The organism is Haloferula sp. A504, from assembly GCF_044385805.1.
Lineage (GTDB): Bacteria > Verrucomicrobiota > Verrucomicrobiia > Verrucomicrobiales > Akkermansiaceae > Haloferula.
Map to the genome: position 1 here is coordinate 173,015 of NZ_JBISBU010000002.1, position 56,336 is coordinate 229,350.

Annotated in this window: 54 protein-coding genes and 1 tRNA gene (2 of these 55 running past the window's edge); 36 read left to right on the forward strand and 19 right to left on the reverse strand. The window is 65.1% G+C overall.

Features of this window, described 5'->3' with window-relative positions; translation table 11 throughout:
* Together ACG2LG_RS01670 and ACG2LG_RS01675 are read right to left on the reverse strand one after the other, a co-directional pair.
* Positions 1-745, reverse strand: partial view of an esterase/lipase family protein gene (locus ACG2LG_RS01670; RefSeq protein WP_396255754.1) — the 5' end (the start) only. The gene continues 899 nt to the left of window position 1, outside the view; the window shows 745 of its 1,644 coding nt (coding positions 1-745); the start codon lies at positions 743-745; its stop codon lies off the left edge, out of view.
* 10 nt (positions 746-755) lie between these two features.
* Positions 756-1,391 (reverse strand): hypothetical protein, encoded by a 636-nt coding sequence (locus ACG2LG_RS01675; RefSeq protein ID WP_396255756.1) that lies wholly within the window; start codon positions 1,389-1,391, stop codon positions 756-758.
* A 253-nt stretch (positions 1,392-1,644) separates the two neighbouring features.
* Here ACG2LG_RS01675 and ACG2LG_RS01680 point away from each other — a divergent pair, with 253 nt between their 5' ends.
* From ACG2LG_RS01680 to ACG2LG_RS01700, 5 genes are read left to right on the forward strand one after another with little or no spacing between them, the layout of a single operon-like run.
* Positions 1,645-2,607 carry a fumarylacetoacetate hydrolase family protein gene (locus ACG2LG_RS01680; protein WP_396255757.1) on the forward strand — a complete coding sequence of 321 codons (963 nt, stop codon included), beginning with the start codon at positions 1,645-1,647 and terminating at the stop codon, positions 2,605-2,607.
* 51 nt (positions 2,608-2,658) lie between these two features.
* Positions 2,659-3,624: an alpha/beta fold hydrolase gene (locus ACG2LG_RS01685; protein ID WP_396255759.1), complete on the forward strand. Its 966-nt coding sequence runs from the start codon at positions 2,659-2,661 to the stop codon at positions 3,622-3,624.
* A 15-nt stretch (positions 3,625-3,639) separates the two neighbouring features.
* Positions 3,640-4,797 (forward strand): mandelate racemase/muconate lactonizing enzyme family protein, encoded by a 1,158-nt coding sequence (locus ACG2LG_RS01690; protein WP_396255761.1) that lies wholly within the window; start codon positions 3,640-3,642, stop codon positions 4,795-4,797.
* A complete protein-coding gene (locus ACG2LG_RS01695) occupies positions 4,794-6,260 on the forward strand; it encodes a serine/threonine-protein kinase (RefSeq protein ID WP_396255763.1) in 1,467 nt (488 codons plus the stop codon). The genes ACG2LG_RS01690 and ACG2LG_RS01695 overlap by 4 nt, the downstream gene beginning before the upstream one ends.
* A 21-nt stretch (positions 6,261-6,281) precedes the next feature.
* Entirely contained in the window at positions 6,282-7,973 is a 1,692-nt protein-coding gene (locus tag ACG2LG_RS01700; protein WP_396255765.1) for a GH3 auxin-responsive promoter family protein, read from the forward strand.
* 21 nt (positions 7,974-7,994) lie between these two features.
* On the opposite strand, the gene ACG2LG_RS01705 is transcribed toward ACG2LG_RS01700, so the two are convergent.
* The gene (locus tag ACG2LG_RS01705) at positions 7,995-8,450 is read right to left on the reverse strand and encodes a hypothetical protein (RefSeq protein WP_396255767.1); all 456 of its coding nucleotides are present in this window, start codon (positions 8,448-8,450) and stop codon (positions 7,995-7,997) included.
* A 161-nt stretch (positions 8,451-8,611) separates the two neighbouring features.
* Between ACG2LG_RS01705 and ACG2LG_RS01710 the strand changes: the two genes are divergently transcribed.
* The 17 genes from ACG2LG_RS01710 to ACG2LG_RS01790 all read left to right on the forward strand — a co-directional run bounded on the left by ACG2LG_RS01710 (position 8,612) and on the right by ACG2LG_RS01790 (position 25,977).
* Positions 8,612-9,790: a carbohydrate porin gene (locus ACG2LG_RS01710; protein ID WP_396255769.1), complete on the forward strand. Its 1,179-nt coding sequence runs from the start codon at positions 8,612-8,614 to the stop codon at positions 9,788-9,790.
* Positions 9,791-10,084: 294 nt separating this feature from the next.
* Positions 10,085-12,310, forward strand: coding sequence for an ATP-binding protein (locus ACG2LG_RS01715; RefSeq protein WP_396255770.1), 2,226 nt, complete (start codon positions 10,085-10,087; stop codon positions 12,308-12,310).
* The gene (locus ACG2LG_RS01720; RefSeq protein ID WP_396255772.1) at positions 12,307-12,936 is read left to right on the forward strand and encodes a response regulator transcription factor; all 630 of its coding nucleotides are present in this window, start codon (positions 12,307-12,309) and stop codon (positions 12,934-12,936) included. Before ACG2LG_RS01715 ends, ACG2LG_RS01720 begins: the two co-directional genes overlap by 4 nt.
* Positions 12,937-13,094: 158 nt before the next feature.
* Positions 13,095-13,466: a response regulator transcription factor gene (locus ACG2LG_RS01725; RefSeq protein WP_396255774.1), complete on the forward strand. Its 372-nt coding sequence runs from the start codon at positions 13,095-13,097 to the stop codon at positions 13,464-13,466.
* A gap of 28 nt (positions 13,467-13,494) precedes the next feature.
* Positions 13,495-14,196: an aquaporin Z gene (gene aqpZ, locus ACG2LG_RS01730; RefSeq protein WP_396255776.1), complete on the forward strand. Its 702-nt coding sequence runs from the start codon at positions 13,495-13,497 to the stop codon at positions 14,194-14,196.
* A 39-nt stretch (positions 14,197-14,235) separates the two neighbouring features.
* Positions 14,236-15,780 (forward strand): arylsulfatase, encoded by a 1,545-nt coding sequence (locus ACG2LG_RS01735; RefSeq protein ID WP_396255777.1) that lies wholly within the window; start codon positions 14,236-14,238, stop codon positions 15,778-15,780.
* A gap of 89 nt (positions 15,781-15,869) precedes the next feature.
* Entirely contained in the window at positions 15,870-16,844 is a 975-nt protein-coding gene (locus ACG2LG_RS01740) for an HAD family hydrolase (protein ID WP_396255778.1), read from the forward strand.
* Positions 16,845-16,942: 98 nt separating this feature from the next.
* Positions 16,943-17,902, forward strand: a complete 960-nt coding sequence (locus ACG2LG_RS01745) for an AAA family ATPase (RefSeq protein ID WP_396255780.1) — start codon at positions 16,943-16,945, stop codon at positions 17,900-17,902.
* Positions 17,903-17,943: 41 nt separating this feature from the next.
* Positions 17,944-18,369 (forward strand): GxxExxY protein, encoded by a 426-nt coding sequence (locus ACG2LG_RS01750; RefSeq protein ID WP_396255781.1) that lies wholly within the window; start codon positions 17,944-17,946, stop codon positions 18,367-18,369.
* A 51-nt stretch (positions 18,370-18,420) separates the two neighbouring features.
* Positions 18,421-19,332: a DUF58 domain-containing protein gene (locus ACG2LG_RS01755; RefSeq protein WP_396255783.1), complete on the forward strand. Its 912-nt coding sequence runs from the start codon at positions 18,421-18,423 to the stop codon at positions 19,330-19,332.
* A 103-nt stretch (positions 19,333-19,435) separates the two neighbouring features.
* Positions 19,436-19,885: a DUF4381 domain-containing protein gene (locus ACG2LG_RS01760; RefSeq protein WP_396255784.1), complete on the forward strand. Its 450-nt coding sequence runs from the start codon at positions 19,436-19,438 to the stop codon at positions 19,883-19,885.
* On the forward strand, positions 19,879-20,904 hold the full coding sequence (locus ACG2LG_RS01765) for a VWA domain-containing protein (RefSeq protein WP_396255786.1): 1,026 nt from the start codon (positions 19,879-19,881) through the stop codon (positions 20,902-20,904). The genes ACG2LG_RS01760 and ACG2LG_RS01765 overlap by 7 nt, the downstream gene beginning before the upstream one ends.
* A gap of 110 nt (positions 20,905-21,014) precedes the next feature.
* Complete coding sequence (locus tag ACG2LG_RS01770) at positions 21,015-21,926, forward strand: VWA domain-containing protein (RefSeq protein ID WP_396255787.1); 912 nt, start codon at positions 21,015-21,017, stop codon at positions 21,924-21,926.
* A complete protein-coding gene (locus ACG2LG_RS01775) occupies positions 21,923-22,513 on the forward strand; it encodes a tetratricopeptide repeat protein (RefSeq protein ID WP_396255789.1) in 591 nt (196 codons plus the stop codon). The genes ACG2LG_RS01770 and ACG2LG_RS01775 overlap by 4 nt, the downstream gene beginning before the upstream one ends.
* An 89-nt stretch (positions 22,514-22,602) precedes the next feature.
* Entirely contained in the window at positions 22,603-23,793 is a 1,191-nt protein-coding gene (locus ACG2LG_RS01780) for a hypothetical protein (RefSeq protein ID WP_396255790.1), read from the forward strand.
* Between the two features lie 79 nt (positions 23,794-23,872).
* On the forward strand, positions 23,873-24,664 hold the full coding sequence (locus tag ACG2LG_RS01785) for a hypothetical protein (protein WP_396255791.1): 792 nt from the start codon (positions 23,873-23,875) through the stop codon (positions 24,662-24,664).
* 44 nt (positions 24,665-24,708) lie between these two features.
* Positions 24,709-25,977: a lipase family alpha/beta hydrolase gene (locus ACG2LG_RS01790; protein ID WP_396255793.1), complete on the forward strand. Its 1,269-nt coding sequence runs from the start codon at positions 24,709-24,711 to the stop codon at positions 25,975-25,977.
* 141 nt (positions 25,978-26,118) lie between these two features.
* Here the strand turns inward: ACG2LG_RS01790 and ACG2LG_RS01795 are convergent, their stop codons facing one another.
* Positions 26,119-27,285 (reverse strand): pyridoxal phosphate-dependent aminotransferase, encoded by a 1,167-nt coding sequence (locus ACG2LG_RS01795; protein ID WP_396255794.1) that lies wholly within the window; start codon positions 27,283-27,285, stop codon positions 26,119-26,121.
* A gap of 130 nt (positions 27,286-27,415) precedes the next feature.
* Positions 27,416-28,270 carry a 50S ribosomal protein L11 methyltransferase gene (locus ACG2LG_RS01800; protein WP_396255795.1) on the reverse strand — a complete coding sequence of 285 codons (855 nt, stop codon included), beginning with the start codon at positions 28,268-28,270 and terminating at the stop codon, positions 27,416-27,418.
* 161 nt (positions 28,271-28,431) lie between these two features.
* Here ACG2LG_RS01800 and ACG2LG_RS01805 point away from each other — a divergent pair, with 161 nt between their 5' ends.
* Entirely contained in the window at positions 28,432-29,118 is a 687-nt protein-coding gene (locus tag ACG2LG_RS01805; RefSeq protein WP_396255796.1) for a carbonic anhydrase family protein, read from the forward strand.
* Between the two features lie 175 nt (positions 29,119-29,293).
* On the opposite strand, the gene ACG2LG_RS01810 is transcribed toward ACG2LG_RS01805, so the two are convergent.
* A tRNA-Gly gene (locus tag ACG2LG_RS01810) sits at positions 29,294-29,368 on the reverse strand.
* A gap of 285 nt (positions 29,369-29,653) precedes the next feature.
* Here ACG2LG_RS01810 and trpC point away from each other — a divergent pair.
* Together trpC and ACG2LG_RS01820 are read left to right on the forward strand one after the other, a co-directional pair.
* Positions 29,654-30,463, forward strand: a complete 810-nt coding sequence (trpC, locus tag ACG2LG_RS01815) for an indole-3-glycerol phosphate synthase TrpC (protein ID WP_396255797.1) — start codon at positions 29,654-29,656, stop codon at positions 30,461-30,463.
* On the forward strand, positions 30,460-30,978 hold the full coding sequence (locus ACG2LG_RS01820) for a hypothetical protein (protein ID WP_396255798.1): 519 nt from the start codon (positions 30,460-30,462) through the stop codon (positions 30,976-30,978). Before trpC ends, ACG2LG_RS01820 begins: the two co-directional genes overlap by 4 nt.
* A 3-nt stretch (positions 30,979-30,981) precedes the next feature.
* On the opposite strand, the gene ACG2LG_RS01825 is transcribed toward ACG2LG_RS01820, so the two are convergent.
* The 3 genes from ACG2LG_RS01825 to ACG2LG_RS01835 all read right to left on the reverse strand — a co-directional run bounded on the left by ACG2LG_RS01825 (position 30,982) and on the right by ACG2LG_RS01835 (position 34,870).
* Positions 30,982-31,566, reverse strand: a complete 585-nt coding sequence (locus ACG2LG_RS01825) for a hypothetical protein (RefSeq protein WP_396255800.1) — start codon at positions 31,564-31,566, stop codon at positions 30,982-30,984.
* A gap of 261 nt (positions 31,567-31,827) precedes the next feature.
* Positions 31,828-34,074: a TonB-dependent receptor family protein gene (locus ACG2LG_RS01830; protein ID WP_396255801.1), complete on the reverse strand. Its 2,247-nt coding sequence runs from the start codon at positions 34,072-34,074 to the stop codon at positions 31,828-31,830.
* Between the two features lie 169 nt (positions 34,075-34,243).
* Positions 34,244-34,870, reverse strand: coding sequence for an Amuc_1102 family pilus-like protein (locus ACG2LG_RS01835; protein WP_396255803.1), 627 nt, complete (start codon positions 34,868-34,870; stop codon positions 34,244-34,246).
* 155 nt (positions 34,871-35,025) lie between these two features.
* Here ACG2LG_RS01835 and fabV point away from each other — a divergent pair, with 155 nt between their 5' ends.
* The 6 genes from fabV (at position 35,026) to bioD (ending at position 41,977) form a co-directional block, all read left to right on the forward strand.
* A complete protein-coding gene (gene fabV / locus ACG2LG_RS01840) occupies positions 35,026-36,222 on the forward strand; it encodes an enoyl-ACP reductase FabV (protein WP_396255805.1) in 1,197 nt (398 codons plus the stop codon).
* Between the two features lie 104 nt (positions 36,223-36,326).
* Positions 36,327-36,854: a hypothetical protein gene (locus ACG2LG_RS01845; RefSeq protein ID WP_396255807.1), complete on the forward strand. Its 528-nt coding sequence runs from the start codon at positions 36,327-36,329 to the stop codon at positions 36,852-36,854.
* Positions 36,855-36,961: 107 nt separating this feature from the next.
* Positions 36,962-40,090: a PVC-type heme-binding CxxCH protein gene (locus tag ACG2LG_RS01850; protein ID WP_396255809.1), complete on the forward strand. Its 3,129-nt coding sequence runs from the start codon at positions 36,962-36,964 to the stop codon at positions 40,088-40,090.
* A gap of 120 nt (positions 40,091-40,210) precedes the next feature.
* Complete coding sequence (cdaA, locus tag ACG2LG_RS01855) at positions 40,211-41,095, forward strand: diadenylate cyclase CdaA (RefSeq protein WP_396255811.1); 885 nt, start codon at positions 40,211-40,213, stop codon at positions 41,093-41,095.
* Positions 41,082-41,357, forward strand: a complete 276-nt coding sequence (locus ACG2LG_RS01860; RefSeq protein WP_396255813.1) for a hypothetical protein — start codon at positions 41,082-41,084, stop codon at positions 41,355-41,357. Before cdaA ends, ACG2LG_RS01860 begins: the two co-directional genes overlap by 14 nt.
* A complete protein-coding gene (bioD, locus tag ACG2LG_RS01865; RefSeq protein WP_396255815.1) occupies positions 41,354-41,977 on the forward strand; it encodes a dethiobiotin synthase in 624 nt (207 codons plus the stop codon). The genes ACG2LG_RS01860 and bioD overlap by 4 nt, the downstream gene beginning before the upstream one ends.
* Positions 41,978-42,086: 109 nt before the next feature.
* Here bioD and ACG2LG_RS01870 read toward each other — a convergent pair whose 3' ends face one another.
* The 7 genes from ACG2LG_RS01870 to ACG2LG_RS01900 form a co-directional block, all read right to left on the reverse strand.
* Positions 42,087-43,022 carry a DUF4928 family protein gene (locus tag ACG2LG_RS01870; protein WP_396255817.1) on the reverse strand — a complete coding sequence of 312 codons (936 nt, stop codon included), beginning with the start codon at positions 43,020-43,022 and terminating at the stop codon, positions 42,087-42,089.
* Positions 42,973-44,100 carry a DNA cytosine methyltransferase gene (locus tag ACG2LG_RS01875; RefSeq protein ID WP_396255818.1) on the reverse strand — a complete coding sequence of 376 codons (1,128 nt, stop codon included), beginning with the start codon at positions 44,098-44,100 and terminating at the stop codon, positions 42,973-42,975. Before ACG2LG_RS01875 ends, ACG2LG_RS01870 begins: the two co-directional genes overlap by 50 nt.
* Before the next feature lie 178 nt (positions 44,101-44,278).
* Positions 44,279-44,923: a DUF1080 domain-containing protein gene (locus tag ACG2LG_RS01880; RefSeq protein ID WP_396255819.1), complete on the reverse strand. Its 645-nt coding sequence runs from the start codon at positions 44,921-44,923 to the stop codon at positions 44,279-44,281.
* Positions 44,924-44,998: 75 nt separating this feature from the next.
* Entirely contained in the window at positions 44,999-45,685 is a 687-nt protein-coding gene (locus ACG2LG_RS01885; RefSeq protein ID WP_396255820.1) for a lysophospholipid acyltransferase family protein, read from the reverse strand.
* A 47-nt stretch (positions 45,686-45,732) separates the two neighbouring features.
* A complete protein-coding gene (locus tag ACG2LG_RS01890) occupies positions 45,733-46,713 on the reverse strand; it encodes a phosphatidate cytidylyltransferase (RefSeq protein ID WP_396255822.1) in 981 nt (326 codons plus the stop codon).
* Positions 46,710-47,387: a CDP-alcohol phosphatidyltransferase family protein gene (locus tag ACG2LG_RS01895; protein WP_396255823.1), complete on the reverse strand. Its 678-nt coding sequence runs from the start codon at positions 47,385-47,387 to the stop codon at positions 46,710-46,712. The genes ACG2LG_RS01890 and ACG2LG_RS01895 overlap by 4 nt, the downstream gene beginning before the upstream one ends.
* Positions 47,384-47,743 carry a hypothetical protein gene (locus ACG2LG_RS01900; RefSeq protein WP_396255825.1) on the reverse strand — a complete coding sequence of 120 codons (360 nt, stop codon included), beginning with the start codon at positions 47,741-47,743 and terminating at the stop codon, positions 47,384-47,386. Before ACG2LG_RS01900 ends, ACG2LG_RS01895 begins: the two co-directional genes overlap by 4 nt.
* A 166-nt stretch (positions 47,744-47,909) precedes the next feature.
* Between ACG2LG_RS01900 and ACG2LG_RS01905 the strand changes: the two genes are divergently transcribed.
* On the forward strand, positions 47,910-48,605 hold the full coding sequence (locus ACG2LG_RS01905) for an RNA polymerase sigma factor (RefSeq protein ID WP_396255827.1): 696 nt from the start codon (positions 47,910-47,912) through the stop codon (positions 48,603-48,605).
* A 4-nt stretch (positions 48,606-48,609) separates the two neighbouring features.
* Here the strand turns inward: ACG2LG_RS01905 and ACG2LG_RS01910 are convergent, their stop codons facing one another.
* Positions 48,610-51,873, reverse strand: coding sequence for a protein kinase (locus ACG2LG_RS01910; protein ID WP_396255828.1), 3,264 nt, complete (start codon positions 51,871-51,873; stop codon positions 48,610-48,612).
* 212 nt (positions 51,874-52,085) lie between these two features.
* Here ACG2LG_RS01910 and trpB point away from each other — a divergent pair, with 212 nt between their 5' ends.
* From trpB to ACG2LG_RS01925, 3 genes are all read left to right on the forward strand, one after another.
* Positions 52,086-53,288 carry a tryptophan synthase subunit beta gene (gene trpB, locus ACG2LG_RS01915; RefSeq protein ID WP_396255830.1) on the forward strand — a complete coding sequence of 401 codons (1,203 nt, stop codon included), beginning with the start codon at positions 52,086-52,088 and terminating at the stop codon, positions 53,286-53,288.
* Between the two features lie 215 nt (positions 53,289-53,503).
* On the forward strand, positions 53,504-54,526 hold the full coding sequence (locus tag ACG2LG_RS01920; protein ID WP_396255831.1) for an NF038122 family metalloprotease: 1,023 nt from the start codon (positions 53,504-53,506) through the stop codon (positions 54,524-54,526).
* Entirely contained in the window at positions 54,516-55,325 is an 810-nt protein-coding gene (locus ACG2LG_RS01925; protein ID WP_396255832.1) for a hypothetical protein, read from the forward strand. Before ACG2LG_RS01920 ends, ACG2LG_RS01925 begins: the two co-directional genes overlap by 11 nt.
* A 12-nt stretch (positions 55,326-55,337) precedes the next feature.
* On the opposite strand, the gene ACG2LG_RS01930 is transcribed toward ACG2LG_RS01925, so the two are convergent.
* Positions 55,338-55,586, reverse strand: coding sequence for a hypothetical protein (locus tag ACG2LG_RS01930; RefSeq protein WP_396255834.1), 249 nt, complete (start codon positions 55,584-55,586; stop codon positions 55,338-55,340).
* Positions 55,586-56,089, reverse strand: a complete 504-nt coding sequence (locus tag ACG2LG_RS01935; protein WP_396255835.1) for a GNAT family N-acetyltransferase — start codon at positions 56,087-56,089, stop codon at positions 55,586-55,588. Before ACG2LG_RS01935 ends, ACG2LG_RS01930 begins: the two co-directional genes overlap by 1 nt.
* A gap of 160 nt (positions 56,090-56,249) precedes the next feature.
* On the opposite strand from ACG2LG_RS01935, the gene rpmH reads away from it, so the two are divergent.
* Positions 56,250-56,336: the 5' portion of a 50S ribosomal protein L34 gene (gene rpmH / locus ACG2LG_RS01940; protein WP_396255837.1), read on the forward strand. Its footprint extends 96 nt past the window's final position; the window shows 87 of its 183 coding nt (coding positions 1-87); its start codon is at positions 56,250-56,252; its stop codon lies beyond the right edge, outside the window.

Below are 56,336 nucleotides of genomic sequence, written 5' to 3' on the forward strand. Positions count from 1 at the left end.
GCCGGGTGAAGAAGATCCCCTCGATCCGTTGCAGGCGCTGCGGGAGGAGGACGTTCTGGATCGTGGTGCGGTCCAGTCGGCTCATCTCCCAGTACAGGGCGTGGGCGGCGGACCAGTCGCTGCGGAGCGGATGATGGACGCCGCCGACGCGGATGAGTTCGGAGTTGAAGGGTTGGCGGAACTGCCAGACCGGTGTGGGTCCGCGGTCGAAGCGCAGGATGGCGGTGGCGGTGGCGGTGATGCCGGCGGGAGGCGGAAATCTCGCCCTATCGTAGAGGGGCAACTCGTCCTCGATCCAGCCGACCAACGGCAGTCCGATGCCCGAGGCGAGCTGGCGCTCACCGAGGCGCCGGGTGTCGACCTTGGAGGCGGGAAACACGACGCCGAGCAGGGCGGGGTCGAGATCGCCGGGGCCCGGGTCGGCCAGGCGGGTGCCCGTGGTGGCGGCGGCCTTCTTCCAGTCGCTGCCGGCCCGGCGGAGGTCGTCGAAGGCGGCGGCGACGGCTTCGTTGTAAGCCTCGCCCGCGGCGGGCCAGTCGGCGTCCCGACCGGGGTCGGCGAGGATCTTCCAGGCGGACCCTGCGGCGGCGAGGGGGGCCTCGATGCGATGGTCGCCGGGGGCGGCGGGCGGGCGCATGTAGGGTGCGACCGTCGGCGCCCCGCACCCCGCCAGCAGCACGGCGGCCAGCACGCCGGGGCCGGCGGTGCGAAACCGGACAGGCAGCAGCCGGAACCCGCGCATCATTCCCGGGTCCTCACGGATTGAGCGCTCGGATCGGCGAGAACCGCCGGGTTTGGTAGGTCACGCCGTAGGACAGGCCGGAATCGGTGAGCGTGTAGGCCTTGAAGCCCTTCCCCGGGCTGGCGACCCCGCCGACCCCGGCCCCGAGGTCATCCTTCTTCACGGTGGCCTCCGCGGCGGCCCCCGAATCCCACTTGCCGGTCTTGAACTTGTCGAACACCTCGCGGTCATCGAAGACGAAGACCACCGAGTTCTCCTTCACGCCCATGCCCCAGCCCCAGTTGAGCTTCTGAACCTTCATGTAGGTCCGCGCCTCGTCCGATGGGTCAACGGCCACGCCGTAGCCGGCCCCGCCGCCCAGTCCGCCAAGCACGATCGGCAGCTTGCCCGAGGTGTAGCGGAAGGCCGCGTAACCTTCGGCGGAAGCAATCTCGCCCCCGGCTTCGGGCGAACTTTTCTGCAAATCCTGGAGGATGCGGGAGGCCTCCTTGTCGATGAAGGTCCGCTTCTCCGCGTCGGTCGATCCTTCGGGGTTCATCGACGCGCACTGGCAGGCGAGGCATGGAAGGGCGATGGCGGCAAGAAAACGCAGGCCCCGGCCCCGGAGGGTCGATGGCAGGATGTTGATGGAGATTGTGAGATGAGGCATGGGGCGTGATCGGGTCCTGGTTCCGTGACGATGGTGTTGAAAGATTTGGCACAGTCAATGCCGCCGACGGGGTTAGTGACCGTAAGTTACCTTCGTGTTACTGGCTGGGGGAGCCCGGAGCCCGGAAGATGCAAGGGCTGAGAATTCGATCCGAGGCCGCGTGACCGTGACATCGCCAACAGCTGCCGATCCCGAACGGCAGGTGCCCCATTGCCCTCTCCCGGCGACGCGAGGGATCAGGTGGGGACGAATCGTGCTCGGGATCGTGGTGCTGGCCGTGGCGGCATTGCTCTACCACCTGTTTCGGCCGCTGCCGGTGACGCCGGTCCCGGCGGTGTTTCACGAGTATGACCTCGGGGAGGGCCGCTTCGTGGCACTCGAGCCTCCATCCGAGGTATTCGGTGTGGGGCTGAGTTATGCAAAACACATCGAGGAGACCGCATCGGACTTCGATCCTCGCTCGGGACCTCCCATTTTCCGCAAGCACCCGCGTGCGGTCGTCGGTTCCGGATCGATCGTGATGCTTCCCGGAGCCGGGGCGCTGGCATCTGCAGTCGAGGGGCTCGAGCCGGGAATCACAGAGAAACTCAAGGCGGAAGACCTGCAGCTGAGCTGCCTGCTTGATTACGAAGGCGAACTCGGCTTCGTTTTGCTGGAGGATGTCGATCCGGTCGAGCTCGGCCGGCAGGATTTCGTTCCGCAGATCGGTTTCTTCATCGCCAACGACTTGTCGGCCCGCTCGATTGCCATCCTCGGCGAGGGCATGGCGAACCGCTACGACTACTGGGGACTCTCAAAGAGTTTTCCCGGCTTCATGCCGGTGGGTGGACGGGCCTGGATCCCCGACGTGCCCGTGGCCAACGGCATCCCACCGGTGATCATCGAAACGAAGGTCAATGGCGAGAATCGCCAGCGGCAGGTCGTCACCGAACTCGTCTACACGCCGCGGCAGATGCTGCGTTTCATCCATGAGACCTACCCGGACCAGCCCTTGGGGAAGGGGATGATGGTTCTCACCGGCACGCCGGGCGGGGTGGCGCTGAAGAGCCCGCGTTGGAAGGTCCGTCTCGCCAACGCGATCGGCATGAGCCGCTTCACCAAGCTTTCGATCAAGCAGGACGGCGACACCACGCAATTTCTCAAGCCCGGGGACGAGGTCACGGTGAGCGGTGGTCCGCTGGGATCGGTGACCGTGACCATCGCCGACGGAGATTGAGAATCGACAATCAACGGAAGGGCGATGTCTTCTTCAGAATCCCACAGACTCATGCACTGCCGCCATTTCCTGCTGACCTGCCTGGTGGTGCCGCTTCTCTGCCACTGTGGCTCGTCACCCGACCCCGGTCCGACGGCCGCGCAGATTTCCGAGCGGCTCGGCAAGCTAGAAACCGGCACCTTCGCCGGAGCGGATGACAAGGAGATCGCCTACGTGGTGCAGCGGCCCGCGCGCCTGAACCCGCGCCGCGCCGCGTTTCTTTATCTCCACGGCATCGAAAGCCACGGCGGGTGGTTCGACCTGGCAGCCGGGCAACTGGCCCGGCGCGGTTATCCGGTCTTCAGCATCGACCGCCGCGGCAGCGGGATCAACCGGGAGAACCGCCATTTCACATCGGGACATGTCGAAAGCGGAGTGCGCCTCGTCGATGACGTCCAACGGGCGGTCGCGGCCGTGAGGGCTTCCGGCAAGTTCGACGAGATCTACCTGATCGGCCTGTCGTGGGGAGGAAAGTATGTGATGGCCTATGACGTGGCTCATCCCAACCAGATCGACGGCATGGTGCTGGTCACGCCCGGAATGAAGCCCAAGGTTGATCTAACCGTTCCACAAAAGGCGGCGGTGTTCGTCGACATGGTCTTCGCTCCCGAGCGTCAGCATCCGGTGCCGATCGAGACCGAGATGTTCACCACCGACCCGGATCAACTCGCCTACATCCGGAACGACCCTCTCCGGTTGCACACCGTTTCCGCCGCGTTCCTCAAGGAGAGCATCCGCATGGACCGGATGGTCGAGCGCAGCGAGGATCGGGAATATCCACCTCTGCTACTCTTTCTCGCGGGCAGGGACCGCATCATCGACAACGAGGCAACGCGTGAACTGGTCACCCGCGATCCGCAGCGACCGGTGAAGATCGTCGAATACCCCGAGCAGACCCACTCGATCCAGCTCGACGCCCCCGACCGTCTCGCCCGCGACATGATCCGCTGGATCGACACGCTGCCCCGAAAGCACTGACTTCCCCTGACCACCATGCCCCGCATCGTCTCCCTTCGCCTGCACGCCGTCGACCTGCCGTTTCGCGGCAAGTTCGAGCATGCGGCATCGTCCCGTGAGTCGTCGTCGAGCCTGATGCTCGAGGCCGAACTCGACGACGGCACGGTCGGCTGGGGCGAGGCCCTGCCGCGGCCGTATGTCACCGGTGAGACGCGCGACGGGGCATGCGAGCTGCTGCGCGAGTCGGTGCTGCCGAAGCTGATCGGCCGGAAATTTTCGAGCTTCGACGAGGTCACCGCCTTCCTCGTCGATTGCGACGGCTGCGCGCCTGCCGACTGGGTGCTGCCGCAGCTTCCCCAGTCGGCCGCGTGGTGTGCGGTCGACCTCGCCCTGCTCGACGCCTTCGGAAAGCACTTCGGCAAGACGCCCTTCGGGAGTGGCCCGGAACTCCCCGAGGACTTCCGCTACAGCGGCGTGTTGTCATCGGGCATGAACCTGAAGCGCCGGGCGCAGCTGCTGGCCTACCGACTGCTCGGGTTCCGGGCGCTGAAGCTGAAGATCGATGCGTCGACCGGGCCGGCGGAAATCGCCGGGATCCGTCGGCTCGCGGGGGGCCGGGTGTCATTGAGGGCCGATGTCAACATGGGCTGGGATGCGAAGCAGGCGCTGGCCCGGATGCCGGCGCTGGCCCGCGAGGGGATCACGAGTTTCGAGCAACCGCTGCCCGCCGATGACTTCGAGGGTGCGGCGCGACTGGTCAGCGAGACCGGTCTCGACGTGATGGCCGATGAAAGTCTGAACACCCGGGCGTCCCTCGAGCGCCTGATCGAGACCGGCGCCTGCACCGCGATCAACGCCCGCATTTCGAAGTGCGGCGGGCTAATCGCCACGCTGGCGCGCTGCCGCGAGGCGGTGGCGGCGGGCCTGTGGGTCCAGATCGGCTGCCAGGTCGGCGAATCCTCGGTGCTGTCGGCCGCCCATCTCCACCTCTGTGCCGCTTTCCCCGAAGTCCGACACGCCGAGGGCTGCTTCGGCAAGCTGCTGCTGGCGGAGGATCCGGCCGTGCCACTGTTGCAGATGCGCCGTGGGGGGCGCCCTCCGCGGCTTTCCTGCGAGGCCGGACTCGGAGTCGAAGTCGATCCGGACCATCTCGCGCGCCACCGCTCTGGACACTGGGATTTCGCCGAGCCATGACCGATTCCAAGGACAAGACGATCGCGCTCGAGCGGACCATCCATCTCGGCCACCTGCTCGGCGAGGGCGGCATGGGCCGGGTGGTCGAGGGTTATGCCGTCGATCCGAGCCAGCACCTCGCCGTGAAGATGCTGCATCCCGAACATCTCGACGACGCCGAGGTCTGCGGACGCTTTGACGAGGAGATCGCGCTGATGGCGTCGATCGACCATCCGGGCAGCCTGCCGATCTACGGCGCGGGAACTTCGGCTGACGGCACCCGCTGGTATGCGATGAAAAAGGTCGAGGGCCGCACCCTGACCGAGTTGCTGGCGGGCCGGGAATCGACCCTGCGGAGTCTGCCCGAGCGCCATCACCTGCTGTCGATCCTGCTCGACGCCTGCGAGACCGTCGCCTCCGCCCATCAGGCGGGCATCGTCCACCGCGACCTCAAGCCCGACAACATCCTCATCAACCGCCACGATTCGGTCTACGTCATCGACTGGGGCATCGCGAGACGAGTCGGCTGCGGTGCTTCCGACACGACGGCGCGCACGCTGCCCGGCAAGGTGATGGGGTCTCCCGGATACCTCGCACCGGAGCAGGCCGAGGGCCAGTCCGCCAACGCCGGGCCACGGGCCGACGTCTTCGCCCTGGGGGCGATCCTCTACGAAATCCTGACCGGGCACCGCCCCTTCGGCGGGATGGGTGGACGGGAAGAGATGCTCGGTGCCATCCACCAAGACCCGCAGCCTCCGCGGCGGATCGACTGGCTGATTCCCCGGAGCATTTCCGCGGTGTGCATGAAGGCCCTCGAGAAGGATCCCGCGCGCCGCTACGCCGACGCCGGGGCGCTGGCCGCCGACCTCCAGGCACATCTCGAGGGCCGGCCCGTCGCGGCCGTCCGCCCGAACCCGTTGGAACTCGTCCGCTACGCGGCCCGCCGCCGGCCGATGCGTGCCCTTGTCGTCTCTTCCTCGGTGGTGGCTTTCGTGTTTTTAATCGCCTTCATCGGTGTCCAGCGCTGGGCCGACCACCGTTTGGCCGACAAGGCCATGGACCGGATCGAAGTCATCGATTTCGAACTCGGTGAACTTCAAATGGAGCGCGAGAACGCGGTGGCCCGGCTCGCCGATGCGGAGCTGTCGGAATCCGAGCGGGCCTCGATCGCCCGCGAGGTGACCGTCATCGATTCGCGCTGGCTGCTCGGGCAGTTCGACGCGTTGCGCATTCTCAGCAGCGTGACCGAACTCCGCTTCATCTCGACCGATTCCGAGATCGGACCGCTGATGCGGCGGCGTCTGCTCACCGTGATCGATACCGCCATCAAGAACGGCAAGCCGATGTTTGCCGAGGCGCTGATCGCCAACCTGCTCGAGCGGCACCGCGACGGCACCCTTGCCCGCCCTCTGTCCGAAGCTGACGTCGAGTTGTTCGAGCGACTGGCGGCCGAGGCGTCGCAGGCCAGGGACACTTCCGACTGACAACCGCCAACCCACCCAGCCATGAATCTCGCCACCACCATCATCGCCCTCAAGGCCAGCCTCAGTGCACGGCCCTTCCAAAAGGCCGTCGAGGACCCGGCGGGCACCCAGCAACGCCTGCTGCTCTCGATCCTCGAGCGCAACAAGGACACCGAATACGGCCGCGCCTACCAGTTCGGCTCGCTCAAGTCGCTGGCGGACTACCAGGGCAACGTTCCGATCGTCGACTACGAGAACATCCGGGAGCGGATCGACCGCATGACCCAGGGTGAGGAGAACATCCTCACCGCCGAGACTCCGGTGCTCTTCGCCCAGACCTCCGGCACCACCGGGACTCCGAAGTACATCCCGGTCACCCCGACCTGCCAGAAGGGAGGCGGCACCACCACCTGGCTGCATTTCGCGCGCAAGGACCACCCGGCCATGTTCGCCGGCAAGGTGATCACCATCGTCTCGCCCGCGGTCGAGGGCCGGACCCCGTGCGGCATCCCCTTCGGCTCGACCAGCGGCATGGTCATCCGCGAGTTGCCCGGAATCGTCCAGAGCGCCTACGCCGTGCCGTACGAGGTTTACGAGGTCGAGGACTACGACGCCAAGTACTACACGCTGCTGCGCTTCGGCGTCGCCGAAAACGTGACCATGCTCGGCACCGCGAATCCGTCCTCGGTGGTGAAGCTCGCCGAAATGGCCGATCGCCTTTGCGACTCCCTGATCCGCGACATCCGGGACGGCACCCTCGGCGACGAATTCGAAATCGAGCCGAAGCTGCGGCAGAAGCTGGAACCGAAGCTCCGGGCCGACCCGGGGCGCGCCCGGGATCTCGAGCAGATGCGCGAGCGCCGGGGCGGCCGGTTGCTCCCGGCGGACTACTGGCCCGGCATGGCGCTCATCGGTTGTTGGAAGGGGGGCACCGTCTCCTCCTATCTTGAGCGGTTCCCGGAGTGGTACGACCCCGATGGCCGGGGCATGCCCGCCAACCGCGACATGGGCTATCTCGCCTCCGAGGCGCGGATGAGCATCCCGGTCTCCGACCACGGGGCCGGCGGCGTGCTCACCGTCCACCTCAATGTCTTCGAACTCGTGCCGGCGGAAGACATCGACGGCCATCCCGGCGACCCGGACTCATGGCGCTTTCTCGGCCTCGATGAGGTCGAGGTCGGCCAGGAATACTATGTCTTCATCACCACCACCGGAGGCCTCTACCGCTATGACATGAACGACGTGATCGAGGTGGTCGGCCGGTATCGCAAGGCACCGGTGGTCGTCTTCCGCCGCAAGGGCCGGGGCATGACCAACCTCACGGGCGAGAAGCTGAGCGTGAACCAACTGATCGAGGCGGTCGCCCAGGCGTCCGCCGCCGCCGGGGTGGAAGCACCTCATTTCAAGGCCGAGCCGGACTCCGAAGCGTCACGCTACGTCTTCAAGGTCGAGTTCCGGCCAACGCCGGACGAGGCGACCGCCCGCGCCTTCCTGAAGGCGGCCGACGAGGCCCTCGACGAACTCAACATCGAGTGGAAGACCAAGCGCGCCAGCGGACGGCTGCGCGATCCGGTTCTCCAGGTCATGAAGGAAGGCTGGTACGAGCGCGGCAAGCAGAAGCTCGTCGCCGAGGGCAAGCGCCTGTTCCAGGCCAAGACCATCCTGCTCGATGCCAAGGCCGTTTACCGCCCCGAACCCGGGGAGACCGCCATGGAGATTTCCGCTGATGGATGAAATCCGCAACCATCGGTCGACCTACCGCTGGCTTTCGACCCGTCGTTTGATCTCCTTGAGAAGCCCGGAGTAGGAGCTCTTGCCCGCCAGCATCGGCTGGCGGACGGTTTCGCCATAGACCGTGCTCTCCTGTGCGATCTCGACGTCGCACATCAGGCGGACCTGATCCGCGCCCATCGGCGACCAGCTCACGGTCGGACGGATGATCACCGGATTCGGGTTGCCGACCGTCTTCCAGGCGATCTCGGCCTGGCGGCCACCCACCTTTTCGAAGGTCACCGAAGAGCTCGTTTCCGAGCGCACCGAAAATCCCTGTTCGCGAAACACGGCCACCGTCGCCGGGCGGATCGATGCCGGCGACGCCTGCTTCACCGTCACCTTGGCCAGCGAGTCGCTGCCGGGGCCACCCACCCCGACCGCCCCTCCGCAGCCGGCGAGAAGCAGACACGTCAATCCAAGCAGCTGATATCTCGTCATGGAGTGAGCATGGGCTTCCCGGGTGATGGGTCGAGTCGAATGAGCGGCATGGGAGTCCGGACCGGATTCGCCTTCGCGAGATGCGTCTTCCGCGGTAAGAACCGGCCGCCGCGAGCACTCCGCTCGATATCAAAAGCTCCTCGATCGTGACGGACCCACGCATGCCTTTCATCCTCCTCCTGTTTCTGGTGGGCGGGACACCTGTTGTCGGCGAAGAGCCCGTCTTGCCCGGGGACATTGCCCGGGAAATCGAATCGACCGGTGGGGGAGCCGGGTTGCTGCCCGTGCTCGAGGAATGGGACAAGACCCGCGACCGGATCGACAAGGAGATCGGTCTGAGCTGGTCGGTCCGCTACGATACCGTCGCGCTCGGCGCCGCGCTCGGCCATGGGGTGCCGGTGGGGGCCTCCGGCGACTTCACCTTGCAGGGGATCTGGGCACCCGCCCGGCGCTGGAGCGGCAACCCGACCGAACTGCGCTTCCGCCTGCGCGACCGCCATGCGCTGGGAGGCCGGGCGGCCTCCGAACTCGGCCCCGGCATCGGCGCGCTGTGGGGCGTGGTCGATGGCTTCAGCGGCAGCGGCTTCGAGGTGCCGGATTTCTTTTTCCGCCATGTCTTCGAGCGCAGCGGCATCGAGCTCCGCTACGGCCAGATGACCATCGATGCCCAGTTCGGCGGACACCAGTTGGCGAGTGCGAAGAACTATTTCCTCAACCAGGCCTTCGCCTCGAGTCCGGCGGTCGCCTTTCCGCGCTTCGGTGCGGGCATCACGCTGGCCAAGAGCTTCGACAACGGCTTCAGCATCGGCCTCGGATCGACGACGGTCCAGGGCACGCAGCAAGGGGCGCAGGTGGATCTCGAGTTCGGTTCCGACGACCTGTTCCACGCCCTGCAGTTCGCCTACGACTTCAAGGGCGCGGACGTTCTACCCCGGCGCATTCAACTCCTCGGGTGGCACAGCGACGCCGTCGAGGATGCCGGCCGCCCCGGGGGCCAGGGGCTTCAGCTCATCCACGAGCGCGCGCTTTCTGCCGATGGAAGCCGTATTTTCGTCAAGCTCGCATGGGCGGACGGCGGCGCGACACCGGTCGACTGCTTCCTTGCCGCCGGTTTCGGGCGGCCATGCGGAGACCATGACTTTCTCGGTCTGGCCGCCGGGATCGGCCGCGGCTCCGGACCGGCCAAGGACTGGCAGGGAGTGATCGAGGGATTCTACCGCTGGCATCCCTGGGAGAGCCTCCGCATCTCGCCGGATGTCCAGCTGCTCTTCGGCGAAGGATTCAACGGCAGTCCGGGAATCCGGGTGGTCGCGGGGTTGCGGGCCGGGCTGGTCTTCTGAGCCTGGGTGCAACTGAAAGTGGTGGGCAGAGCGGTTGGGGTGACCGCGATGCAGCGGTCCGCGGCCGGACGTTCCAGGCCCGGATGACGAGCCTCCGGGAGATCCAGAGTGCGGCGATTCATCGCCGGTGGCCCGGCTCGCATTGAAATGCTTCGCCAAAGCGGCGATGAATCGCCGCAGTCTAGAGGGGAATGGCTGCCGGCCGGCCAGTCCCGGCCATGCCCACCACTTTCAGTTACACCCTCTGAGCCCGACCGGCTTGCGTCGGGCCCGGGAATCCACAAGGCTGGCTGCATGGGCAAGCCGATCGGTTCCAGGGTGGCGGCGCGCAGCGGTGTCGGGTTCCTGATGCTGGTGCTTCTGCTTGCCCCTGCCGCGTTGGCCAAAGACGCCACCCCGCGGGTCCTGCTGCTCTTTTCCCACGACCGGCTGCTGCCGGCCAATGCCGAGCTGGAGGAGGGATTCCGCGAGGGAATCGGCAGGCACCGCGACGAGGTCGAGATCTTCGCCGAGTTTCTCGACGTCGTCCGCTTTCCCGAGCGGTCCCATGCGGAAAGCATGACCCGCTATCTCCGGGAACGCTACGCGGGCCAACCGCCGGACGTGGTTGTCGCGATAGGCCCGCAAAGCATCGGCTTTCTGGCCGGGCACCGTGAGCAGTTGTTTCCTGGAACCCCGGGGGTGATCGCCGGATTCACTAACCGTGACCTGATCGCCGCCGAACCGATCACCGAGGTCGCCGGTCGCCCGATGGTCTGGACCATCGAACCGATCCTGGACGAGATTCCGAAATGCCGATCGGACATCCGGCGGCTCCACCTGATTGCCGGGGCAGCTCCCTTCGACCAACAGAGACTTCAAGACGCGCTCAAGGTCTGCGAGGCGACCGACTCCGGTCTTGCCGTCACCACCTCGGTCGGCGAGGAACTGTCATCGCTTCACGACGCCGTAGCCCGACTCCCCAGGAACACCCTCGTCGTCTACTTGAGTTATTTCCTTACCCCCGGAGGGGCCACCACGGTGCCTCGCGAGGTGGGCAGTGAACTTGCGGCTTCCGCTTCGGTGCCGGTGATCGGCCTCTTCGACACCTACTTCGGCGACGGCATCACCGGCGTCTGCGCCGCCTCCTTTCGCGACGAAGGCATCGCGGCCGCCGACCTGGTCTCGCGCATTCTCGCTGGCGAAGCGCCCGACTCGATCGGCATCCTGCCGCCTGCGGAGCCCCGCTTTGTATTCGATGCAAGGCAGCTCAAGCGCTGGAATTGGGATCCTGACGTGCTGCCGGCCGGCAGCATCGTCCGCCATCGCACCCCCGGACTCTGGGAACAGCATCGGGGGGCGGTTCTCGGCAGTCTTGCCGTGTTGCTCGTTCAAAGTTCACTGATTGGTGGCCTGGTGGTCACCAAGCGCCGCCAGACCCGCATGGCCCAGGCCCTCCGCCGCTCGGAGGCAAGGTTCGCGGGGATTTTCGCCGGCAGTCCTTCCGCGGTCGCGATTGTCCGGCAGAGCGACGGTCGGACCGTCGAGGTCAATCCCGCATGGGAATCGACCACCGGCATCCCGCGGGCCGACTCGATCGGCCGGACTCCGCTGGAACTGGGTTTCGTGATCGAAGGGGATTCCGAGCAGCGATTCACGGAATTTCTCAAGTCAGGCAAGCCACTTCGGAACTATGAGCAGGCCTTCCGCGCACCGGATCACCGGATGCTCACACTGAGCCTCGCCACCGAACTGGTCGAGCTTCATGGAGAACCCTGCTACGTGGTCATGGCCGAGGATGTGACCGGCGTTCGCGAGGCCACCGAGGCGCGCCGCCAGTTGTCCCGCGCCTCGCGACTCGCCCAGCTCGGAGAAATGACCGCCGCGATCTCCCACGAGGTGAACCAGCCGCTGGCCGCGATACTCAGCAACACCGAGGCCGCCGAGATGCTGATGGCGCAGGACGCACCTCCCATCGACGAGGTGCGGCAGATCCTCTCCGACATCCGCCGCGACGACCTGCGTGCCAGCGAGGTGATCCAGCGGGTGCGCGCGCTGGTCACCCGCAAGGAAACCCACTTCGAACCCATCGCCATCGGCGACCTTCTCCGGCACAGCGTGGAGCTCATCGCCCACGAAGTGAAACGCCGGGGCGTCGCCGTCGAGTTCGACATCGTCCCGGGGCTCCCGCCGGTGACCGGTGACCGCGGCCAGCTTGAGCAGGCCTTCCTGAACCTGATCTTCAACGCGATGGAGGCGATGGCGGAAACGCCGGTCGCCCGCCGCCAGATCACCGTCTCCGCCGTCGTCGAATCTGCCGATCGCCTGCGGATCACGGTCGGCGACCGGGGCACCGGCATCGACGACGGGAACCTTGGGAAGATCTTCGATTCCTTCTTCAGCACGAAGGAGGGGGGCATGGGCCTGGGCCTCGCCCTGGTGCATTCGATCGCCGAACTCCACGGAGGCCGGATCGGGGCGGAAAACAACGCTTCCGGAGGCGCGGATTTTCATCTAACGCTTCCACTCCAGCGATCATGACGCTCGGCCCGACACCTGCCGTCCATCTCATCGATGACGACGATTCCCTCCGCACCGCACTGGGGCGACTCTTCACGGCTGCGGGCTTGAAGGTGCACAGCTACGCCTCGGCCACCGAGTTTCTCCTGAAGCGGGAACCGGGCATCCGCGGATGTCTGGTCGTCGACGTGCGGATGCCGGGAGGCCCGGGCGGCCTTGAACTGCAGGAAGCTCTCGTCCGGCAGGGCACGGACCTGCCGCTGATCTTCATCACCGGTCACGGCAACATCCCGATGAGCGTGGAGGCCATCAAGGCCGGTGCCTTCGATTTCCTGACCAAGCCGGTGAAAGGCGAGGAGTTGCTTGGAAAGGTCCGCGCCGCCCTCGAGCGGGAGGAAAGGCAGTGGGCCGCCACCCGTCAGCGGCGCGACCTGTTCGAGCGTTTCGAGAAACTCACGCCTTCCGAGGGCAAGGTGTTTCGGCGTGTGGTCGCCGGCCTGTTGAACAAGCAGATCGCGGACGAGCTTGGATGCTCGGAGCGCACGGTGAAGGCACACCGCTCCCAGGTGATGTCGAAGATGGAGGCCGCCTCCCTCGCCGAACTCGTCCGGATGGCGGGTGAGATGCGCGAGCCCACCGCCGAATAGCTTGCCCTGGCAAAGACGCCAATCCGCGTGGGGACGCGCCGGCATGATTCGTCCGACGTGCTTCCGCCCGATGCACACCTGAACATGGCACCAAGGGGCAGGGGATTTGCCCCAAGGTCCTATTCCATTGTGAAAGCGACGCGTCCAGTCTTCGAGGCTTGAGCAAGGCATCCAACAGGATCGTCGTCGTCGATGACGACCCCGGAATCCGGCAGGCACTGGTGCGACTGTTGAGTGCTGCCGGGCTTGAAGTGACGACCTTCGAATGCGGCGAAACCCTCCTGGCAGCCGGCGATGCGGCCCACAGCGGCGTGCTCATCCTCGACATCCAGCTTCCCGGGATGAACGGCCTCGAAGTCCATGACCGGCTCCAACTCCAAGGCATGTCGATCCCGACCATCTTCATCACCGGCCGGGCCGGAGAGCGTCAGCTGGAACAGATCCAGCGCCTCGGCACCCCCTGCTTCAGCAAACCCTTTCCCGGTGCCGCCCTGATCAACGCCGTCCGCAAACGGCTCCCCGCCGCCTGATCCACTCTCCCAACCAACCCCAACTCCCATGAAAACATCCAACAAACTCCTCGCCGAATTCTTCGGCACCTTCTGGCTCGTTTTCGGCGGCTGCGGCAGCGCCGTGCTCGCCGCCACCTTTCCCGATGTCGGCATCGGCCTCCTCGGCGTGTCCTTCGCCTTCGGCCTTACCGTGCTGACCATGGCCTACGCGATCGGCCACGTCTCCGGCTGCCACCTCAACCCGGCGGTCACCATCGGCCTCTGCGCCGGTGGGCGGCACCCGTGGTCGGAGGCCGGCGGCTACATCGTCGCCCAGGTGGTCGGCGGGCTTGCCGGTGCCGGGGTGCTCTACCTGATCGCCAGCGGCAAGGCGGACTTCACCGCAGCGGACGGCTTCGCCTCGAATGGCTACGGCGAACACTCGCCCGGTGGCTACTCGCTGCTCGCCTGCCTCGTCGCCGAGGTCGTGCTGACCTTCTTCTTCCTCATGATCATTCTCGGCGCGACCGACAAGCGGGCACCCGCCGGCTTCGCACCCATTGCGATCGGCCTCGGCCTCACGCTCATCCACCTGATCGGCATCCCGGTCACCAACCTCTCCGTCAACCCCGCCCGCAGCACCGGTCCCGCCGTCTTCGTCGGCGGCTGGGCCATCCAGCAGCTCTGGCTGTTCTGGCTCGCCCCGATCGTCGGCGCCGCGCTGGCCGGCATCGTTTACCCGAGAGTCGCGGGTTCAACCGACTCCTGAAACATCCTCCAACAACCCCAACAAGAAAGACATAGACCAATGAGAACGAAACCACCCTTGATCCGCTTCCTGCTCACCGCCGCCGTCGCCTTCGCGGGCGTGGCCTCCGCGCAGGCCAAAAAACCGAACATCCTCGTCATCTGGGGCGACGATATCGGCTGGTTCAACCCAAGCTGCTACCACCGCGGCATCATGGGCTACCAGACGCCGAACATCGACCGCATCGCCAACGAAGGCGCGCTCTTCACCGACTGGTATGGCGGCCAAAGCTGCACCGCCGGCCGCGCGGCCTTCATCACCGGACAATCACCGATCCGCACCGGCCTCACCAAGGTCGGGCTGCCCGGCGCTCCCGAGGGCATGCAGAAGGAAGACCCGACCATCGCCACCCTTCTGAAAGCACAGGGCTACATGACCGGCCAGTTCGGCAAGAACCACCTCGGCGACCGCGACGAGATGCTGCCGACCGCCCATGGTTTCGACGAGTTCTACGGCAACCTCTATCACCTCAATGCCGAAGAGGAACCGGAGAACCCCGACTACCCCAAGGACCCGGAATTCAAGAAGCAATTCGGTCCCCGCGGCGTGATCAGCTCGACCGCCGACGGCAAGATCGAGGACACCGGCCCGCTGACCAAGAAACGCATGGAGACGGTCGACGAGGAAGTCACGGCCAGGGCGATCGATTTCATGGACCGCGCCAAGAAGGCGGACAAGCCGTTCTTCATCTGGTGGAACGCCACCCGCATGCACGTCTGGACCCACCTCAAGGAGGAATCCGAGGGCAAGACCGGCCTCGGCATCTATCCGGACGGCATGGTCGAACATGACAAGCACATCGGCATGATCCTCGATCACCTCAAGGAACTCGGCCTCGAGGAAGATACCATCGTGATGTATTCGACCGACAACGGCGCCGAGATGATGACTTGGCCCGATGGCGGCACCACGGTCTTCCGCGGTGAGAAGAACACCAACTGGGAAGGCGGATACCGTGTGCCCACCGTCATCCGCTGGCCCGGCGTGATCAAGCCCGGCACCGTGATCAACGACATCGGCTCCCACGAGGACATGCTCCCGACCCTGCTCGCCGCCACCGGCGACACCACCGTGAAGGAGGATCTCAAGAAAGGCCGCAAGGTCGGCTCGATGAACTACAAGGTCCACCTCGATGGCTACAACCTCATGCCTGCCCTCAAGGGCGAAGGCGAGTGGCCGCGCAAGGAGTTCCTTTACTGGACCGATGACGGCAGCGTCGCCGCCCTTCGCTACAACAACTGGAAGATGGTATTCCTCGAACAGCGGGGACATGGTTTCGACGTCTGGCAGGAGCCCTTCGTCGAACTCCGCCTGCCGAAGTTGTTCAACCTGCGCACCGATCCCTTCGAGCGCGCCGATCACGAGGCGATGTCCTATCCCAAGTGGAGGATGGAACGTGCTTTCCTGATCGCTCCGGCCGGTGCCTACGTCGGCCAGTGGCTGCAGAGCTTCAAGGAGTTCCCGCCCCGCCAGGAACCGGGCAGCTTCAACCTGAGCAAGGTCATGGAAGCCGTCACCGCCGGCGCCAAGGGCACCGGTAACTGAGCATCCCAAAAAAACCCGAAAGCCTGACGGACTCCGCGCGCTTCAACCTGCAAGTGCGCGGAGTCTTTTTCTCTCACCTCGTTCTTCCCATGAAGCTCACACTCATCCTCTCGGGACTGCTTCTGGCAACCCTTCCCGCCGACCCCCTGCCGTCGTGGAACGGAAACCCGGCCAAGAAGGCCATCATCGAATTCGTCGGAAAGGTGACCACGCCCGGTTCGCCCGACTACGTCGATCCGGCCGCGCGCATCGCCACTTTCGACAACGACGGCTGCCTGTGGTCCGAGCAACCGATGTATTTCCAGGCCTTCTATATCTTCGACCGGATCAAGGAACTCGCACCCGACCACCCCGAGTGGAAGGACAAGGAGCCCTTCGCCTCGGTGCTGAAAGACGACATCAAGGGTGCCCTCGCGGGAGGTGAGAAAGCGTTGCTCGAAATGGCCATGGCGACCCACGCCGGCCTTACCGACGAGGAGTTCCGCAAGGCGGTCCGTGACTGGCTCGACACCGCCCGCCATCCGAAGACCGGCATGGCTTACGACAAGATGCTCTATCAGCCGATGCTCGAGCTGCTTGCCTATCTCCGCGCCGAGGGTTTCAAGACCTTCATCGTCTCCGGTGGCGGCATCGACTTCGTGCGCGTCTTCGCCGAGGAAGCGTATGGCATTCCGCCCGAGCAGGTGATCGGGTCGAGCATCAAGGCCGGCTACGAGCTGCGCGACGGCAAGCCGGTCGTCGTCAAGCTGCCCGAACTCAACTTCATCGACGACAAGGCGGGCAAGCCGGTCGGCATCCACCAGCACATCGGCCGCCGCCCGATCTTCGCCGCGGGCAACTCCGACGGCGACTTCCAGATGCTCGAATGGACCACCGCCGGCGAGGGCGCTCGCTTCGGGCTGCTCGTACACCACGACGACGCCGAACGCGAGTTCGCCTATGATCGCGAGAGCCACGTCGGGAAGCTCGACAGGGGCCTCGACGAGGGCCCGAGGCGCGGCTGGACGATCGTCAGCATGAAGGACGACTGGGCGAGGATCTATCCACAAGCTGACGACAACTGATTTATCACAAAAGGTCGCAAAGTTCGCAAAGGCCAAAGTTGACCACACCCCATCCCCTCTTTGCGTCCTTCGCGACCTTCTGTAGAAACCTGCATACCATGAGTCCCCGCGAAGCCATTCTCCGCATTTCCGAGGCTATGAACGCTTCCGTGATCGGCCAGGAGCCGGTCGTCGAGCGCATCCTCGTCGCCCTGCTCGCCAACGGCCACCTGCTGATGGAAGGCCTGCCCGGGGTCGCCAAGACGCGCTCGATCAAGACGCTTTCGAAGCTGATCGAGAGTGACTTCAGCCGTGTCCAGTTCACGCCCGACCTGCTGCCGTCCGACGTCAGCGGCTCGGACATCTACCGCGAGCAGACCGGCAGCTTCGACTTCCAGCCGGGCCCGATCTTCGGCAACCTGATCCTTGCCGATGAAATCAACCGCGCGCCCGCCAAGGTGCAGGCCGCCCTGTTGGAAGCGATGGAGGAACGCCAGATCACCGTCGCTGGAACCACCCACAAGCTGCCCGATCTGTTCCTGGTGCTCGCCACGCAGAACCCGATCGAGCAGGAGGGAACCTATCCACTGCCGGAGGCGCAGATGGATCGCTTCCTCCTCTACGTCCACGTCCCGTATCCACCGCCGGAGAACGAGGGCGCGATCCTGCGTCTGGTCCGTGGCGAGAGGTCCGGCACCGCCGCCGAGCCGCCGCCCGCCATCCCGCAGGACCTGATCTTTCAGGCGCGCAAGGAAGTGAATGACATTCATGTCTCCGAAGCCGCCGAGAAATACATCGTCGACCTCATCGTCTCGACGCGTCATCCGGAGAGGCTCGATGAGGAACTGGCCAAGTGGATCCGGCTCGGCGCCAGCCCGCGCGGCACGCTCGCCCTCGATGCCGCGTCACGGGCCCACGCGTGGCTCCACGGGCAGGACTTCGTTTCTCCCGAGAACATCCGCTCCGTCGCGCCGGCCTGCCTCGCCCACCGCATCCACCTTTCCTACCAGGCCGAGGCCGCCGGCAAGACCCGCAGCGAGGTGGTCGAGGCGTTGTTGGAGAAGGTCGTGGCGGTTTAGTTTTACAGAAGGACGCGAAGAGCGCGAAGGATTGATGGAGGATGCATTCGAAATTCCAGAGAGCGGATGAACTGAGTCACCTCGCGATTGGCGCGGCGATTGAAGCCCATAAACTCAAGGGACCGGGCTTGATCGAATCGATCTTCGAAAAGTGTCTGATGCGGGAGCTTTTCCTCCGGGACATCGAAGCGCAGCAGCAGTTGAGGGTTCCAATCGAATACAAGGGATTGGTGTTCGAAGAGCCGCTGAGGCTTGATGTTCTTCTGGAAGAGAACCTAGTCCTGGAACTCAAGGTGGTTGAGAAGTTCCTCCCCATCCACAAGGCCCAACTCCTCAGTTACATGAAGCTCCGGGACGTTCCTCTCGGTCTTATCATCAACTTCCAATCGCTGCGTCTCGTCGACGGCGTGCATCGCCTCATTCTCCCCGGTGCCGACAAACCCGAAAATCCCCCATCCATCCACTGAACAACCCGAGCCTTCGCGTCCTTCGCTGCCTTCTGTAAAAATTCTTCCCGCATGCCTGCCCGCGTCACTGTCGACCTCGACCACCTCGTCCTGCTCAAGGCCGAGGCGCACGGGTTCTCGCTTCTGTCCCGCCAACCGGTCGGGTCGCTGCTCGCCGGCCGCCATGCCTCGCGGCTTCGCGGCCGCGGCCTCGCCTTCGAGGAAATGCGCCACTACCACCCCGGCGACGACATCCGCACCATCGACTGGCGCGCCACCGCCCGCCTGCGCTCACCGCACGTCCGAGTCTACTCCGAGGAACGCGAACGACCGGTCTTTTTCGTGGTCGACCAGCGGAGCCCGATGTTCTTCGGCAGCCGCCGCGCGATGAAATCGGTCGCCGCCGCCGAGTTGGCCGCGCTCGGTGCCTGGCGCTCGCTTGGGGCAGGAGATCGCGTCGGCGGGATCGTCTTCAATGAGTCGGAGATGGTCACCCTCCGACCCAACCGCGGACCCACCCAGGCACTGAGGCTCTTCCATGAGATCGTTCGCCTCAATCAACGGCTCGCGGATGGCGATCCTCCTGCAGGCCAAGTGACGCTCAACTCCGTACTCGAGACCGCAGTGCAACAGGCGAAACACGATCACCTGGTGGTGGTCGTCACCGACCTCGACGGCGCCGATGCCACCACCGGCGAACTCGTCACCCGCCTGGGCGTGCACAACGACGTGTTGGTCGCTGCGGTCTATGATCCTCTGGGTGTCCGGCTCACCGGCAGTCCGGGAATGCGGGCCGCCGACCGTGGCCGGAGTTGGGACATCCCGGCCGGTGGCGGCTTCGAAGAAAAGTTCCGCAAGGCCTTCGAGGACGTCCTCGAGCATTGGCGGACGATCTTCCGCGACCTGCAGATCCCGCTTTTCCCTGTCTCCACCGCCACGCCGGTGATCGATCAGATTCACGAACTCCTCGGTGCCCGGCAATGACGATGGTTCTCAACAAAAGATCGCGAAGGACGCAAAGTCAGATCCACAACATCATTCCAGAAGCTTCGCGCTCTTCGCGTCCTTCTGTAAACCACCCAAGCGAATGACCGATGATCCCGCCAGCCTCGACAAGCTCCACGACATCGTCGTGCCCGAGCCGGTGTCGTTGTGGCCCATGGCGCCGGGCTGGTGGGTCCTGCTGACGCTCGTCTCCGCTTTCTTTCTGATCCTCGCGATCCGTCACTTTCGCCGCTGGCGGGCCAATGCCTACCGGCGCGCCGCGCTTCAAGAACTCGCGAAGTCGGAAAGCGCGGAGCACGTCGCGGTCATCTTGCGCCGCACGGCCCTTGCCATCGTTCCGCGGGAATCCATCGCCGCGCTCCACGACGATGCCTGGATGGCCTGGCTCGCCGGTCGGTCACCGCTGGCGGTGCCCGACTCCATCCGGGCCGCGCTCACCCGATCGCTGTATGCCGGGGAGCCCGCGGCCGACCTCGACGAGCTGCGGAATTTCGCCGAGTGCTGGATCCGCCAACACACCCGACCATGCTGAGCTTCGCCCATCTCTGGCTGCTTCTGCTGGCTCCGCTGCCCTGGCTGGTCTGGAAGCTCGCGCCTCCGAAACCGCCGTCCCGCGTGGCGGTGCGGGTGCCCTTCGGTCGCCGGCTCGAGCAGGCGCTCGGGTCCGGCTCGCCCGGCACCACCGGCGGCGACAGCCGCCTCGGACTCCTCTGGCCCACGCTTGTGTGGCTATTCGTGCTGCTCGCCCTCGCCCGCCCGCAGTGGATCGAGCCACCGATCGAGCAGATGCTCCCCACCCGCGACCTGTTGCTGCTCGTCGATCTCTCCGGTTCGATGGACCAGAAGGACTTCACCAATTTCCAAGGCAAGACGGTGAGCCGACTCGATGCGGTGAAGGAGATCCTTGGCGACTTCCTCGAAAGGCGGAAAGGCGACCGGGTCGGCCTGGTGGTGTTCGGCGATTCACCTTTCCTTCAGGCTCCCTTCTCCACGGACCTGTCCCTTTCCCGTGAACTTCTCGACGAGACTGCCGTGGGCATGGCCGGTCCGAAGACCGCGCTCGGCGATGCCATCGGCCTCGGCATCCACCTCTTCGACGAAAGCGAGGCTCCGGCCAGGACCATCATCGCACTCACCGACGGCAACGACACCAAGAGCCAGGTGCCGCCGGTCGAGGCCGCCCGCATCGCCGCCGACCGCGGGATCCGCATCCACACGGTCGCCATCGGGGACCCCACCACCGCCGGCGAGGACAAGCTCGACCGGGAGACGCTCGACCAGGTGGCGCTAAGCGCGGGCGGCAAGTCCTTCTTCGCCGCCGACCGTGACGAGCTCGTCGGGATCTACGCCGAGTTGGATCGCATCGAAACGCGCGAGGTGAAGACCATCAGCCATCGTCCCCGCCGCGACCTATTCCACCTTCCGCTGCTGGCCGCCCTCCTGACCTCGACGCTATCCCGACTCATCTCCATCCGCGGAGCGCACGGTGCGGAAACTCCACGCCGCCCCCTGCGCGTCCATCCCGTCACCGGCGAACTCGAACTCAGTTAGACTCCGATATCCGATGTTTCACAGAAGCACGCAAAGCTCGCGAAGCACGACTGATGATGTCTCTCAGTTGATCCTTTGCGCTCTTCGCGACCTTCTGTGAGTCCAACAGCATGACCGAACCCTTCCAGTTCCTCCGCCCCGCCGCGCTGCTTTTGGCACCGGTGGTGGTCGTGCTGTGGTGGCTGTGGCAGCGCCACGCCGATCCGCTTCGCGGATGGCGCGCCCAGATGGATCCGGAAATCCTCGGTGCCTTGGTCGATCGATCATCCGCCGGCCGAGGCCGCGCCTGGCCGTTTCTCGCCGCGTGGCTGTTTGGCGTGCTCGCCATCGCCGGCCCTTCGTGGCGACCCGAGCCGAGCCCATTTGCCGAGGACGCGACGCCGCTCGTGATTCTGCTCAAGGCCGACCTGAGCATGGAGACGCCCGATCCCGAGCCTTCGAGGATGGAGCGCGCCCACCTCAAGATCCGCGACCTCTCGGAGGCGCGCAAAGGCCAGCCGCTCGGGCTGATCGCCTATGCCAGCAGCGCGCACCTCGTGCTGCCGCCGACCAAGGACACCTCCGCCGTGGCCACCATGGCGGCGGAGATTTCCCCGGAGATCATGCCCGAGCCCGGCGACCGGCTCGATCTCGCCATCGCCCGGGCGGCCCGGCTTCTCGAGAATCAAACCGGCAGCCTGCTGATCATCACCGACACGGCCAGTGCCGCGACCGAGGCCCTCGCCGAAGCGTGGAAGAAGGCGGGCTCACCCGACATCCAGATTCTCGCGATCTCCCCGCCTGCAGCCTCGGTCGAACCGCTCGAGCCCATGGCGAAGTCGCTCCGCGCGCCACTCGTTCCGATGAGCACCGATGACGCCGACATCGCCGACATCGTCCGCCACGCCGCCCGGACACCGGTCGCACGCGATGCCAAGGGCAATGCCCGACGCAAGGACGACGGCTACCTCCTGGTCCCCGTCATTGCCGTTCTCGCTCTGCTTCCCTTCCGCCGGGAAACCCGAACCCTTTCCGAGTCATGAGCCTCCACGGTCCATCCGGCATCCTCGCCTCCATCGCGTTCGCGGCCACCTTCTGGTTCACCGCCGACCAGCAGGGGCAACGCTCCTTTGAGCGAGAGGATTTCACCGAAGCCGCCGAGCATTTCAACGATCCGATGTGGAAGGGCGTCGCCCTCTATCGTGACGGCGAGTTCAAGCAGGCTCAGGCGGTCTTCGCCCGTCTCGACACCGCCGAAGCGCACTACAACCGCGGCAATTGCCTGGTCTTCCTGGGCAAGTATCAGGACGCCGTCGCGAGCTACGACCGAGCGCTCACCCGCCGCCCCGGCTGGATCGAGGCCGGGGAGAACCGGGCCATCGCCGAGGCCCGCGGCGAGGCCACCAAGAACGAAGGTGGTGACATGGGTGACCAGAAGCTCGGCGCCGACAAGATCGTCTTCGACAAGAAGAAGCCCGGTGGCCAGGAGACCCAGGTGACGGGTGAGCAGTCGGCCGACCCGGCATCCATGCAGGCGCTGTGGCTGCGCCGGGTCCAGACCCGGCCCGCCGATTTCCTCAGGGCCAAGTTCGCCTATCAGAATCAGTTCGGAGAGGGGGTGGAGGAATGAGGCTTCTCTCACAGAAGTTCGCGAAGGACGCGAAGTTTTGGATGTCCTTCATCTGCTCCCTCATCCCTTCGCGATCTTTGCGAGCTTCTGTGGGCATCTTCCTGTTCCCACTCGCCGCCCTCGCCGGGCCCTCCGCCCGTCTGGAGACCCCGACCACGGAAGCCTGGACTGGCCAGCGGATCGCCTTCTTCATCGAGCTTCACGCTCCCGGCACCTTCGACGGCGCGGCGTCTTTCGACATCCCGCGCATGCCGCAGTCGGTGGTGCTCAAGACAGGCAATCCGGTGCTCGGATCGGTCACCGAGGGCGACACTGAATACTTCACCCAGCGCCACGAGTTCGCCCTCTTCTCCCAGGCCCAAGGCGAGGTCGAGCTGCCTCCCATCACCGCACGCTTTGCCCACAAGAAGGGCTACACCGGCCCCTCTTACGAGGCGGTCGAAACGATTCCCACCACGCGCTTCACCATCCGGCGTCCGCCCGGCAGTGAGCACCTTGATTTCCTCGTAACCACCGAGTCGCTGGAAATCAACGAGCGCTGGGACCCCGAGCCGGGTCCGGTGGAAACGGGCGCCGTCTTCAAGCGGATCATCATTCAGAGGGCATCGGATATCACCGGCATCGCGCTTCACCCCGCTCCCACCGACGAGATCGAGGGCATCCGCACCTATGCGGGCGATGCCGAGATCAGCGACCGCACGGATCGCGGCACGCTCAATGGCGAACGACGCGAGACCCTGACCTACCTCGTGCGAGAACCGGGCCTGCACACCCTCCCGGCGATCCGCTACGACTGGTGGAACCCGGAAACCCGGTCGCTCGAGTCGAAAACCCTGCCCGGTGTCTCCTTCACCGCGACCGCCCCGCCTCCGACTCCACCGCAGCCTTCGCGCCGACGCCATCTATGGTGGGCGATCCCGCTGGCGGTCGCGGTGCTGCTCGTCCGTTTCCGTCATCGGCTTCGAGATGCCATCCAGCGCTGCCGCGATTGCCTTGATCCACCCGACCGGCGGGCGGCCCGGCGATTTCTGCGGGCCTGCCGCCGCCACCAACCCGCCCGGGCGGCGCAGACCTGGAGCGACTATCAGGCCGTGGATCGCTGCTTTCAGGGGAGCCGGGAGTTCCACGACGAGCTGCTGGCCCTGCGACGGATTTCCCACGGTCCGGGCACCGCACCACGGTCGTGGCGCGGAGACCGGCTCGCCACCGCCTTCCGGGCTTCCAGGGTCCGGCGCCCACGACCGGATGCACGCTCTCCGCTTCCTGGGTTGAACATCTGAAGCCCGGAACTCCCTGCCTGTTCCCGACCTTGGAACTCGCCCTGCCCCCCGAATCTCACTAAGCCAATACCAGCAACACATGAACAAACCGATCCTCATCGCCGCCGCCCTCTCGGCCTCCCTTCCGCTTCACGCCGGAACCACCACCATCCCCGCAGGTCCGGAGCCGGTCATGACGACCACCACCGACAGCGGCTGGCAGCTTACCCTCGGCCTCTACGGATGGGTGGCCGGACTCAACGGCGACCTCGGGGCGGCCGGCTTCATCGTACCGGTCGACCTCTCCTTCAGCGACATCCTCGACACTCTCGACATGACGGCGATGGGCATGGTCGAGGTCAACAAGGGACCGTGGATGTTCCAGCTCGAGGGTCTCTACCTCCGGAACTCGGTCAAGGGACTGCTCGCCACCACGCCGGTCCTCAACCGCCCGCTTTCGGCCAAGCTCACGGCGGAAACGACCCGTCTCGAAGGCATCGTCGGCTACCGCCTGGTCGATCGCGACACGACCTCCCTCGACCTGTTTGCGGGTGTCGTTTACTACAACATCGAGAACTCGCTGGACTTCTATGGTCCCCTTGCCGTGCGGGGTGTCGAGGGCGGGGACGACTGGTTCGACCCGATGATCGGGTTCCGCCTCCGACAGCAACTCGGCGGACCCTGGAGCGCCCAGATCCGCGGGGATGTCGGCGGCTTCGGCGTCAATGCCGACATCGCCTGGCAGGCCGTGGCCTTGCTCGGATATCAGCTGAACCCGTCTTCGACCGCCTACGTCGGCTGGCGGCACGCGGCGGTGGATTACCGGAATGGCGGCTTCGTCTACGATGTCTACTCGACCGGACCGATACTCGGTGTCGCCTTTTCCTGGTGAGCGGAAACATGTCGTTCCTCCCGAAAGCCGTTGTTTCCAACGCGATGTCCGTCGTCCTTCTGGCAGTCGGATGCACCGGCTGTGCCAACTTCCGTCGTCTCGGCGAGGACCTGAAGTTCATCGAGAAGACCCACATCATCACCGCCACCATCGACAACGCCTCCCGCTACCCGAGGGTATACGGCGTGACGGTCGATTGGGACCGCGAGGCCGGGAAAATCGACTCGGCCGATTTTTCCGAGATCGGCGATATGGGGATCTTCGGCTTCTTTGTCGAAGGCACCGAGCGCCACTACCTGATGGCCTTCAGCGACAGCGACGACGACGGCCGCTACGACGAGGGCGAACCGGCGTGGATCCACACCGGAGCGGACGGCGAGGCTGAACCCGTCTCGATCGAACCCGGGACCGGCAGGGCCCGCCTGCGGGGCCGGCTTTCGCCGGCAACGAGCCTGCCTGCGGATTGCCTCGCGGCGGCGAGGGAGCTGCGGGGCGATCGCAATATCGAAGAGGTTGCGCGAGGCTGGCGGATCCCGGTCGAGCTCGGCACGATCGCCGAGCTCGACGATCCGAAGTTCAGCACGGAACGGGGATCCATGGGTTACTGGGAGCCGGCCTCCTATCCAATGGAGACCGGCATCGGCATCTATTTTCTCGAAGCATACGACCCGACGCGGATTCCCGTGCTCTTTGTTTACGGTGCCGCCGGCTCACCCCAGGACTGGCGGATCTTCTTCGAGCGGATCGACCGGCGCAAGTACCAGCCGTGGTTCCTTCATTACCCGACCGGCCGCCGCCTCGACGAAACGGGAACCTCACTGAACAACGGAGTGAAGATCCTCCAGAGCTACTATGGTTTCAGTAAGATCCACGTCGTCGCGCACAGCATGGGAGGACTTGTTACGCGCGATTTCATCCTCAAGAACCTTGGCGAGGGCAACCGCTACATCGGCCGTTACGTCACGATCTCCACGCCCTGGGGCGGACAGGAGTTCGCCGAGTCCGGCGTCAAGCGCGCACCCTCGGTGATTCCCTCCTGGCTCGACATGGTGCCGGGCAGCGATTTTCAGGAGCAGGTCTTCGATCACCGCCTGAGGGGCCGCGTCGATCACCTGCTGATGTACGGTCATCGCTCGAAGCGCTCGCTGGTGCTGCCGAAGGAGAACGACGGCACGGTCAGCGTGAAGAGCCAGACCGACCGGCGGGCGGCGAAGGACGCCGTCGAGGTCATCGGCTTCGACGAGGATCACGTCTCGATCCTCTCGAATGACGAAGTGCTGCGCCACGCGTTCCGCCACCTCGACGGCGGATGATTCATGCCCGGGACGCCGGCACGTCGCCACGGGGGCCTGATCCGCTTCATGGATCACTGAGGAGAAGGGACTTCCAGTCCCTTTCCCCGGCGACTCGACTGCGACCTGGGTAAAAGGGACTGGAAGTCCCTTCTCCGACGATCAGTGCTCCCGGCAGAACTGCTCGAAACGGGTCAGACCCTCGTTGAGAATGTCGAGCGTCGTGCAGTAGCTCAGGCGGATGCCGTCGTCGTAGCCGAAGGCAACGCCCGGGATGGCGGCGACCTTGTAGCGCGACAGCAGCTTGTCGCAGAGGTTCTGCGACTTCAGGCCGATGTCGCCGGTGCGGACGAAGAAGTAGAAGGCTCCCTTCGGCTCAACCACGCGGACGTTGTGGATCGCCTGCAGGCGCGCGAGCATGAACTGACGCCGTCCGTCGTATTCCTCGCGCATGTCGGTGATGAAGGTCTGGTCGCCCTCGAGCGCCGCCACGCCGCCGAACTGGGCGAAGGTCGTGGCATTGGACACCGAGTGGCTCTGGATCTTGATGATGGCTTCGGCGATCGCCGGAGGGGCGGCGGTGTAGCCGAGGCGCCAGCCGGTCATCGAGTAGGCCTTGGAGAAGCCGTTGACCGTGATCGTGAGGTCGTAGAGCTCCTGGCTCAACGAGGCGATCGAGACGTGCTTGGTTTCGCCATAGACAAGCTTCTCGTAGATCTCGTCGGAAAGGATCACGATGTCCTCGTAGAGCGCCACCTCGCCGATCGCGCGCAGCTCCTCCTCGCTGTAAACCGCGCCGGTCGGGTTCGAGGGGGAGTTGAGAATGACCATCTTGGTCGCCGGGGTCATCGCCGCCTCGAACTGCTCGGGCGTCATCTTCCAGCCGTCGGACTCCAGGGTATCGACGATCACCGGCGTGCCGCCCGCCAGGCGGACCATTTCCGGATAGCTCACCCAGTAGGGCGAGGGGATGATGACCTCGTCGCCTTCCTCGACCACCGCGAGGATGGCGTTGAAGCAGGCCATCTTGGCCCCGGCGGTCACGCAAATCTGCTTCGGCTCGTATTCGAGGTCATTGTCGGCCGCGAGCTTGGCGGCGAGACCCTCGCGAAGCTCCGGGATGCCGCCGGAAGCGGTGTACTTCGTGCGGCCTTCCTGGAGCGCGACGATCGCGGCCGCCTTGATGTGGTCCGGCGTGTCCAGCTCCGGCTCGCCACCGGCCAGTCCGTAGACTTCCTCACCCCGGGCGGCCATGGCCTTGGCCTGGTTGGTGACGGCGAGGGTGAGCGACGGGTTGACCTTCTCGATGCGGGATGAAATGGAGTCCATGGGAAACGATTGATGAAAATAAAGGAGGCCGCCGGATCGGGCGGCCTCAATGGATGAACGCCCTCCCGGCGGAACGAAGGGTTTCTGACCGCGGGCTGCCTCTCGCGCAAGTGAGATTTGCAGGAATTCCTCAGTCGCCCTCGCCCGCCACGAGATCTGCCATCCACCCCCCCCTCGCCGTCACCCATTTCCCCTTCCGGACGACTTCGGGAAATCCCAGCCCCTCGCCGGCCGCCGCCTCGAAAACCTCCCACGCCTGATCGGCCAGAATCCCTGAAAGCACCAGATCTCCACCGGGCTTCAGCACCTTGCGGATCACCGGAAAGGCCCGGATCAGCACCGTCGAGAAAAGGTTGGCCAGCACCACGTCGTGGCGCTTGCCGGGCTCCCACTTCAGAATGTCGAGCTCCTCGACCTCGATGGCCGGCGCGTCGTGGCGCGCCGCATTGCGCCGGGTCACCGTCACGGCGAAAGGATCGAAATCACAGGCGAAGACCGAGGTTGCCCCCAGCTTGACCGCCGCCACCGCGAGGAGTCCCGTGCCACAGCCGAGATCGGCGCAGGTCCAGGCATCCCGGCGCCGGCGGGCAATGTCGACGAGAAGCCGCAGGCAGGCGGAAGTGGTGGCGTGATCGCCGGTGCCGAAGGCCATTTCCGGCGGAATGCAGATCACCTCGCGATCCGGATGCCGGGCTGCCAGATCCTGCCATCCGGCCTCATCCTGCGTGATCAGGAAGCGGTCGCGGATCTTCACCGGCGGCGGCGCGGGTGGCGGCGTCTTCCAGTCGGCATCCTTGAGCGACCGGACCCGCCCCCCGAAGCGCTCGACAATCGCCTCCACCTCCTCGCGGGAATCACGGAAAACCTGGACCCGCAGCGTCCGCCCGCCCTTGAGCAAATGGACCACGAAGCCCGGGTCGCCATGGAACCGATCCTCCCAGGCATCGAGCCACTTCGCTGCGGAAAGCTTCTCCCACATCCACATGCCCGGCCTTTTAGGCGGATCGGCACCGAAAACCAAGCCCCCGGGCCGGTTGGAAAATCCACCGCGCTTTTCCAACCACTAAAGCACGAAAACATTTGCATGCATCAAAATTCGGTCAATGGTTTCCCCGTCACAGACAACCTCCAATTCGAATCAACCTCATGAAGAACATCATCTCCACCACCAGCCTGCTCTCCCTTCTCGCGGTCGGCGGACTCTCCGCCGCGACGCTCCAGCCGGATGCCGAGGCCCAGAAGGCCCTCACGCCCGACGGTGTCCTCAAGGACCTGATGGAAGGAAACGCCCGCTACGTTGAAGGAAAGCTCAGCGACGCGAACGTCACCGCCCGCATCAAGAAGGCCACCGAGGGCCAGTTCCCGAAGGCCTACATCCTCTCCTGCGTCGACTCGCGGGTTCCGGTCGAGCAGGTCTTCGACCAGGGGATCGGCGACATCTTCGTCGGCCGCGTGGCCGGAAACATCGAAGGCGTCGAGCAACTCGGCTCGATGGAATTCGCCTCCGCCGCCGCCGGCGTGAAGCTGGTCATGGTCCTCGGCCACGAAGCGTGCGGGGCCGTGAAAGGTGCCTGCGACCACGTCGAGCTGGGCAACCTGACCGAGCTCCTCGCCGAGATCAAGCCGGCCGTGGATGCCGTCAAGACCGAGGGCGACCGTTCCTCCAAGAACAAGGAATTCGTCGACAAGGTCATCGAGGCCAACGTCCGCAAGACCGTCGCCGACCTGCGCGAGCGCAGCGAAGTGCTCGCCGGACTGGAGAAGGAGGGCAAGATCAAGATCGTCGGCGCTCTCTACTCCCTGCAGGACGGCAAGGTCACCCTGGTTGACTGACCGGACTTCCCGATTCTCACATCGCCCCGCCTCTTGGCGGGGGAAGGGCCCGCTGGAGAGACCGGCGGGTCCTTTTTCTTGCCGGTGAGAGGCACCCTGATCGGCCGGCGCGGCGTCTTGGCGCCCGGCATCCGGGAAAAGACAAGGCCCCGCCGGTTTCCCGGCGGGGCCTTGATGGAGCGGGTGATGAGATTCGAACTCACGACATCAACCTTGGCAAGGTTGCGCTCTACCCCTGAGCTACACCCGCGTCGCGTGAACGCGTGCGGGTTTCTACATCTCCGCACCGTCCGGGCAAGAGAATTTTTTCGAATCCGTCGCCGTCGCATTCCACCCGACCTCCATCCGCACATCACCTCCACCCCCACGCCCGCCACTCTCCCTCCACGCTCCCTGCCACGCTCCCTGCCACGCTCCCTGCCACGCATGTCCGAACCGCCATTGCTGCTAAAAAACCAGCAGCAACACCCCGCTTCCGCCAAGGTTTGGAACTTGGAACTTCTCACTTGGAACTTCGGAGCCATAGGCTCCGCCCGTGTCCGACAAGCTTGCCGAGATCATCGCGACCAAACGCCTGGAGGTCGAAGCCCTGCTGCCCCGCGCCGCCCACATCCGGGCCGCCGCCCTCCAGCGTGACGACTTCCGCGGTTTCCGCTCGGCGCTGGACCGCGGGCCCGACCGGCTCGGGGTGATCGCCGAAATCAAGAAAGCCTCCCCCTCCGCCGGGGTGATCGATCCCCACTTCGATCCCATCCGGCAGGCCAGGCGCTACCTCGATGGCGGGGCCTCCTGTCTGTCCATCCTCACCGACGAACCCTACTTCCAGGGTTCGCTGAGCTACCTCAGCAAGATCGCCGAATTTTCCGAAGCCCCCCTGCTCCGCAAGGACTTCACGATTCACCCGGTCCAGATCCACGAGGCGGTCGTCGCCGGGGCCGATGCGATCCTGCTCATTGTCGCCGCCCTCGACGACGAGCAGCTCAAGTCGCTCTACCAAGAGGCCCGGACCTTCCAACTCGACGTGCTGGTCGAGGTCCACGACCTGCCGGAAATGGAGCGGGCGCTGGAGATCGACGCCGACCTGATCGGCATCAACAACCGCAACCTGAAGACCTTCACCACCGACCTCGGAACCACCGAGAAGCTCGCCGACGAGGTGCCTGACGGCACGCTGCTCGTTTCCGAGTCGGGCCTCAAATCCCTCGCCGACTGCCAGCAGGTCCTCGACGCCGGAGCGAATGCCGTGCTGATCGGCGAGACGCTGATGCGGGCCCACGATCCCGCCTCGGAAATCGTCAGCATCCTCGAGCTCGGTTCCGATCCCACCACCGAATCGTTGTCATGAAAACCTCGAGCGCCGTCATCCTCACCGCCGTTGTCACCTTTCTCGTCACGAGCGGGCTCTGGGTGGTCGCCTTCGTCGCCTGGCAGGCCTTCCAGACCGCCAGCACATTCAGCCTCGGCAGCGGCGGCTTCGGCTCGGGCTCGACTTTTTCCGTGATCCATCGCTGCCCGCCGGAGGTTCAGGTGGGCGACTCGATCGACCTCATCCTGGAGATCACCAACCCCGGCACCACCGACGAGGATCTCGAGAGCATCGATCTCTACTACGATTTTCTCAACGGCTTCACCATCACGTCCGTTTCCGAGGCCTACCGCGGCGAGAACATGTTCGGCGACTTCGAAACCCTGTGGATCGAGCCCGCGGTCACGATCCCGGCCGGCACGACCCACACGGTGACGATCACCCTCGAAGGCGCGAAGCCCGGCACCTGGTCCGCCGATGTCGACGTCTGCGGCGCGGGGATCGACTTCGCGACGGTGGTCCCCCGCGTCGAAGTCAAGCCGGCCGCGCCGTAAGCGTCAGTCCTGCTTGCCCTCGATCGCGCAGAAGAGCACGGCGGCCGCCAGGCCCATGCGGCGGTCGAGAAGGCCGCCGCCGTCCATCGAGAAATCGAGGTAGGTCTTGGTGACGAAGGGATTCCGGGTCTGCTGAAAGGTCAGCACCGGCCTCTGCCCGATCCGGCCGTGGTGCTGCTGCGGGGCGAACAGGTTGACGATTCCCCCGAGAAACCGGCGCAGAAACGCCAACCCGCCGGAGTCCTCCTGAATCATCCCGACCTCCTGGTCGGCGGTGTCGAGAATGAGCCACTCGTCCTTGAAGATCGACTTGATCCCCTTGCGCCGAAAAGCCCCGATGGGTGCCCCGGTCGCGCCATCCCTGACGTCGTAGGTGACCCCGAAATCGAGGATCTGCCGCGCCCGCATGGTCACAATCTCGGTCTGCTTGTCCGGTCCCAGGATGCGGATGTCCTCGCGCAGCTTGAAGGCGCGCATCTTGGTGTAGAGCAGGATATTCCCCTGCGGGTCCATGATCTGGAACCACTGGTGCCAGAAATTGAAGATGTTCTTGCGGGCGACGAGCTTCGGGGCGGTGAGGGCATCCATGATGTTGGCGCGAAGGCCACGAGAAATCTAACTGCCTCACGCCATCCAAGCGAGGCGAAACGAACATGCGGAAAACGAAGGCCTCCTGAAGCAGGGACTACGTACGCCACTGGCCCGCCTGTTCGGTTCGTGGTTCCTCCTTCAGGAGGTCCCATCTTCCCCTGCTTCGGTGCGCGACAGCGTCGCGCGTTCCTGACTTGGAGGCGGCGCACCCCTGCGCCGCAACCGACGGGCGCAGGGGCAAGCTCGAATGACCGCAGCTCAGAACGTCGCCTCGACCCCGGTGAACCAGGTCCGCGGCAGGTTGGTGCGCGGACCCTCGGGCAGGCGGGTGGTGATGCCTCGCTCGTCGAAGAGGTTCTGGATGCCACCAACCAACTTGAAGTTTTCACAAACCTGATAGTAGCCGGTCAGGTCCACCAGGAAGAGCGAGTCGATCTTCCCCTGGCGGGCGGTGGTGACCGGCACGTTGGAATTCAGCGCCGTGCCGTAGGTGTGGCTGGTGAAGTAGGCGTCCAGGTTCACACCCCAGTCGGCGGCGATGAAACCCACCCCGGTCGCGAGCTTCCACTCGGGCACGTAGGGAATGTCGGCCCCCGGCTGGCCGCCGGCGTAGATGTTGTCGGCACCGCCGGCCACCAGCGCCTCCTGCAATTCGGCACTGGTCCAGGTGGCGCTCAGATACATCGGCAGATTGAAGCCCAGGCCCCGGTCGAACACCGGGTCGTAGGTGATCATGCTCTCGACACCCCAGACCTCCGCCGCGCCGGCGTTCTGGCTGTTGCCGCCACCGCCCAGTCCGGCATCCACGCCGATCAGGTTGTCGAAGTCGGTGAAAAAGGCCGCCGTATCCACGAGCAGCCCGCCCTTGCGATACCGCCAGCCGAGTTCGTAGCCGAGGCTTTCCTCCTCGCGCACCCCGGTATTGATGTAGGCGCGCGGACCGGGCACCGAGACGCCGCGGAAGATGCCGCCGTAGGTGCTGTGGCACTCGTTGAACTCGTAGTTGAACCCGATGCCGCCGGCCCAGATGCCGTAGGCGTCGTCCATCTTCATCCCGGGGCCGAGGAACTCGGTCCACGAGATGTCGAGATGCTCGTAGCGGAAGCCCGGGCGCAGGGTCAGGTTGCCGATCCGCATCTCGTCCTCGACGTAGACGGCGGTCGCGAAGGTTTCCTGCAGGCGGTTGCTTTCCGCCCCGGGAACCCCGGAACTGAAGAGCGTGAAGTTCGAGCCGCCGTTGGCGTTGTAGACGTCGTTCCACTGCTCGCGGAATATCCGGTCGTAGTGGAAGCGGAGCCCGGCGGTCAGCTCGTGATCGACCGGCCCGGTCGTGAAGTTCCACGTGGCCTGGTTCTGCCAGCCGTAGGCGTTGTAGTAGCGGGCGTTCGCCTTGACCCCGATCGAGCCGGTCGCGTTGCCTTGAAGAACGGCCGTGAGGGCGGGATTCAGCAGGGCCGTGTGGAGGTCGGTGCGTCCGGTGCCGATCCGGCCACGGCCGTCGATCGCCGGGCTCTGGGTCAGCGAAACATCGCCGAGCTTGTACCAGTTCCGCCGGAAGTTGTTCCAGTAGAGCGTCGACTGCAGCGAGAAGTCCTCGCTCGGCTCGAGGATGTAGCGGAAGTAGGAACGGTACTGCTTGGTGTCCATCAGGTCGAACTGGGTCGCCGCGTAGCGCGTGTCGGGACTGAAGCGCGCGTCGGCCTCGGTCAGGCCCAGGTAGCCCTCGTCGGACTCGAAGTCGGTCATGCCCAGCTTGACCTCAAAGCGCTGCTTCACGGCGCCGTCGATTTCCCAGAAGGCCTTGAGCATCGGCTCGAAGAAGCGGTAGCCGCTGTCCCCCTCGGCCGGACCCGTGAAGTTGCGGAAGCCGTCGCTCCTTTCGCCGTGGAATTCGAGCAGGTAGCCCCAGCGGCCGTAGTCGGTCTCGAAGGTGTCGCCGTACCAGGTGTGGTTCTTGAAGGTGCTGTCGCTGCCACCGGTGGTGCGCGAGTAGAAATTCGGCCCGCCGTCACCGGGGATGGGCGTCGAAAGGAAGTTCAGCACGCCGCCGGTGGTCTGCGGACCGTAGCGGACCTGGCTCGACCCCTTCAGCACTTCGATCGCCGACATCCGCCCGCTCTTCGGGAAATAATAGGCCGCCGGGGCCGAGTAAGGCGCCGGGGCGGTGAGGATGCCGTCCTCCATCACCGTCACCTTCGAGGTCCGGGTGCCATCGGCACCGCGCATCGAGATGTTGGGGAAATTGCCGTAGCCGTCCTCCTGACGGAGATACACGCCCGGCACCGTGGCCAGGATCTGATTGATGTCGGTGTAGCCCCGGTCGCGGAACTGCTCGGCCTCAATGTAGGCAGCCGCCCCCGCCAGATCCCAAACCGCCTCGCTGCTGCCGACCACCGTCAGCCCTTCGAGCGTTCCGATCCCCTCCAGCGCGTCCTGCGCACCCGCCACCGTCACGCCCACCGCCAGTGCGGCAGCCGCCCGCCGGATCACCCCGGCTTCCGGCATGCTTCCGGCCTTTCGGCCCCGAAATGATTCCTTATTGAGATTGAGTCTCATGCGCGGCCCATTTGCCGCGATTGGAGTCCGCTGTCAATTCCGTTCCCAAAAAAATCCGAGAATGCCCCTGCCGGCGCCCGGGTTGTCTTCGCCGACGGGCTTTTCAGGCGGCTGGCGTCTAGTCGACTTTTTCCGTCGGGTAACGGTCCCACCACAAGGGGGCGAAAGGGGTCCGGTCCTTGGCGACGATCGCCTCGGCCACGGTTTCGTACATCGATTTTGCCCACCAGCGGGTCTGCTCCTTGGCCGTCGCCTTCTCCAGGCCGGCCGCACGAGACCCTTCGCTGGCGACGCCCGGACCGGACACCGTCAGGGCGATGCCCTCCACATCCCCCTCGTTGGGCCGATCCTCTCCAGTCAGCTTCTCGAGCGTGTCGGGACCGATGAAGGCGATGAGGTGGGCCTCGCCATCCTTGGCCCGGATGTTCTGGAACGTGATCTCACCGGTCAGCATCACGTTCTTTTTCCCACCCGGGGCCGTCTTGTCGATGGCCCGCACGATGGCGAACCAGTTGGTCCGGAGTTCCGGGATGAATTCGGTGTCGGTCAGGCTCTCGACCTCGAGTTCGGCCTCGATCTCAAGCCAGTAGCGCGGATCGAAGGGCTTGTCCTTCAGGCCGGACACCTGATAGCGCGGAGTCTGTTGAATGGTGGTGTTGATTTCCTTGATCTCGACCCGGTGAAGGTCGGCACCCGGGGCCAGGCCGATGAGGGCCGAGAAAGCGATGATCCTGATGACGTTCATGGCAACCCTCACCCTAGCAGCTCCACCGCCCGATGCACGCAGGATTCCGTCACGACCGCCGGGCCGGGCTTCCAGACGGGGCCGCTCCATCCGCCGTTCGACCCCCTCCCCCGCGCTTGCCCCGCGCCGGATCGCCCCCTAGGGTCCGCCCCCGTATGATCGTTGCGCCGAAGATCCGAGGATTCATTTGCACCACCTCGCACCCCGATGGCTGTGCCCGGCACGTCGCCGACAAGATCGACCTGGTCAAGTCCCGCGGCCCGATCGAGAACGGCCCCAAGCGGGTGCTCGTGATCGGTTCCTCCACCGGCTACGGCATCGCCTCGCGCATCGCCACCGCCTTCGGCTGCGGGGCCTCGACCATCGGCGTGTTTTTCGACAAGCCGGGCTCCGAAAAGGGCACCGGGACCGCGGGCTGGTACAACACGGTCGCCTTCGAGAAGGAAGCCAAGGCCGCCGGCCTCTACGCCCGATCCTTCAACGGCGACGCCTTTTCCCACGAGATGAAGAAGACGGTGATCGACGCCATCAAGGCCGACCTCAAGCAGATCGACTGCGTCGTCTACTCGCTCGCCTCGCCCCGCCGCCAGCACCCGGACAGCGGCGAGATCTTCAAGTCGGTGCTCAAGCCGCTGGCACGGCCCTTCACCAACAAGAACCTCAACACCACCACCAAGGTGGTCAACGAGATCACCCTCGAGCCCGCCAACCAGACCGAGATCGACCACACCGTCGCCGTGATGGGCGGCGAGGATTGGGAGATGTGGATGGACGCACTGCTCGAGGCCGGCGTGCTGGCCGACGGCGTGCAGACCGTTTCCTACTCCTACATCGGCCCCGAAGTCACCTGGCCGATCTACACCAACGGCACCATCGGCGCGGCCAAGACCGACCTCGAAGTCACCCAGCGGCGGCTCGACCGGAAGCTCGCCCCGCTCAACGGCAAGGCCTGGGTCTCGGTGAACAAGGCGCTGGTCACCCAGGCCTCCTCCGCCATCCCGGTCGTCCCGCTCTACATCTCGCTGCTTTACAAGGTGATGAAGGCCAAGGGCACCCACGAGGACACCATCGAGCAGATGGACCGCCTGTTCCGCGAACGACTCTACGGCAAATGCGAGCCGCAGCCCGATGACCAGGGCCGCATCCGGGTCGACGACTGGGAAATGGCCCCCGACGTGCAGGCGGCGGTCGATGAGGCTTGGAAGGTCGTGAACACCGAGAACCTCCAGCAATACGCCGACATCGAGGGCTACGATGCCAGCTTCCTGCGGCTTTTCGGCTTCGGGCTCGAAGGCGTCGACTACGAGGCCGACACCGACACCACCGTCGAGGTCCCCTCCCTCCAGGCCTGACATCGCTTCCCGCTTCCCGCTTCCCGCTTCCCGCTTCCCGCTTCCCGAAATCATACGCGATCCCGTAATATCCGGATCGCCAAGACGTGGCATGCTCGGCCTCGATGAAGAGCATCCTGTTCCCGACGCTCGCCGCACTGGTCCTCCAGATTGGCCCGACCCAGGCCGAAACCATTGCATCGCAGCCCTTGCGCCCCTCCCAGAAGACCGCCGTCCTCGAGCACGCGAAGGAACTTCTGTTGAGATCCGTCCGTTTCGAGGCCGACGGCACCGCCGCCAGCCACTACCTCCGCCGCGGCATCAAGACCCGCGTCGAGTGGCGCAACCTGGTCTTCCGCCAGCTCATCCTCGGCTCCGTAAGCCCGAGCGAGCGCGAGCGCGGCATTGACCGCCGCATCTACGCCCAGCTGGGCAGCGACGCCTACCGCCTGATCGATGCCACGGGCATCAGCCCGTGGCGCAGCGGCCACTGCCCCGGCTTCCCCGGATTCGTCACCATCGAGGAAATCCACGGCGAACTGTTCGTCCACGCTCCCGAGCTGGACGAATTTGTCATCAATCCCGGGCAGATTCCCGCCCAACCCAACCGACCCCAACTCGGTGACGACCGCGCGGTGGCCAAGAAATTCTGAGCCCAGAAACCAAAGCGCGTTCGTGAGCGCCCTTCCCGACCGGGAAGGGCGTTTGGCGTTCCGGGATGACAGATCGGGTTCCCGGCAGAGGTAAACAGCGGCCGAAAATGACCCGCCTGTTTCTCACCCTCCTCGCACTCGCGGTGCCTCTCGAAGGTGCCACCCCGCCGGTGTCCGGCGAACGCATCGGCCTGATCGGCAACGGCCTCGGCGAACGGATGCTCGACCACCCGTGGCTCGAGACCGAGCTGCATCTCCGCTACCCCGACAAGAAGCTCGTCGTCCGTAATTTCTGCCGCCCGGGTAACACCGCCGGCTTCCGGCCCCACCCGTCGCGCCCGTCGCAGTGGGCCTTCCCCGGCGCGGATAAATTCCATCCGGATCGCAAGGTCCACGCCGGACGCGGCCACCACCCGACCCCCGACGAGTGGCTGACCACGCTCAAGATCGACACCCTGCTCGCCTTCTTCGGCTACAACGAGTCCTTCGACGGCGAGGCCGGACTCGAGCATTTCAAGGGCGAGATCGACGCCTTCATCACCCACACCCGGGCTCAGAAATACAACGGCACCTCGGCCCCACGCCTGATCCTCGTCTCGCCCATCGCCTTCGAGGACCTGTCGGCGGAGCGCGACCTGCCCGACGGCACCGCTGAAAACGAACGCCTCGCGCTCTACACCGCCGCGATGAAGGAAGTCGCCGCCGCGCGAAAGGTCGAGTTCATCGACCTCTTCACCGCGACGGCCCGCCTCTACCCCGGGTTCGGGGGCGACTTCACCCGCAACGGCTTCCTCCCCACCGACGCCGGCTACCGGAAGCTCGGCCCGGCACTCGCCGATCTGGCCTTCGGTCAGGATCCCCGCCGCTCGCATGCCGACCCGGACAAGCTCGCCGAGGCCGTCCGCGACAAGAATTGGTTCTGGTTCAACGACTACCGGATGCTCAACGGCGTCCACGTCGACGGCCGCCGCTACAAACCCTTCGGGCCCGACAACTACCCTGCCGAAACCAGGAAGCTGCGCGCCATGACCGAAGTGCGCGACGACTACATCCACTCCGCGCTCGCCGGAAAGGCCTTCGATCTCGCCGCGGCCGACTCCCAGACCCCGGAACTGCCGGAGGTCAAAACCAATTACCGGCCGAGCAACAAGAACGGCCAGCCGGATTACGCGGACGGTGCCGAAGCCGTGAAAGACCTCACCGTTCCCGAAGGCTACAAGGTCGAACTCTTCGCCTCGGAGGCCGACTTTCCCAACCTCGCCAACCCGGTCCAGCTGTCCTTCGACGACCGCGGCCGGCTGTGGGTCGCGACCATGCCAAGCTACCCTCACTACCGCCCCGGCGACGAGCGCCCCGATGACAAGCTGCTGATCTACGAGGATACCGATGGCGACGGCCGCGCCGACAAGGAGACCGTCTTTGCCGACCGCCTGCACCTGCCGACCGGCTTCGAACTCGCGCCCGGGGGCGTTTACGTCGCCGAAAACCCCCACCTGATGCTCCTCCGCGACGAGGACGGCAACGACCAGGCCGACTCGCGGGAGATCGTGCTCACCGGATTCGACACCCACGACACCCACCACGCCGCCGGCGCGTTCTGCGCGGATCCTTCCGGTGCGATCATGATGGCCGAGGGCGTGTTCCTCCACACCGGCGTCGAGACCCCCTACGGTCCGGTCCGCGGGGTCGACGGCGGCTTCTACCGCTTCTCGCCGCAGCGCACCAAGCTCGAGCGCACCGTGCAGATGGGCATCCCGAATCCATGGGGCATCGCCTTCGACGACTGGGGCCAGTGCTTCTTCCTCCACACCTCCGGGCCGGCGATCAACTGGATGCTGCCGGTCGCCCTCAAGACCCCCTACGGCGCCAAGAACCCCGGCACACCGAATCTCGCGCCGAAGGGCAACGCCGTCCGCCCGACCTCCGGCCTCGAGTTCGTCTCCTCCTCCCATTTCCCGGATGAGGTCCAGGGCGACATGCTGGTCTGCAACACCATCGGCTTCCTCGGCATCAAGCAGCACCGGATCGAGGACGACGGCACCGGCTACAAGACCACCTTCCGCCAGGATCTGCTCAAGTCGTCCGACGGCAACTTCCGCCCGGTCGACCTCGAGTTTGCCCCCGACGGCTCGCTCTACGTCGCCGACTGGCAGAACGCGCTCATCGGCCACATGCAGCACAATGCCCGCGACCCGATGCGCGACCAGGCCCACGGCCGCATCTACCGCATCACCTACCCCTCGCGACCGCTGGTGAAGGCCCCTCCGATCGAGAGTGCCCCGCTCGCCGTGCTGCTCGAGAACCTCAAGCACCCGGACTACCGCGTCCGCTACCGCACCCGCCGCGAGATCCGTTCGCACGATCCGGAAAAGGCGCTTCCCGCCCTGTCCGCCTGGGTGCAGTCACTCGACCCGGAGGATCCCGCCCATGGACACCATCAACTCGAGGCCCTGTGGGCCACCTGGGGCCTCAACCGGATCGACACCGGTCTCCTGCGCAAACTACTAGGTTCGCCGGACTTCAGGGTCCGCTCCGCCACGGTGAAGGCCCTGCGCTACAACTTCCGCGAGTTCGACGACCACACCGCCCTGCTGATGGCGGCCGCCGGTGACGACCACGGCCGGGTAAGGCTCGAAGCCGTCGCCGCCGCCTCGTGGCTCGACAACAACGCCGCGAAGAAGATCGTCGCCGCAGCCGCGGCCCTGCCACTCGACAACTGGTCGAAGAACCCGACGCACACCGCCGCCTCCCGCCTCGCCGGCAGGGAGGAGGTCGAGGTCGAGGAATTTCCGGCTCCCAAGCCGCCCGCCCGCCTGACCGAAGCGGAGCGCGCCCGCTTTCTCGCCGGCCACGAGATCTACCACCGCGAAGGCCACTGCGTGACCTGCCACCAGCCCGACGGCGAAGGCCTCCCCTCGACCGGCTTCCCGCCCATCGCCGGAACCTTCTGGGTACAGGGCAACGAGGAGCGGCTGATCAAGCTCACCCTCCACGGCCTCATGGGGCCGCTGGAGGTCAAGGGCGTGAAGTATCCCGGCCAGGTGCCGATGACCCCCTTCGCCGGCCTGCTCGACGACGAGGAAATCGCGTCGGTCCTGACCTACGTCCGCAACCATTTCGGCAACGAGGCCTCCGCCATCACCCCGGAAAAGGTCGCCGAGGTCCGCAAGGCCACCGGAAGCCGGCTCTTTTATTCGCCGGAAGAGCTCTTGAAGGAACATCCGGCCGAAAACTGACGGCGGAGCCGCTGGCATAGGTCCCATGGGACGTATGGGTCCTATGGGAAGACCGCCCGCCACGATTCCCGAAACTGCAAGTGACAGCCCGCACCCCGTGCCGCTAAGCTCCGGCAGCCCATGTGGGAATTCATCCAACAGAATTGGCGCTACGGCGTCGAGATCCTGATCCTGAGCATCGGGATCTATCAGATCTATCGCGCCTTCAAGGCGACCCGCGGCGCCCGCATCCTGGTCGGCTTGATGGTCATCCTGCTGATGCTCACGGCGCTGCTCCAGATCTTCAAGTTCCAGGTCATCAGCTTCCTCGTCACCCGCGGCCTGCTGGTCCTGCTCATCGCCCTGCCCGTGATCTTCCAGCCGGAGATCCGCACCGCGCTGGCCCGGGTCGGCAGCAGCCGCTGGCTCGACTGGCTGCTGCGCAACGACCGCCGCCAGCTCGACTTCCTCGAAAGCCTCGAGCAGGCCGTGATGTCCTTGTCGAAGAAGCGCATCGGCGCGCTCTTCGCCATCGAGCGGAACATCTCGCTCAAGAGCCAGCAGGACACGGGTGCCACGCTCAATGCCGACTTTTCTCCGGAGCTTGCACTCTCGATCTTCTTTCCGAAGTCGCCGCTCCACGATGGCGCGGTGATCCTCGCCGATGAAAAACTGGTCGCCGCCGGCTGCGTGCTGCCGGTCAGCCAGAAGGAACTCGCCGACCGCTCGATCGGCCTGCGCCACCGCGCCGCAATCGGCCTCACCGAGGAAACGGATGCGGTCTGCGTGGTGGTCAGCGAGGAAACCGGCGGCATCTCGCTGTGCTCCGAGGGAAACATCGAGCGCAACCTGAAGAGCGAGGACTTCAGCGAACGGATGGAGGAGATCTTCCTCAACAAGAACAACGAAGATGAGAAAAGCGTTTCGGAAGAACTGGGGACCGAAGATGATGTCGCTGATTCTGGCGACGGCGATCTGGATGCTGATTCAGAAGTATCTGGAAGCGAACGGAATGTGGGAGGTTGAGGAACCGCCCCGCGCCCAGCCCGCCCCCAAGGACGACCAGATCCGGGACCTCGAGTCCCGCATCGAGGAACTCCGCGGCCAGGTGGCCAGCGCCGAGGAACTTCGCAAGCAGCTCGAGGAGGAACGTCGCGAACAGCAGCAACGCGAAGAGGAACGCCGCAAGGCCGCCGAGGCCGCCAAGGCGGCCGCCGAAGCGGCCAAGGCGGCAGCCGCCGCGGCTGAACCCGAGTCCAAGCCCCCGGAAACCCCTGAAAATCCATGAGCTGGTTCATCACCGGAACCGACACCGACGTCGGCAAGACCTACTTTTCCCGCCTCCTGATCCGCGCGCTGCGCGAGGCCCGCGTCGATGCCGTTGGCTTCAAGCCGGTCTGCTGCGGCGAGCGGACCGACGCCGAACTGCTCGCCGAAGCCTCCGGCGGACTCGACGTGGAGACCGTCAACCCGCTGTGGCTGCAGGCCCCCGTCGCGCCGCAGGTCGCCGCCATGCTGTCGAATGCCGAAATCAATCCCGCCTCGCTGGTCGCTTCCGGCAAGATGCTCGAAAAGCAGCACCAGGCGATCATCATCGAAGGTGCCGGCGGCTGGCGGGTGCCGCTGGCCAAGGGCTACGACATGGCCGACCTCGCCACGGATTTCTCGCTGCCGGTGATCGTCGTCGTCGCCAACCGCCTCGGCGCCCTCAACCACACCATCCTGACCGTCGAAGACATCCGTGCCAGCGACCTCGAAGTCGCCGGACTGGTCCTCAACAACCTGCAGGAGGAGCAGGACACCGCCGCCATCACCAACAAGGGAGTGATCGAGGAACTCACCGACGCCCCCATTCTCGCGGAACTCATCCACGGACAGGACTTCGTCGACGTGGAGGCGTTTCTTTGAGCGGGCGGCACGACTGCACCACAACACCTTCCTCGCGCCCAAAGTTCCTATGATTACCGTAGTAAATTCCTCCGAATGCATGGCACCTGGGACTAACCGACGCACGTGATCAGGCTACCGCAATCTTCAGACTCGGATCGGTTTCGCAATCGGCAATAATGCGGTTGTAGCGAACAATGAGTTCTTCAAGCGTGGCCCGCCGTTTACTTCCGTTGAAAGACGTCCATTCGAGGACATTCGCGACAAGAAATTGAGTGATATCGAGTGCTTCGACACGCTTGGAAATCTGGAGTTCATCGGCGAGGGTTTCTGCCATTTGCGCTCCGGCAGCATTCGAGATAACGAGGGGGCGGAGGCCTTTATCTAAGTTCTCCTGGCACTTCAGGAGGAGCAGTTTTGACGGAGCGGTTGTAACGTGAATGACACAGTCTCCTATTTCGAAGTCTCCCGATCTTCCCGTTGGCGCATCTGCGACCGAGTAGCCGCTATGCATAATTTCTTGGTCAGGATAGAGCGTTTCGAGCTTTGCTCCGACGAGATGCTGCATGACCGCGCCCACCACCGTTGAGCCATGATTCTCAGCTTGACGGCGTTTTGCTTCATCGAAAATGCCTGTGAGGCAGGCTTTAAGCGATGAGCCGGCATCCACCTTCAATTTGATTGGTGAGGCATCGAAAAAATCCCGGACGCGGGCTACCCACCACTTCTCGACGGCGCTCAAATTGAACCCAGAGGTCGCACTCTGCTTGTTAAGAAACGCGACGTAATCCTGCATGTTTCCGAGACTGCCTCGGCTCGTTCTACCCCCTTCGGCAGCAAGAATCTTGGTGACTTTGTGGTCGGATAAAACCTTCTGAACACCACTTTTGCCCAAGCCTAAAACCTGGCCCTTCGCCTTGGTCACCAGCTTGCCCGGATCAAGGGGAAGCCCCTGCTCAATGGCCGCCCTTGTGATCACGAGGGCAACGCATAAAGCACCTTTTTGCCCGAGGAAATTATGCGCTGAGGCGAATTCTTGCAGACTCCTTTCGAGATCTCTTGGCATAGGACTTGGAAAGCTTGGCAAGGGGAGCAAGGAGGTGTTCCGCGAGGTGTTTGACTACCGGAACTGCAACAGCATCACCCATGGCGCTGTAGGCTTCGTTGTAGTTGGCAGCAAGTTGATACGAATCAGGCGCTCCCATCAGGCGCGCGGCCTCCCGGGTGGTAATGAGACGAGCAGTCCACTTTCCTTTCTCATGTAGGATGAGAAACTGACGACTGCTACCTCCCTCCGCTGTGCGGAGGCAACCCGAAATATTGTCGAAGCGCAGCTCCAAGACTTGCTTCCCGTTGCGGGTCCGGCGGTAGCCCGGGAAGACCGCACGTTGACTCTTTGGGATACTTTTGAGACGGGACGTGTGCCTCGCCGCAATAATCGAAAGAAGTTGCTCGGTCTTGGCTTCATCGAAAACCGGTACTTCCCAATCGATAATTTCCGAAAGTTTCTTGGGACGATTTTTTGGGAAAGGCATGCTCCAAAACACGCTTCCTTCAAGGGAAGTAATCACTTGAGTCACAGAATCTGAGTGCAACCAATTTGGGCCTAAATCTTCATGGTCTGTCGCATCAAAATGCTCTTGGACGGCGACGACGAACACCCTCGGACGTGACTGTGGCAGCCAATGCCGAGCATCAATTACCATCGGGCCGATCCTGTAGGAGCGGGCGCGGAGCGCTTTGTGAAGGAGGCGATAGTCTTCTCCTCCGTTCGAGGAAAGCAGACCTGTGACATTCTCGAGCGCAATCACCTTGGGCCGTTCCGGCATCTCATCAAGTACGCGAAGCCATTCCCAGAAGAGTCCACTGCGGGAGGCTGCAAGGCCACCCATCTTACCTGCGAGCGAGAGGTCTTGACAGGGGAAGCTGGCCCAGACGATGTCACCTTGGGGAATCGTGGAGCCGTTTACGTTCTCGATGGAGTCTTGGTGAAAATGGCCCGTGCCGTGGTTTGCGGTGTAGATGGCGGCCTTCTTTGGGCAGATGTCGTTCGACCAGACAGGAGTGCAGGCATGCTGGGCTCCTTGGGTGACCAGGCCGCTCCCGGCAAAGAAATCGACAAACGTTGGAAAACCGGAAGTCATGAGTTCATGTGAACAGTTTCGACTCAGGCTGTCAACGGAAGATTAGGCATGTAATGCATCGTTGAGAAGGCGCGAGTCACTAGATTCGAATTTTGAAGCCGTTAACGACTGCGACGCCTCCGGCGGCCGGGCCAACCCATGTTCTGTCGGCTGACCAGAACCTTTAGGAACCAGCGACTTAGGAGGCCTCAATCGAGATCTTCCGGTACCAGACATTGTGCCCGTGGTCCTGGAAGCCGATGTGGCCGGTGCGCGGCAGATCCTTGAGCGCGGTCTTGAACTTGTTCTTCGACCCGTCGGGATTCTTGTTGGGCGTGTCCCAGCGGTCGAGATCGAGGTCCTGCACCTGCACGCCGTTGATCGTGACGGTGATTTTCGGACCCACGCACTCGAGCCGGAAGGTGTTCCACTGGCCGGCGGGCTTCTCGGGCATGCTCGACGCGGGTGACGCATCGTAGAGTGCGCCGGTGTTGTGGGTCGTCGGTTCCTGGCCGTGGGAGTCGAAGATCTGGATCTCGAATCCGCCCTGCACCGGGTTGTCCGGATCGGTGCGGAAGAAGACGCCGCTGTTGCAGCCCTTGCTGACCTTGTACTCCATCTCCAGTACGAAATCACCGAAGGCCTCCCGGGTCCACAGGTAGCTGCCGCCCGGCTGGCGCGCGATCATCGGCTCGCCCTGCTTGTCCTTCACCACCCGCCACACCGGCGGATGCTCGGGCTTGACCATCCAGCTGTCCATGCTCTCGGCGTCGAAGACTTTCTCGGCCGTCGCCGACCCCGCCATCATCGCCCCCGCCAGAAGGGCAATGCTCAATCGTTTCATGCTCCGAATGGAATGACTCCAACCCCCCGGTCGCCAAGGACATTCGACGGACGTTCGTCCGATGAACGGCTCATCTCAAGCCGCCAGCCCGGGCCTCTGGTGACCGGTCGACCGCCCGAGCTCCACGACGGCATCCTCGAGCCGGTGCGCGATGTCGCGCCAGGCGCCGGATCCCGCCGGGGCATCCGCGAAGCACTGCGGTCGGCCGATCCGGAGCTCCAGCTTGCCGCGCGACGGGAGCCGGTGATCGGCCGGCCATGCCTGGTGGGTCCCGCGGATGTGGCAGGGCACGACCGGGATCGGGGTGCCGGCCACCAGCATGCCGATCCCCGGCTTGAACCGTCCCATCTCCCCGTCCCGGGAACGGGTGCCCTCCGGAAACAACAGAAACAAGCCCTGCTGCTCGACAAGGGACTCCCGCAGCCGCTGGAGTGCATGCGGCTGAAGACGGTTCCGCCAAAGGGGACGCAGGTTGAGACAACGCGACGACAACCAGCTCTGGAGGGGATTCCGGAAAAAGGTGTCGCCCGCCGCAAGCGGCGAAAAGCGGGCACGCAGTCGTGCCGGCAACGACGCGCCGAGCAGCAGGGTGTCGAGGTGCGACGCATGGTTGGCGACGAGCACCGCCGGACCTTCAAGCGGCAGGTGGGACGCCCCCCGGATCGAAAGTTGGTGCCGATGGAAGACGCCGACTCGCACCAGCGACCAGGTCAGGTGATGCAGGACGTGTTCCCAGGCGGGGGGTTTCCGGTCGGGAGACACCCGGGGATGATCGACCCAGGGGGCAGGCAGGGAGGGAGAAGAGAAGATCATGGCAGCAGGGCGTGGAGGTGTTCGGGTTGGAAGCGGGTCAGGCGCTCGATCAAGGCGAGGGAAAGCGCGAGGACCGGGGCCGCGAAGACGAGGCTGTCGCAACGGTCGAGCAGGCCCCCGTGCCCCGGCAGCGACTCCGCGAGGTCCTTGAGATCGAGGTCGCGCTTGATCGACGAGAGGATGAGGTCGCCAGCCGTGCCGGTCAGGGCGAGGACCAGGCCGAGGGGAACGAGGAGCCGGACCTCGCCGACGGGTTCGCCGCCAAAGAAGAGGATGCCGGTGAGCGTGACGAAGGCCGTGGTCAGGACGAGGGAACCGATCAGGCCCCCGCGGGTCTTGCCGGGGCTGGTGTTCGGGCAGAGTGCCCGACGCCCGAGGAGTTTGCCCGAAAGGTAGGCGAAGACGTCGTTCAACTCGACCGCCAGGATCATCCACAGCAGCAGGGCGGGACTGGTCCACTGGGCCAGGAACCCGAGGTGCGCGGGCCAAACCCCGCAGATCATGAAGCCGAGATTGGCGCAGCCGATCCGCCTGAGATAGCCCGCGGGCCGGTCCTTCCACAGGCCACCGGCCATGGTCAGGGCGGCAAACAGGGGCGCGCTGAAAAGAAGGAGGGCATACTGCTGCCGGATCATCGCCGCCGCGATCACCCCGAAACCGACAAGGAGGGCAAAGCCAAGCGAGCGATCCGCCTGGATGCCGGTCGCCCGGGCAAACTCACCAAAGAGAAGAAGTCCGAGAAGGATGATGCCGACGGCGAGCGCCACCGGCCCGAGCAGGATGGGGAGCGAGACCGTCGGGATGATGACGGCCCACGTGCGCATGCGGCGGATGAGCTCGGCGTGGACGGGGGCACTCAGCTTGCCGAGGCGCGACGCGATCATGGTGATGACCCAGCCCAGCAGCAGCGCGGTGGCTGCGGTGACGACGAGCGACCAGAAACGCGGATCGGAATGGATGTCGAAGACAGGATTCATGATTCACGGACGGATTCGAGGTGACGGGAGGCGAGGACGAGGCGACGGACGGAGGTCACGGCGGTGCCGACGACCACCACGCCAAGCGCGAGGGCCATCGGCCCCATTTCCGCTGCGGACCACGAAGCCGGGCCGGCGGCCAGGGCGACCAAGGCCGCCACACAGGCGACCATCCGCGCCGGCTTGGCCATCGGCCCGGCATAGTCGGCCGGAGCACCGGCGATCTGCACCTGGACCCGCACATAGGCCGTGGCCAGCGCACCGAGGGCCGCGGCAAACCCGAGCAACGGATGGCTTCCGACGGCAAATCCCGCACCCACCAGCATGGCCACGTCGGAAACGCGGTCGGGCACCTCGTTGTAAAGAAGGCCCACTCGCGACGCCCGGCCGGTCTCCACCGCGAGCACGCCGTCGAAGATGTTGCAGGCACCGCGCAGCACCACCAGAACGATCACGGCCAGACAGGTCCCCCGCTGGAGCGGGCCGCCGGCCGGCATGCCCGCCGTCAGCGCGAGAAGCGCGCCGCCACCGAGGCCGGCGAGCATGCCGACGACGGAAACCATGTTGGGGGTCAGGCCGCTTCCGGCCAACCGCCGGCGCAGCCAGTCCCAGAGCGGGATGTCCCGTGCGGCGAGTGGCCGGCGACGTTCGGTTTGTTCCTGGATCGAGATCATGACGTTTTTCCCATCAGATAGATGCCGGAGACGAGGAGCGTCATGCCGGCGAGGTTAACCGGGCGGATCGGAGTGCCGAAGGCGAGCAGCGAAAGTCCGGCGGCGAAGATGAAGGTGGTGGCGTAGACCGGATAGAGGACGGTCAGTGCCCCACCCTTGCGGAAGGCGGCGACGAACAGGACCATCACCGCGATGTAGCAGGCGACCCCGCCGAGCAACCGGGGATTGAGCAGGAGGTCGACCGTCCGTCCCCCCGCGGCGTTGGCACCGGTCTTGTAGAGGAAGGAGCCGAGCGCTCCACAAAGCGACGCCCCGAGGATCATGAGGATGGAAAGGGGATGGGTGGCCTCTTGCATGATGGTCTTCATCTCCCTTCCTCGGGATCGGCCGGGGCGGGTTACAGGAAAGTTGGCGGGGCCGCTTCTTTTCTCCCCTCGGTACCCACGGCGTGTTAGGAATGGTGCCTCGATGGCGGATGGATCCTCGACACAGGGCACCGCGGGCTCGGGAGGATTCTTCCCCATGACCCGCTGGAGCATGGTGGTGGCCGCCCGGGACTCCCCCAGTATCGAGCGGAGCGAGGCCCTCGGGGAATTGTGCCGTCAGTACTGGCGCCCGGTGTATCTCTACGTCCGTCGCCGCGGTCATTCCGCCGAGGAAACCGAGGACCTGACCCAGGACTTCTTCTTCCGCCTCATCAAGGGTGACCTGCTGAAGTCCGTCGAAGGGCCGGAGAAGGGGCGGCTCCGCTCGTTCCTCTGCGTCGTCCTGAAGCGATTTCTGGTCGACGACTACCACCACAGGATGGCCCAGAAGCGGGGCGGAGGCCGGCACATCGTCGATATCGACGGCCCGTCGATGGAAGGGCAGATCATCGAGGGCAGGTCGGAGGATCCCGTTCAGGCTTTCGACCGGCAATGGGCGATCGATCTGTTGGAGGATGCGCTGCGTCGCCTGAAGGCGGACTACTCCCGGGCGGGCAAGGAGGAACTGTTCGAGGCCTTCCAACCGACCATCAACCCCCAGTCCGAGCGGGTGAGCCCGGCGGCCCTGGCGGGCGAACTCGGGATGAAGGAGGGAGCGGTGAAGGTGGCGGTCCACCGCTTCCGGCAGCACTACCGGGTGTGCCTCATGGCGGCTCTCAAGGACACCCTGGCGGATGGCGAGGATCCCGAGGAGGAATTGCGCTACCTGCTGTCGCTGTTCACGCGTTCGTGAACGCTCAATCGGCATCCGCCACGCGCGCCCGCACGACGATGGGAATATCGGCCTTCTCGAACTTGCGCATGTTCGTCCAGTCGATGCCGAGCTTGTCGAACTCTTCCCGCACCGCCATCAGGTCCCAGATAAACAACCGGCCATCCCGGCCCTCGGTTCCGATGAGGGTCCCGTCGCGACTGATCGCGAGTGGCCATTGCTTGTCGAAATTCGGCCGCGTCAGCGTGGTCATGGGCGTGGTCCGTGGATTGAGCACCTTGAGTTCGTCGCGCTGATGCGAGACGGCAAGGGCCGTCCCCCGGGGGCTGAACACCATCCGGCCCGGGATGTCGGCCATGTGGTTGGCAATCCGGAGATCGGGGAGCTCATCCCAGCCAGCCGACGGATCCCAGAAGCGGTAGTCGGTCGAGTTGCCGGTCGCCAGCAGCACGCGGCCATCCTCGAACACCGGGGAAAAGGCAACACTGCCGGCAGTTGGCAGCGACGCGACCTCGCGTCCGTCGCCGAGGTCGAAGATCCTCACCTGCTCGGGGGCCGTGCTGCCGACCGCGAGCCAACGACCCTCGAAGTCGACGTCGATCTTCGAGACATGAACCTCGTCGGAAAGGCGCTCGCTGGAGCCGTCCGCCGTCGAAATCCGCCAGATCCCCGTGTCACTGGCGGCGATCAGCGAGGAACCATCGGGCGTGAGGGCGAGCTGCCCGCAGGCGCCCGGCCGGCTGAACACCTCGCTCGGCCCGAAGTGGATCTCCAGCCGCCCTTCGGCATCGGGCCGCAGCGCCAGGGAACGCCGCACGATGCCTTCCCGTCCGGCGATGTAGAGCCACTCGGGAGCAAACGCGAGACCGAGGGGCCGGGTCACCTCGGTGAAGCGCGCCAGGGCCGCACCACTGCGGTTCCAGACGATCACCGAGTCGTTTCCAGCCGTCGCCAGAGTCAGGCTGAAGGACCCGCGGGGGCCTTGGTGAATGTCCCATGCCGAGGCGAGGACCCCATCGCCACCCGGATGCCCGATCGCGCGGTGGCAGACTTCGGAATGCTGGATCTCCAGCTGGAACATCCGCTCCTCCCAGATGGCGGGACCGAGCTGCCTTCCATCGGGCGAGAATGAGAAGTCGCCGGCCCGCGCCTTGTAGGTGGAGAGCAGTGACCCATGGCGGCCATCCCACAGCCGGATCTCCCAATCGGTGCTGGCGGTGGCCAGCAGGCGGCCGTCGGCGCTCCAGGCGATCTGCTGAATGGCATCGAGGTGGCCCTGAAGCCGATGGGCCGATCGCGTCATGCCCGCTTCAAATATCGAGAGCTCCCCGTCGAGGTTGCCCATCGCCAGGCGACGACCGTCGGGACTCCACTTCAACCGGGACGGCTGGAAGTTCATCGCTTCGTGGACCAGTTCTCCGGTGGCCCGGTCGATCAGGTGGAGGTGGGTGCCGCGATCCGGTCCGGTCAGGCTTTCCAGCCCGACCGCCAGCATCGTGCCGGCGGCCTGGAGACTGAGTGAAATTGGCGCCGCCGGAAGCGGCAGCGGCGCCTCAATCTCCCCCCCTTCCCAGTCGACAAAGCGGATCTGGTCGGCCTCGCCGAGCGCCAAGCCCCGGTGGTCCGGCAGAAGATCGCAGACCTGGCTCTCGATCCGGGTGGGCGGCAGCATGCAGCGGCCCTCGCGCCAGTCGACAACCTCGACCCGCCCCTCGCCGGGCGCCGCCACAATGACGAGGTAGCGTTGGTCCTCTCCACCGAACAAGAGCCGGCTGCCCTTGAGTCCAAGGCGGGTCGAAACGGTGGCGAGGACCGCCTCGTCGGGATGCGACCGGATCTCGACCCGCTCGGGTCCCCAGCCCAGCGCGCAGAGGCGGTGGCCGCCGTCGAAGGCGATCGGCAGCAGGGATTCCCCGAGCGGGCTGCCTTCGCCGTGCTTGGCCATGTCGGACCAGGCCAGGCAGGCAAGAGCCTCGTTCCGCAGGTCCTCGTCGATGGCGATCTCCGAAGCCTCGCCGATGGCCGCGAGGGAAGTACTACGCCACCCGGAGACGTGGGACAGCCGCTGCGCCTTGGCCTTGCCGATGAGGATCTCGCGGCGGGCCTCCCGCTCCGAACGATAGGCCGCGACACTCGCAAAGATCCCGATCACGAGTGCGAGAACCGTGCAGCAGGCGGCGATCACCGCGACGCGATTGCGCCGGACGAACTTGCCGACGCGGTAGGCGGTGCCGGGCGGACTGGCACTGACCGGCAAGCCGTCCATGAAGCGGCCGATGTCCATGGAGAATCCCTGGGCCGTGTCGTAGCGGCGCTGCCGGGATTTCTCGATGGACTTCAGGATGATCCAGTCGAGATCACCCCGCAGGTTCCGCTCCAGACGCGGCGGATCGGTCTGCCGGGCCGCCGCGATCTTCTTCCGCTGGTTCTCATCCAGTGAAGCAAAGTGAGCCGACGGCCTCGGGGCCTCGACCTCGCGGATGATGCGCCGCATCTCGTCGAAGCCACGGGTGACCAGCGCCTCCCGGCTGTGCGGCACGGTCCCTGCAAGAAGCTCGTGGAGAAGCACGCCAAGCGAATAGATGTCGCTTCGGGTATCGACATCGATGGCGTTGAGTTCCGCCTGCTCGGGACTCATGTACTCCGGGGTGCCCACCAGCCGACCGAACAGGGTGAAGAAGGTCTGTTCGGTGAGCTCGACCCCGATCGCCTTGGCGACACCGAAGTCGATGATCTTCGGACAGGCTTCACCGTCGTCGTCGCGATGGACCAGGACGTTGCTGGGTTTCAGGTCGCGGTGGATGACGCCCTTCTGATGGGCGTGCTGAACGCCCACGCACACCCGTGAGAAAAGCTGGAGACGTTCCGGAAGGCTCAGGCGGTTCTTGTCACAAAAGGTTGTCAGCGGAAGGCCCTCGACGAACTCCATCACGAAATACGGCCGGCCCAGAGCGGTCGTCCCCGCGTCGTAGACCTTGGCGATGTGCGGGTGGTCCATCAGGGCGAGCGCCTGGCGTTCGGCCTCGAACCGGGCCACCACCTCCCGGGAGTCCATCCCGGGCTTGATGACCTTCAGCGCGAGGGTGCGTCGCACCGGCTCCCTCTGCAGCGCACGGAAGACCACGCCGAAGCCCCCTTCCCCGATCTGCTCGAGGAGTTCGAAGCGGTCAATCACATCACCCGGCTTCTCGGCGATCGGGTCGAGACTCTCGTCCACCGGTTCGTCGATCCCGTCGAGACCGACCTTCAGAAAGCAGGCCGGGCAGTAATCGCCCCGGGGGGAGGTCACCTGCTCGGCACCACAGTCGGGGCACCTTGAAGGACGGGAACTCAAGGTTGCCAGACTAGGGCCCGGAAACGTCGAGGCAAGAAGATCCCCTTCCGGAAAAGGCGATAAGCGGCACCCGCCGCAAGCCGGACGGTTCCCGCGCCCCGGATTGGCCGGCTCCCCGGGGATTTTTCGCCTGTCCCGCCGCGCCTGCTGTGCTTTCTTTTCCGCCCATGGCGACCACCACCCTGCCAGACGCGACCGGACACTTCGGAGAGTTCGGCGGCATGTTCGTGCCCGAGACGCTGATGACGCCGCTCGAGGAGCTGTCGAAGGCCTATGATGAAGCCCGGGCGGATCCCGCGTTCCAGGCCGAGCTCGACCACCTGCTCGGCGACTACTGCGGGCGCCCGACCCCGCTCTACTTCGCCGAGCACTGGACCGAGAAGCTCGGTGGGGCGAAAATCTACCTCAAGCGCGAGGACCTGCTCCACACCGGTGCCCACAAGATCAACAACGCCATCGGCCAGATCCTGCTGGCCAAGCGGCTCGGCAAGACCCGCATCATCGCCGAAACCGGCGCCGGCCAGCACGGCGTGGCGACCGCCACCGTGTGCGCCCGCTTCGGCATGGAGTGCGTCGTTTACATGGGCGCGGTGGACATGGAGCGCCAGGCGCTGAACGTCGCCCGCATGCGGCTGATGGGCGCCGAGGTCCGCGCCGTGACCGCCGGCCAGGCGACGCTCAAGGAGGCGGTCAACGAGGCGATGCGCGACTGGGTCGCCAGCTTCGAGCACACCCACTACATCCTCGGCTCAGCCCTCGGTTCGCATCCCTTCCCGATGATGGTCCGCGACTTCCACCGGGTGATCGGCGTCGAGTCCCGCCGACAGATCCTCGAAAAGGAAGGCCGCCTGCCCGACCTGCTGGTGGCCTGCGTCGGCGGCGGATCGAATGCGATCGGACTGTTCCATCCCTTCCTCGACGACGAAAACGTCCGCATGGTCGGCGTCGAGGCTGGTGGCGACGGCATCGTGCCGGAACGCCACGCGGCCCGCTTCCAGGGCGGCAAGCTCGGCGTACTCCAGGGCACCAAGACCTGGCTGCTGGCCAACGACGACGGCCAGATCGAGCTGACCCACTCGGTTTCGGCGGGTCTCGACTACGCCGCGATCGGACCCGAGCACGCCTACCTGCAGAACATCGGCCGTGTCGAGTACACCTACGCCACCGATGCCGAAACGCTCGCCGCCTTCCGCGAGCTTGCCGAGGTCGAGGGCATCCTTCCCGCGCTCGAGAGTGCGCATGCGATGGCCTACGTCTCGAAGATCGCGCCCAGCCTGCCGAAGGATTCCATCCTCATCGCCAACCTCTCCGGTCGCGGCGACAAGGATGTCGAGCAGGCCGCGAAATACCTGCTCGGAGACGATTCTTGATTTGCCCCCCGGCGCTTAACGTGCTTCCTGATTCGATGCACAGCAACGGGAGGGCTTGGGCTTTCGTAACTTGGCGGTTTCTCCTTCTGCTGCTGGCTCCCGCCGCCGCAGCCTCCGACGGTGACCTCTTCCGTCGCATCGACACCCCCCTGCACACGATTTCCTGCACCTGTTCCAGCTGCGGGGCGGCGCAAAGTGCGGGCTCGGATTTTACCTTGGAACCAGCGGGAGGAGCCATCTCCCCTTCCGGCCTGATCGTGGAGCCCTCGAGTGGTGCCTTCGACATCATTATCAATCCCAATCAGGACCTTCTCAACAACGCACCCGCACTCGCTGCCTTCGAGCGTGCCGCGGCGACCTGGGAAAGCCTGATTTCGGATCCTATCACGGTCACCCTCGACGCGAATCTTGCCAGCCTCGGCACCGGGATCCTGGGCTCGGCCAGCTCGGTCCTGTTGACCGGAGGCTACGACACGATCCGCAACCGGATGGTGGCCGATGCTTTCTTCGAAGCGGACGACGCCGTTGTCGCCGCTCTGCCCACCTTCGCCCAGTCGAACTTCACGACACCGGCTGGATTTTCCACCTCCAGCAGCCTGACCGCCAACAAGGCCGCCCTCAAGGCGATGGGCTTCACCGGGCTCGACACCTCGTTCGGCGCCGCCGACGCCACCATCACCTTCAGCACGAACTTCGCTTTCGATTTCGACAATTCGGACGGCGTGGGTGCCGGACTGTTCGACTTCGAGACCATCGCCCTTCACGAGATCGGGCACGCCCTCGGCTTCACCTCGACCGTGGACACCGTCGATTCCCTCTCGGCCCAGAACACCCCGGGCGAGGTCACTCCCCGCGTTCTGGACCTCTTCCGTTTCGCCGCCGGCACCGAACCTGGAGACGCCACCAGCTTCACCACCGCGACGCGGATGCTCGAACCGGGGGTTGAGGCCACCTTTTCCGATACCGTCCTTGAGGGAGCCATGTCGACCGGCCGAAATACCGGCGACGGCCAGCAGGCCAGCCACTGGAAGGACAACAACCTGACGGGTCTGCCGCTCATCGGGGTCATGGATCCGACGTTGGCACCACAACAGGTGGAGGGCCTGAGCCTGCTGGACCTGCGGACACTCGACGTGATCGGCTACGACATTTCCTTCGTGCCGGAGCCCTCGTCGCTCTGGCTCGCGCTCGGCGGCCTCGTGCTTTGCCTGAGGCGTCGCCGTGGCCATGGATGCTGAGGAAAATTTCGCAAGCAGTCAGGACACAACGCCCCGCAAGCGGTCGCTTCTGGCGTTCTGGCTTCTCGGTCTCGCCACGATCGCGGTGCTGTGGGCGGTGAGCATCGGCTGGCTGCTGATTCAGTCGCCCGAGGCGCCACCTGCCGGACCACGTTCGCCGGTGGTCGAGGCACCCGCCGGGCCCGAGGCCATCGCCATGGCCGAAGCGGCATGGAATGCCTTCGTTGAGGCGGAAGACCTGCGCCAACGTCAGGCACTCGTGCTGAATCCGGAGCAGGTCGCGCCGATGATGGAGGATTATCATGAGGTGCGGGGACATCCGTGGCCGACGATGAGCACCCGCTCCCCGGGGCGTGAGATCCAGCGCAACGGGCTGCCGGTCGTCGTCCTTGAAGTCGAGGACTTCGGCGGGCGGGTTTATCCGGTGGCGATCGGCTGGGACGGCCGGCGTTACGCCGTCGATTGGGAAAGCCTCACGGCCTATGGCACGATGGACTGGGCCCAATTGCTGGAGCGCCGCCCGCAGGCCCGCCAGACCTTGCGCCTCTACCTCGGGCGGCTTCCCGAAGAACTGCAGCCTCCACCCTCCATTGCGGCCGGCCATACCTTCATCCGAATGGAACATCGCGATTCACCCACGACCGCCCCGCTCGCTGTCCCTCCCCAACTCGTTCATGGGATCCTGCCGATGATCGAAGGGCGACGCGTGCCCTGCACCATTGAAGTGGCGTGGAACCCGGATCTCCAAGCCTTCGTGCTCCAGCGGCTGGTCCGCCAGGGGTGGAGTTCGGCGTTCTGAGCGGGATTCCCCTCAGCCTCTCCACCAGTCCTCCTTGCGTTCCCACGGCTGGCGTGAGGCGCTCTCGTCAACCGGTCCGGCCTTCTCCGGTTTGCGATCCTCCTCGGCGACCTCCTTGATGAGCTTCTCCACCTCGCACTCGTCGGCCTTGCCCCGCCGGAAGACCATCACGACGATCAACAGCACGCAGCCGAAGGACAGCGCGAGCACCACCAGCATGGTGATGGCCAACGCGTCGGACTCGTTGAACGCGCCGGTCATCAGGAAAGCTCGATCACCCGCCGCATCGGGATCATGTTCGAGTATTCAAAGCCGTACTTGCGGAAGAAATTCTGCGACTCCGCCGAGATCTTGTCGGTGAGGATCGTGATCCGCCGGAAGTCCTTCTGTTTCGCAAACTCGACCACGTGCTGGAGCAGTTGGCCGCCGTAGCCCTGCCCGCGGTGGTCGGGGTGGATGACCACGTCCTCCATCTGGATCACGAAGCCACCCATGGCGGTCGAAATCGTGAACAGCAGGTTGACCATGCCGACGATCCGGTGGCCGTTTCGCAAAACAAAGATCCGCCCGCGCGAGGGCTGCTCGAGGATAAGGCCGAGCCCCCGCTCCTGGGCGGCCGGGTCCGGCTGATACTCGCCCTGGAGCCGGAAAAGCTCCATCACCAGCTCGACCAGCTCCGGAAGGTCCTCGATGGTCGCGGCTTCCACCCGCGGGGCGTCACTGACGGCGGGCGGCGGAGCCGGAGCAAAGGCGGAATCAGTCATCCCCGGAGTCTGGCACGGTGGCTCGCGGGTGGCACGCCCTTTCCGTCCCCCGCAGCGCAAAAAATTTGTAATTCCGGCCCGATTGGCGGATTGACAAGGGTCGGTCTGTCCCTAGAGTGCCCGCCCGCTCCGCTGAGGGGCGAATTCCATCTCCACTGCCATGAAACGCACCTACCAGCCCTCCAAGCGTGTCCGCAAGCGCCAGCACGGATTCCGCGCCCGCATGGCAACCAAAGCCGGCCGCGGC

Coding starts and splice junctions, on each gene's coding strand:
- ACG2LG_RS01675 (WP_396255756.1), bottom strand. CDS start 1,391: ATGCCTCATCTCACAATCTCCATCAACATCCTGCCATCGACCCTCCGG.
- ACG2LG_RS01685 (WP_396255759.1), top strand. CDS start 2,659: ATGCACTGCCGCCATTTCCTGCTGACCTGCCTGGTGGTGCCGCTTCTC.
- ACG2LG_RS01690 (WP_396255761.1), top strand. CDS start 3,640: ATGCCCCGCATCGTCTCCCTTCGCCTGCACGCCGTCGACCTGCCGTTT.
- ACG2LG_RS01695 (WP_396255763.1), top strand. CDS start 4,794: ATGACCGATTCCAAGGACAAGACGATCGCGCTCGAGCGGACCATCCAT.
- ACG2LG_RS01700 (WP_396255765.1), top strand. CDS start 6,282: ATGAATCTCGCCACCACCATCATCGCCCTCAAGGCCAGCCTCAGTGCA.
- ACG2LG_RS01705 (WP_396255767.1), bottom strand. CDS start 8,450: ATGACGAGATATCAGCTGCTTGGATTGACGTGTCTGCTTCTCGCCGGC.
- ACG2LG_RS01710 (WP_396255769.1), top strand. CDS start 8,612: ATGCCTTTCATCCTCCTCCTGTTTCTGGTGGGCGGGACACCTGTTGTC.
- ACG2LG_RS01715 (WP_396255770.1), top strand. CDS start 10,085: ATGGGCAAGCCGATCGGTTCCAGGGTGGCGGCGCGCAGCGGTGTCGGG.
- ACG2LG_RS01720 (WP_396255772.1), top strand. CDS start 12,307: ATGACGCTCGGCCCGACACCTGCCGTCCATCTCATCGATGACGACGAT.
- aqpZ (WP_396255776.1), top strand. CDS start 13,495: ATGAAAACATCCAACAAACTCCTCGCCGAATTCTTCGGCACCTTCTGG.
- ACG2LG_RS01735 (WP_396255777.1), top strand. CDS start 14,236: ATGAGAACGAAACCACCCTTGATCCGCTTCCTGCTCACCGCCGCCGTC.
- ACG2LG_RS01740 (WP_396255778.1), top strand. CDS start 15,870: ATGAAGCTCACACTCATCCTCTCGGGACTGCTTCTGGCAACCCTTCCC.
- ACG2LG_RS01745 (WP_396255780.1), top strand. CDS start 16,943: ATGAGTCCCCGCGAAGCCATTCTCCGCATTTCCGAGGCTATGAACGCT.
- ACG2LG_RS01750 (WP_396255781.1), top strand. CDS start 17,944: ATGCATTCGAAATTCCAGAGAGCGGATGAACTGAGTCACCTCGCGATT.
- ACG2LG_RS01755 (WP_396255783.1), top strand. CDS start 18,421: ATGCCTGCCCGCGTCACTGTCGACCTCGACCACCTCGTCCTGCTCAAG.
- ACG2LG_RS01760 (WP_396255784.1), top strand. CDS start 19,436: ATGACCGATGATCCCGCCAGCCTCGACAAGCTCCACGACATCGTCGTG.
- ACG2LG_RS01765 (WP_396255786.1), top strand. CDS start 19,879: ATGCTGAGCTTCGCCCATCTCTGGCTGCTTCTGCTGGCTCCGCTGCCC.
- ACG2LG_RS01770 (WP_396255787.1), top strand. CDS start 21,015: ATGACCGAACCCTTCCAGTTCCTCCGCCCCGCCGCGCTGCTTTTGGCA.
- ACG2LG_RS01775 (WP_396255789.1), top strand. CDS start 21,923: ATGAGCCTCCACGGTCCATCCGGCATCCTCGCCTCCATCGCGTTCGCG.
- ACG2LG_RS01785 (WP_396255791.1), top strand. CDS start 23,873: ATGAACAAACCGATCCTCATCGCCGCCGCCCTCTCGGCCTCCCTTCCG.
- ACG2LG_RS01790 (WP_396255793.1), top strand. CDS start 24,709: ATGTCCGTCGTCCTTCTGGCAGTCGGATGCACCGGCTGTGCCAACTTC.
- ACG2LG_RS01795 (WP_396255794.1), bottom strand. CDS start 27,285: ATGGACTCCATTTCATCCCGCATCGAGAAGGTCAACCCGTCGCTCACC.
- ACG2LG_RS01800 (WP_396255795.1), bottom strand. CDS start 28,270: ATGTGGATGTGGGAGAAGCTTTCCGCAGCGAAGTGGCTCGATGCCTGG.
- ACG2LG_RS01805 (WP_396255796.1), top strand. CDS start 28,432: ATGAAGAACATCATCTCCACCACCAGCCTGCTCTCCCTTCTCGCGGTC.
- ACG2LG_RS01820 (WP_396255798.1), top strand. CDS start 30,460: ATGAAAACCTCGAGCGCCGTCATCCTCACCGCCGTTGTCACCTTTCTC.
- ACG2LG_RS01825 (WP_396255800.1), bottom strand. CDS start 31,566: ATGGATGCCCTCACCGCCCCGAAGCTCGTCGCCCGCAAGAACATCTTC.
- ACG2LG_RS01830 (WP_396255801.1), bottom strand. CDS start 34,074: ATGCCGGAAGCCGGGGTGATCCGGCGGGCGGCTGCCGCACTGGCGGTG.
- ACG2LG_RS01835 (WP_396255803.1), bottom strand. CDS start 34,870: ATGAACGTCATCAGGATCATCGCTTTCTCGGCCCTCATCGGCCTGGCC.
- fabV (WP_396255805.1), top strand. CDS start 35,026: ATGATCGTTGCGCCGAAGATCCGAGGATTCATTTGCACCACCTCGCAC.
- ACG2LG_RS01845 (WP_396255807.1), top strand. CDS start 36,327: ATGAAGAGCATCCTGTTCCCGACGCTCGCCGCACTGGTCCTCCAGATT.
- ACG2LG_RS01850 (WP_396255809.1), top strand. CDS start 36,962: ATGACCCGCCTGTTTCTCACCCTCCTCGCACTCGCGGTGCCTCTCGAA.
- cdaA (WP_396255811.1), top strand. CDS start 40,211: ATGTGGGAATTCATCCAACAGAATTGGCGCTACGGCGTCGAGATCCTG.
- ACG2LG_RS01860 (WP_396255813.1), top strand. CDS start 41,082: ATGTGGGAGGTTGAGGAACCGCCCCGCGCCCAGCCCGCCCCCAAGGAC.
- bioD (WP_396255815.1), top strand. CDS start 41,354: ATGAGCTGGTTCATCACCGGAACCGACACCGACGTCGGCAAGACCTAC.
- ACG2LG_RS01870 (WP_396255817.1), bottom strand. CDS start 43,022: ATGCCAAGAGATCTCGAAAGGAGTCTGCAAGAATTCGCCTCAGCGCAT.
- ACG2LG_RS01875 (WP_396255818.1), bottom strand. CDS start 44,100: ATGACTTCCGGTTTTCCAACGTTTGTCGATTTCTTTGCCGGGAGCGGC.
- ACG2LG_RS01880 (WP_396255819.1), bottom strand. CDS start 44,923: ATGAAACGATTGAGCATTGCCCTTCTGGCGGGGGCGATGATGGCGGGG.
- ACG2LG_RS01890 (WP_396255822.1), bottom strand. CDS start 46,713: ATGAATCCTGTCTTCGACATCCATTCCGATCCGCGTTTCTGGTCGCTC.
- ACG2LG_RS01895 (WP_396255823.1), bottom strand. CDS start 47,387: ATGATCTCGATCCAGGAACAAACCGAACGTCGCCGGCCACTCGCCGCA.
- ACG2LG_RS01900 (WP_396255825.1), bottom strand. CDS start 47,743: ATGCAAGAGGCCACCCATCCCCTTTCCATCCTCATGATCCTCGGGGCG.
- ACG2LG_RS01905 (WP_396255827.1), top strand. CDS start 47,910: ATGACCCGCTGGAGCATGGTGGTGGCCGCCCGGGACTCCCCCAGTATC.
- trpB (WP_396255830.1), top strand. CDS start 52,086: ATGGCGACCACCACCCTGCCAGACGCGACCGGACACTTCGGAGAGTTC.
- ACG2LG_RS01925 (WP_396255832.1), top strand. CDS start 54,516: ATGGATGCTGAGGAAAATTTCGCAAGCAGTCAGGACACAACGCCCCGC.
- ACG2LG_RS01930 (WP_396255834.1), bottom strand. CDS start 55,586: ATGACCGGCGCGTTCAACGAGTCCGACGCGTTGGCCATCACCATGCTG.
- ACG2LG_RS01935 (WP_396255835.1), bottom strand. CDS start 56,089: ATGACTGATTCCGCCTTTGCTCCGGCTCCGCCGCCCGCCGTCAGTGAC.